Origin of the sequence: Enterobacter cloacae complex sp. I1M (genome assembly GCF_014982425.1) — a bacterium.
In the GTDB taxonomy this organism is placed as follows: Bacteria; Pseudomonadota; Gammaproteobacteria; order Enterobacterales; family Enterobacteriaceae; genus Enterobacter; species Enterobacter intestinihominis.
Genome location: NZ_JADCLG010000031.1, coordinates 1 through 49,812 on the forward strand (window position 1 = coordinate 1; position 49,812 = coordinate 49,812).

The following is a 49,812-nucleotide window of genomic DNA, read 5'->3' on the forward strand; positions in this document are numbered from 1 at the left end:
ATTATAGGGAGTTCTTCTGAGGCTGCAAGTGCAAAGTGAAAATTATTTACTGACTGCTCACTTTCCAGGCAAAATACATCTCAGACCTTAATTCTTGCCTGGTTTTTAAACAAAAACGAGCCGCAAGCGGCCCGTTTTTGCGTTTTGTGACTTACTGCACTGCCACAATTCGGTCTTCGTTGGCTTCCAGACGGATAACTTTGCCCGGAACCAGCTCCCCGGAAAGGATTTGCTGCGCCAGCGGGTTTTCGATCTGCTGCTGGATTGCACGTTTTAACGGACGCGCGCCATAAACAGGATCGTAACCATTCTCGCTCAGCAGTTTCAGCGCATCATCCGAGATGTGGATTTCATACCCACGCTCTTCCAGACGCTTGTACAGACGCTGCAACTGGATCTGCGCAATCGACGCAATGTGTTTCTCACCCAGCGGATGGAACACGACTACTTCATCAATACGGTTGATGAACTCCGGACGGAAGTTTTGGCTGACCACACCCAGCACCAGATCTTTCATATGGCTGTAATCCAGCTCACCGAAGCGTTCCTGAATCAAATCGGAACCCAGGTTCGAGGTCATGATCACCACCGTGTTACGGAAGTCGACCGTTCTTCCCTGCCCGTCCGTCAGACGCCCATCATCCAGCACCTGCAACAGAATGTTAAACACGTCAGGATGAGCCTTTTCCACTTCATCCAGCAGGATGACGGAATAAGGACGACGACGAACCGCTTCCGTCAGGTAACCGCCCTCTTCATAACCGACATATCCCGGAGGCGCACCGACCAGACGCGAGACGGAGTGTTTCTCCATAAACTCGGACATATCGATACGCACCATCGCGTCATCGCTGTCGAACATAAAGTTAGCCAGCGCTTTACACAGCTCGGTTTTACCGACACCGGTTGGCCCCAGGAAAAGGAACGAGCCGATTGGACGATTCGGATCGGACAGCCCCGCACGGCTACGACGAATGGCGTTAGATACCGCTTCGACCGCTTCGTTCTGTCCAATGACGCGCTGATGCAGATCCTGCTCCATACGCAGCAGTTTCTCACGTTCGCTTTCCATCATGCGAGCCACAGGAATACCCGTCCAGCGCGCCAGCACTTCGGCAATCTCGGCATCCGTCACTTTATTACGCAACAGACGCATGGTTTTGCCTTCCGACTGCGTGGCGATCTCAAGCTGTTTTTCCAGCTCAGGGATCTTGCCGTACTGTAGCTCGGACATCCGCGCCAGATCTCCTACGCGACGGGCCTGCTCAATGGCAATTTTCGCCTGCTCCAGCTCCGCCTTGATTGTCTGGGTGCCAGAGAGGGAGGCTTTCTCAGCTTTCCACTCTTCTTCCAGCTCAGAATACTGACGCTCTTTCTCGTCCAGTTCTTCGTTAAGCATATCGAGGCGTTTCTTACTCGCTTCGTCAGACTCTTTGTTCAGCGCCTGCTGTTCCAGCTTGAGCTGGATAATGCGGCGATCGAGTCGGTCCAGCTCTTCCGGTTTCGAGTCAATCTGCATACGGATGCTGGACGCCGCTTCATCGATAAGGTCGATGGCTTTATCCGGCAACTGACGGTCGGCAATGTAACGATGCGAAAGCGTCGCCGCCGCAACGATGGCCGGGTCAGTGATCTGCACGTGATGGTGCAGCTCATAACGCTCTTTCAGACCACGCAAAATGGCGATGGTATCTTCAACGCTTGGTTCAGCGACAAACACCTTCTGGAAGCGACGCTCCAGCGCGGCATCTTTTTCAATGTACTGACGATACTCGTCCAGCGTAGTGGCGCCGACGCAGTGAAGTTCACCACGTGCCAGCGCAGGTTTCAGCATGTTCCCGGCATCCATTGCGCCGTCAGCTTTACCCGCGCCCACCATGGTGTGCAGTTCGTCGATAAACAGGATGACGTTACCTTCCTGTTTCGCCAGATCGTTCAGCACGCCTTTCAGACGCTCTTCAAATTCACCGCGGTATTTCGCCCCGGCCACCAGCGCGCCCATATCCAGCGCCAGTACGCGACGGCCTTTCAGCCCTTCGGGCACTTCGCCATTAACGATACGCTGCGCCAGCCCTTCAACGATGGCGGTTTTACCGACGCCAGGCTCACCAATCAGCACCGGGTTGTTTTTGGTACGACGTTGCAGTACCTGGATAGTCCGACGAATTTCTTCGTCACGACCGATTACCGGGTCAAGTTTGCCCTGCTCGGCACGTTCGGTCAGGTCGACCGTAAATTTCTTCAAAGCCTGACGTTGGTCTTCGGCTCCCTGGTCGTTCACGCTTTCACCTCCGCGCATTTTCTCAATCGCCTGGGTCACATTAGCGGTGGTTGCACCGGCGGATTTCAGCAGGTCGGTTAAGGTACCGCGTGATTCAAGCGCCGCCAGAACAAACAGCTCTGACGAAATAAAGTTGTCCCCACGTTTTTGCGCCAGCTTGTCGCAAAGGTTCAGTACACGCACCAGATCCTGTGACGGCTGTACGTCGCCACCGGTACCTTCTACCTGCGGTAAACGACTCAGCGCCTGATCGATGGCGGTGCGTAACTGGCCGGCATTAATGCCAGCGGACGTTAACAAAGGACGTACCGATCCCCCTTCCTGATTCAGCAAGGCGCTCATTAAATGAAGAGGTTCGATAAATTGGTTGTCGTGCCCCAGTGCGAGGGACTGGGCATCGGCGAGAGCAAGCTGGAATTTATTAGTAAGACGATCCAGACGCATAACTCCTCCCATAACAGGTCAAATTTGCTACTGGAGATTAAATGAGGTCATCCCTCAATTATTCAAGGTTAATAACCTGAATTATGTGAAAAGAAAACGGCGCGTACCGGATCGTCTTGATTCTTTAGGTTATATCAGCCAAATGAAACTTGCCATACGGCCTGTCGTCTTGTCACGGCGCCAGGAGAAAAAATCACCCTTTTCGGTGAATGTACAGCGATCTCCGCCAAAGATCTGGGTCACGCCGACATTATTAAGGCGCTGGCGGGCAAGCTGATAAATATCGGCCAGATATTTATCGCCGGATGCCACAAACGCATTAACCGCCTGAGGATCTTTTTCCATAAAAGCTTGCCGAACCTCAGGCCCCACTTCAAATGCCTGCGGGCCAATCGCCGGGCCAAGCCAGGCGATGAGATTTGCAGAATCGTCATGGAAGCAGGCAACGGTCTCTTCCAGCACGCCTTCGCACAGGCCTCGCCATCCGGCGTGGGCAGCAGCCACTTCAGTTCCTGCCTTATTGCAGAACAACACCGGCAGGCAATCAGCAGTCATCACCGCGCAAACCGTTCCCGGCGTATTGCTGTACGAAGCATCGGCGCGCTTAGACGCATAGGGCTCCCCCGTCAGCTTCAGCACCGCTTTACCGTGCACCTGCTCAAGCCAGACCGGTTTTGAAGGAAGGTTTCCCGCAGCAAAGAGGCGTTTACGGTTCTCTTCAACGTGCTCCAGGTTATCGCCACAGTGCGCACCGAGGTTCAGAGACTCCCACGCGCCCTGGCTCACGCCACCGATACGGGTTGAACTACAGGCGGCCACGCCTTCAGGCAGTGGCCACGCCGGGACAATCAGTTTGGTCATAACCAGTCCACGTGATCCTTATGTTCTTCGAAATCTGCGCGCATCGCGTCGATAAGTTCCACCATATCCTGTGGGATAGGCGCATGCCATTCCATCTGAATTCCGGTGATTGGGTGGTAAAGACGTAGCATCGTCGCATGCAGCGCCTGGCGATCGAATTTACGCAGCACGGAGATGAATTCATCCGATGCGCCCTTTGGTGGACGCGGACGACCGCCGTAAACAGGGTCACCCACCAGCGGATGGGTAATATGCGCCATGTGCACGCGGATCTGGTGAGTACGCCCGGTTTCCAGACGCAGACGCAGGCGCGTATGAATACGGAAATGTTCCATGATGCGGTAATGGGTTACCGCCGGTTTACCCATCGGGTGCACGGACATATGCGTACGCTTGGTTGGATGACGACTAATCGGCTCTTCCACCGTGCCGCCAGAGGTCATATGACCAATCGCCACCGCTTCATACTCACGGGTGATTTCGCGCAGCTGCAAAGATTCCACTAGTCGAGTCTGGGCGGGGATCGTCTTCGCCACCACCATCAGACCCGTGGTGTCTTTATCCAGACGGTGAACGATACCGGCACGCGGTACGTCAGCTATCGGCGGGTAATAATGAAGGAGTGCGTTAAGTACCGTACCGTCAGGATTACCCGCGCCCGGATGGACGACAAAGTCACGCGGTTTGTTGATGACCAGAATATCGTCATCTTCGTAGACGATATCCAGCGGGATATCCTGCGGCTCGAAGCGGACTTCCTCTTCGATTTCAGCATTGATGGCGACAGCTTCCCCACCAAACACTTTCTCTTTTGGTTTGTCCCAGATCTTGCCGTTTACCAGCACGCGCTGGTCAAGGATCCATTCTTTTATACGTGAACGCGAATAATCAGGGAACAATTCGGCCAAAGCCTGATCTAAGCGTTGACCGAGCTGATTTTCGGAGACTGTTGCGGTGAGTTCTACTCGTTGTGCCATAAACTGCTTCTTCGTTTAACGTTGGGTTTTACGGCTTTGCCGTTTAATATAGTGTGCTATTGTAGCTGGTCTTAATCGGGAGCAGGAACTGAGTTTCTCCCGGACAAACATTTGAGGAAAGTCAAAACGTCATGACGCGCATGAAATATCTGGTGGCAGCGGCCACGTTGAGCCTGGCTTTGGTGGGCTGCTCCGGTTCGAATGAACAGGTCCCTGACAATCCGCCGAATGAAATCTATGCGACTGCACAACAAAAGTTGCAGGACGGTAACTGGAAACAGGCGATAACGCAACTGGAAGCGTTGGATAATCGCTATCCGTTTGGTCCGTATTCACAGCAGGTACAGTTAGATCTGATCTACGCCTACTATAAAAATGCCGATCTGCCGCTGGCTCAGGCAACGATCGATCGTTTCATGCGTCTGAACCCTACCCATCCTAACATCGATTACGTGATGTACATGCGCGGCCTGACTAACATGGCGCTGGATGACAGTGCATTGCAGGGCTTCTTCGGGGTGGATCGTTCTGACCGTGACCCGCAACATGCGCGTGATGCTTTCAATGACTTCTCCAAACTGGTGCGTAGCTACCCGAACAGCCAGTACATTACCGATGCCACTAAGCGTCTGGTGTTCCTGAAAGATCGTCTGGCGAAATACGAGTACTCCGTCGCGGAATACTACACTCGCCGTGGCGCATGGGTTGCCGTGGTTAACCGTGTAGAAGGCATGCTGCGTGATTATCCGGATACGCAGGCCACGCGTGATGGCCTGAAGCTGATGGAGAATGCGTATCGCCAGATGCAGATGACGGCTCAGGCTGACAAAGTGGCGAAAATCATTGCCGCGAACAGCAGCAATACCTGATACCGCTACAACGCATAACGGCAGCCCGCAGGCTGCCGTTTTTTTATTCTTTCAGACTTACGCTGAAGCGGTTTAGCTTCAACACATCCAGTCAACTATGACCGCAATTGCTGGCTTCGACAAGGTAAATCTCACCTCTTCCTGCCCTGCCTCACAAAAAAGATTCCCTGACAAAAACCGACAAAATAACGTGATCTAAATCACACATTTTGACATTAGGTCGGGTATGCTGGAATCACCAAGACGGAAAGACAAGAGGTAAAATTTATGACAATGAACATTACCAGTAAACAAATGGAAATTACTCCGGCAATCCGCCAGCACGTCGCAGACCGTCTCGCCAAACTGGATAAATGGCAAACACATTTGATTAATCCACATATCATCCTGTCCAAGGAGCCGCAGGGTTTCGTCGCTGATGCAACTATCAATACTCCAAACGGCCATCTGGTCGCCAGCGCTAAACACGAGGATATGTACACTGCAATTAACGATTTGATCAACAAGCTGGAACGGCAGCTCAATAAAGTGCAACACAAAGGTGAAGCCCGTCGCGCCACAACATCGGTGAAAGACGCCAGCTTCGCGGAAGAAGTTGAAGAAGAGTAATCCTTTAAATTGAGTGTACCGACAACGCGCCTTCGGGCGCGTTTTTTATTGACAGGATCAAAACAGTACAGGTACTTTAACCCTATTAATTTCAGGATGACCTAATGAAACAGACGCCGTTTTTCTTCGCATTCTTTTTTACCTTCCCCTGACCGGGAGGCGTTTCGTCGTGTGATAAAGAATGCGAAGACGAACAACAAGGCCTCCCACACCGGGAGGCCTTTTTTATTGATAACGATAAAATGAGACAGACAACACTATGACACCGGAAAACCCGCTCCTGGATTTACGCGTAAAAATCAGTGCACTCGACGAAAAGTTACTGGCCCTGCTGGCAGAACGCCGCGCGCTCGCCATTGAAGTGGGCAAAGCCAAGCTGGATTCTCATCGGCCGGTGCGCGATATCGATCGCGAGCGTGATTTACTGGAACGGTTGATACAGCTCGGCAAAGCGCATCATCTTGATGCCCACTACATCACCCGCCTGTTCCAGCTCATCATTGAAGATTCCGTTCTGACGCAACAGGCCCTGCTCCAGCAGCATCTGAACAAAACCAACCCGCACTCTGCTCGGATCGCTTTCCTCGGCCCGAAAGGTTCTTATTCTCACCTGGCGGCTCGCCAGTACGCAGCCCGTCATTTCGAAGAGTTCATTGAGAGCGGTTGTGCAAAATTTGCAGACATCTTCAACCAGGTCGAAACCGGCCAGGCAGATTACGCCGTGGTGCCTATTGAGAACACCAGTTCCGGCGCCATCAACGATGTTTACGATCTGCTCCAGCACACCAGCCTGTCGCTGGTCGGTGAGCTGACTATTCCTATCGATCACTGCGTGCTGGTCTCTGGCTCAACCGATCTGAGTCAGATCGAAACGGTGTACAGCCACCCGCAGCCGTTCCAGCAGTGCAGCCAGTTCCTGAACCGTTATCCGCACTGGAAAATTGAGTACACCGAAAGCACCTCGGCGGCGATGGAAAAAGTGGCGCAGGCAAACTCTCCTGCCGTCGCGGCACTCGGTAGCGAAGCGGGCGGCGCGCTGTATGGCTTACAGGTGCTGGAACGCAATCTGGCCAACCAGACGCAAAATATCACCCGTTTCGTGGTTCTTGCCCGCAAGGCCATCAACGTGTCGGACCAGGTCCCGGCGAAAACCACCCTGCTGATGGCGACCGGCCAGCAGGCGGGTGCGCTGGTTGAAGCGCTGCTGGTGCTGCGTAATCACAACCTGATCATGACGAAGCTGGAATCCCGCCCAATACATGGCAACCCGTGGGAAGAGATGTTCTATCTCGACGTTCAGGCCAACCTGGAGTCTGCATCCATGCAGAAAGCCCTGCGCGAACTGGGCGAGATCACACGCTCCATGAAAGTACTGGGCTGCTATCCGAGCGAAAACGTGGTCCCGGTCGATCCGGCTTAATGTTCGATAAAGCGGCTTTTCTTCATCCCTGCCACATTTACAGGCAGGGTGAAGATGGCACCGGAAAGCGGGTATTTCGCCAGCTCCTCCGCCTCCATATTTTCCCGCGTGGTGGTGATAAACAGCGTTTTCATCTCGTCGCCGCCAAAGCAGACCATTGTCGGGCAGCGTACCGGCAGCCGGTATTCTTCCAGCTGTACGCCTTGCGGTGAAAACCGTGCGATACGCCAGCCGTCAAACAGTGCGCTCCAGTAGCAGCCTTCCTCATCCATTGCCGCTCCGTCGGGTATACCCTCTCCCTCGCTAAAACGGCGAAACTCTTCGCGCTTACCGGGTTCCCCCTGCTCATCAAGCGGCGTACGGTAGATCACACCGTTCGGCGTATCAGAAGTAAACATCCATCGTTTGTCAGGACTAAACGCTAAACCGTTATGCCCGTGAATATCGCACTGGATCACTTTCGGCGTCAGGTCGTTGTCGATACGCATCAGCATGGCGCCGTTATAATCTCCCGGCCCCCAGAACGTGCCCGCATAAAACCGTCCCTGATGGTCGGTGCCTCCATCGTTAAAGCGTGCAAGCTGCGGGTTGGACGGGTTATCGCAAACCTTACGCTGGAGCAGGCCGTGTTTATCGGTCAGCCAGATGGCGTTTCGCATCGCGACGATAAATCCGCCGCGTTCACGCAGGGCAAAACACCCAACTTCTTCATGGAATGAGAGCACCGAGTGTTCCGCGGTGGGCAGATGGTACCGATGAATCTCCCCTTCCAGAATATCCGCCCAGTAGAGCGCCTTCTCTTCAGCACTCCACGTCGGGCATTCGGGCAGATGCCCGGTATAGTTCAACAGCAGCTGCGGTTCAGCCATGACAATTCCCCAAAATGAAAAAAGCCAGCATTGCTGTTCTAATTTTAGACGCAAAAGGCTGAAACAAAAGGATTTGTTTCTGACGATGTCCACACGTCGTCCACGCATCGAAAAAGCCCTGCCATGTGCAGGGCTTTCTTTTGGTCACATCCAGTGGATTTGTTGCTGGCCTGATTGCGTCGGGTGCGGCGGCGCTGGTACTACTTCACCCGGCGAAACGATAAAGCTCTCGACCGTCTCAGTGGTGATGAACGTGCAACTGCAAATGATGTTTGTGCACTGATGATACAGCTCCTTGCCTGTGCGGCGCGCATGGCCTGCGCCTTTGAGCCGCACCAGCGCTGTCACTGGCTGGCAAAAACTGGAATAAAAAATGAATGCAAACTCATCCACTGATGCATGCACATCTAAAATTGTGAATCAACTCGTCCAATTAATGATTTCGTCCAGCCCGGAAAGTATTGCAGGAAAATAACTTTCATCCATTCCAAGACTATCACTGACTACGACGCTTTCAGCAGGATTTTCCGGCCTTAGCGTTAATGTTAAAAGCACCCCACGCCCTGTTGATGATGGTGAAAACACAAGATTTAACTGATTTTCTGTGCTATCAAAAATCACCTCACGAGCCTTCGTGCCATCAACTAAACTTCTATGTAACTCCTTGAGTTTAGCTTTGAGAGCATTAAGCTCTCCAACATTAAAGGATGCCTGATATTGTGTTTTAAGCTCGGGTAGTTCGTACTCCACATAGGTATGTATCCAGTCATACTCTGGTATGTCAGGGGTATTATCACGCCCAAAGGGGGAAATCCGTAAAATTTTCCTTTCGCTCATTATCTCAATCATATTCCCCCCATCACTTGTATAAAAAATGAGTTATTGTCCAGTCTTTCTCACGCACCAATACTTCTATCATATATTTTTTATAATAATAGGTTCCTTTTTTCGCCCGATTCTCAACAAGTTTATATATCTCAGATTCGTAACGAAAAAGACCTTGAGCCTTTTGAGGATCTGGCGTTCTTTTGCCGTAGCGAATAACTTTTTCCTGAAGTTGCAAGGGCACATATCGCGCGGGATTAAGCATATGTTTAGCAGGAGTTGCGGTCATTTTAAGGGTTCGTGCAGATAACCCCATTTTCAGCCGACCACGTAAGAGACTGATAGTAGCCTCACTGAGCCTCACAGTTACAGCGGTTTTAACTCCACTCTCCAGTAACGCTTTACCAGCCCGAAAAAGACGAAATGCACCCAAGGCAATTAATACGATGTCTGTTGGGTCAATCAGGGGGGCTTCTAGTGGCGCTTCTTCCAGCCTGACAAACATGCCGTCGGTATCATAAATCTGCCATAAACCGGGAGCCTGAGAGACTGAATAGCCAATACACATCCCAGTTTCGTCATCAACAATGGGTTTTGAATTCAGTGGAGGATTGCGGGGGCGAAATTCGAAGTATTCACCGGCTGGTAATGTTGACTGGAAGGTGTAGAAACGTCCTGGCTCGTCCGTAATTAATCCAACGCTCATTGTCCTAATTTCCTTTTGGGCTAACCTTTGGGGTCATCATAATGGACGTTTTTACTTCAATCTACTTTCCTGACTCTGATTTTATCGACTTAGAGGCTAACGCCTCGCCGCGCTCGTTGTTCAACACCACCGGCGCTGAAAGCAAATTTCAGCACCGGCGGTGCTGGCATTATTCGCGTATGGCTCATTTTAACCACCCATTTTTTTAGCATCATCAACAAGCTCGTCTGAATATTGCCAGGCTCCGTTATCAGCCACGAAGCCCCAGCCGAAACACCGTTAGTCATTTCATATCCAACAGCCAGCCCTGGCGGGTGTAAAATTTCGTGATTAATTCTGAAAACCAGCCCCTTCTCGCTTAGTTCTTTCCAGTTCATGATTGTCATACCGCAGTCGGCGTCATCCAGCATCAACTGGAAACTCAACATTACATAATTTGCTACCCACTCAGTTAAATCGATAACATTCGTTACCCTCACTGACACGCGTTTTCGGTATACCCTCTTTCTTGTATCAGGCATGTTCACGAAGCTGATTCAACTTTAAGAGTTTGCTGGGGTGCACCCCGTTCATGGTTTGCCACCATTGGCAGAGGCTAACCCTGAAATGGCTTTCCTTAACAAAGCAGAAAGTGCGCTGCTGCTTAAGTCATTTACAGGTGAGGATCTGCTGGTTGCCCTGCTGGGGATTAGTACCGGCGGGCGGTGGTCAGAGCTGGCAACACTCAAACCGGCACAAATAGTAAACGGGCGCGTGACATTCCTGAAAATCAAAAACGCAAAAAAGCGCACTGTACCGATTTCTTCTGAGCTTGAATCGCTGATAAAGAAGAATACCAGCGGGAATCTGTTCAACATCGATTACGTGAGTTTTTGCAAAGTGCTGAAGATGGTTAAACCTGATATTCCTGCAAATCAGGCAACGCATATTTTGCGTCATACCTTCGCAAGTCATTTCATGGTGAACGGGGGTAACATCATTTCATTACAGCAAATACTGGGTAATGCAAACATCCAGCAGACGATGACTTATGCGCATTTGTCACCGGAGTACCTGCAAAATGCCGTGGCATTGAATCCGCTTTCAGGAGGGATATCGCTGTAGGTTCTGCTCCCCCCGGAGTGTCCACATTGCGTCCACACTTCGGGGTATTAGAAACGGTTCCAGATGGTTACAGCTTTTTTAAATTACTGTTTTTATTAGTGATAATTTAAATGGTTGATAAACCACATCCACCCATTATATGAAAAAAGCCAGCATTGCTGGCTTTCAGTATATACATCATCAGATTACTGGCGACTGTCATTTGCCTGGCGCAACAGCGTGCGGCTTTCACTCTGGAATCGCGTGGCGTAATCACCGAACCAGTGCTCCACTTTACGGAAACTGTCGATAAACGCTTGTTTATCGCCGTGTTCCAGCAAGGTGATCGCTTCGCCAAAACGCTGATAGTAGCGCTTGATCAGCGCCAGGTTATTTTCAGACGACATGATGATGTCGGCGTAAAGCTGTGGATCCTGGGCAAACAGTCGCCCGACCATCGCCAGCTCCAGACGATAAATTGGCGAGGAAAGCGCCAGCAATTGTTCAAGCTGAACGTTCTCTTCCGCCAGGTGCAGACCATAGGCGAAGGTTGCAAAGTGGCGCAGCGCCTGAATAAACGCCATGTTCTGATCGTGCTCAACCGCACTGATACGGTGCAAACGTGCCCCCCAGACCTGAATCTGTTCCAGGAACCACTGATACGCTTCCGGCTGACGACCGTCGCAGTAAACCACTACCTGCTTCGCCAGGCTGCCGCTGTCCGGGCCAAACATCGGGTGTAACCCAAGCACGGGCCCGGTGTGCGCCGCCAGCATTGCCTGTAGAGGGCCATTTTTAACGGACGCCAGATCCACCAGAATGCAATCTTCCGGCAGCGGAGGAAGTTTCGCGATAATCTGCTCCGTCACATGAATCGGTACGCTGACGATAACCATTCCGGCATCCTTAATGAGCTCCGGCGCATGCGGCCAGTCCTCTTTTTCCAGGATGCGCACCTGATAGCCAGAAAGCGTCAGCATTTTTTCAAACAGACGCCCCATCTGGCCGCCGCCACCGACAATCACCACCGGACGCAGCGACGGACAGAGAGTTTTGAAGCCCTTGTCGTTTTCGCTGGAATAGGATTCCCGCATCACACGACGCAGGACATCTTCAATTAAGTCCGGTGAAACGCCCAGCGCCTGTGCCTCTTTACGGCGGGAGGCGAGCATAGAGGCCTCACGCTCCGGAACGTAAATTGGCAGGCCGTATTTGCTTTTAACTTCGCCGACCTCAGCAACCAGTGCCATGCGGCGCGCCAGCAGGTCCAGCAACGCCTTATCCACTTCATCAATTTGATCGCGTAATGCGGTCAATTCAGCAACCATAACTATCCTCTTATGCCAGACGCGTCGCCAGCTGGCCGTTCAAATCTTTGTGGATCTCACGCAGTAGCGCATCAGTGGTTTCCCAGCTGATGCAAGCATCCGTGACCGAGACGCCGGGCTTCATCGCGCTACGCGGCTGTTCCGATGACTGATTGCCTTCATGAATATTACTTTCAATCATCAGGCCGATAATTGAACGGTTACCATCTTTAATCTGTGCAATCACAGATTCTGCAACCGCAGGCTGGCGACGGTAATCTTTATTCGAATTACCATGACTGCAATCTACCATCAGCGCCGGACGCAGTCCCGCCTGTTCCATCTCTTTTTCACACTGCGCGACATCCGCCGGGCTGTAGTTTGGCGCTTTACCACCGCGCAGGATCACATGCCCGTCCGGATTGCCCTGCGTTTGCAGCAGGCATACCTGGCCCGCCTGGTTGATCCCGACAAAACGATGGGGCATAGCGGCGGCGCGCATGGCGTTAATCGCCGTGGCCAGGCTGCCGTCGGTACCGTTTTTAAAACCAACCGGCATAGACAGGCCAGACGCCATCTCGCGGTGGGTTTGTGACTCGGTGGTGCGCGCCCCAATCGCAGACCAGCTAAACAGATCGCCGAGGTACTGCGGGCTGTTCGGATCCAGCGCTTCGGTTGCCAGCGGCAGCCCCATGCTGACCAGCTCCACCAGCAGGCGACGCGCAATCTTCAGGCCCGCTTCCACATCAAACGAGCCATCCATGTGCGGATCGTTAATCAACCCTTTCCAGCCAACCGTTGTACGTGGCTTTTCAAAATAGACGCGCATCACCAGATAGAGGCTATCGCTGACCTCCTCCGCTAATGCTTTAAATCGACGAGCGTACTCAATGGCGGTTTCAGGATCGTGAATGGAGCAAGGACCACATACCACCAGCAGGCGCGGATCGCGGCCTGCGATAATGTCAGAAATGGTCTGGCGAGAGTGCTCAATCTGAGCTTCCTGCGCGACGCTCAGCGGGAATTCCGCCTTCAGTTGATCCGGGGTGATTAACACCTGTTCGTCAGTGATATGTACGTTGTTCAGCGCGTCTTTTTGCATGATTGCGATCCTGTAAAACTCGTTTGCGATAGTGGTTTTCCTCGAAGAGGTGACACAACGATAACACATAAAGTAAAGATTTCAATCCAAAATACGTACAGATTATTTTACATCAGCCATTTAAATGCCAAATCACAGGTTAAAATCGTAAACATAAAATTACACATACGCTTTTAACGCCAGTCTACGCTCACACCAGGCACGCTATCCCGGCGCTGGCCGTTAGCTTAATTATCCTCGGGTGAATTGAGGGAAAGTTGCGTGGCTACATAAATCCTGGCAACAAAAAATGAATAAAAGTATGAATTCCAGCAGACTTAATTGAGCCTGCCTAAATTACTTTGAATATCGTGCTCTGTAAGATTTAGCTTAGGTCAAGACAGGGATATTTCTGACATAATGACGGCTTTGAGAAAGAATGGTATTCTGCCGGAAATTCATAAGGGCATCTATTTCCGGGGCGGTTTGGCGGATTCTGATGAGAAATACATTCTTGATCGCTTTGCTTCACCTCCCCCTGGCGCTAATGCTGTTCATTTTGGTGAGCCCTGCAAGGGCAGGCTCGTTCACGGAAACGGATAAATCAGTACGTTCGATTGTTTCTGGCATTGTGAGCTACACCCGATGGCCAGCACTGACCGGCCAGCCTAAGCTCTGTATTTATGCCTCTTCCCATTACAGACAGGCGCTCAGCAGTGAAGATGAACACAACCCGTTGCCCTATAGTCCTGTCATTGTGCATAGCGATCGGGAAGCACTCGCAGCAAGGTGTGATGCCCTCTATTTCGGGAGCGAATCACCGGCAAAACAACAGGAAATAATAAATCAATATCAGGGCCAGGCGTTGCTATTAATGTCAGAGCAAAATCCTGAATGCGTTATTGGCAGCGCATTTTGTCTGATAATAGAGCACAACAAGGTCAGGTTTTCCGTAAATCTGGATGCGCTGGCGCGCAGTGGCGTAAGAGTCAATCCGGATGTATTAATGCTCGCACGGAATAAGAAGCATGAATAAGGAAGTCACACCAACACCGCGTCCGACGTTTAAAAGAACGTTGCGGCGAATCAGCATGATAAGCGTCATTATAACGATGACGTTTATATGGTTGCTGCTGTGTTTCGCTTCCGTGGTGACATTAAAGCAATACGCGCAAAAAAACCTCGAACTCACCGGCGCCACCATGAGCCACAGCCTTGAGGCCTCTCTGGTGTTCAACGATGCCGTGGCGGCAAATGAAACGCTGGCGACCCTCGGCAAGCAGGGGCAATTTGCCGTGGCGGAAGTGCTAAATGCATATCATAAACGGTTTGCCTGGTGGTCGTGGAACCCGGCGGATAATACCGACACGCTGGGCGCGCTGGTCAACCGGTGGTTGTTCCCTGTTCCTGTCGCACAGCCCATCATACATAACGGTAATGTGATTGGCGAAATTCGTCTGACCGCACGAGACAGCCTGATTAGCCACTTTATCTGGCTCTCATTTGCGGTCCTCACCGGCTGCATTCTTTTTGCCTCTGCCGTCGCATTGACCATCACCCGCTCGCTACATCATGGCATGGTTGTTGAAATGCAAAACATCACTGACGTTGTGCATGACGTCCGTACCAACCGCAACTTCTCTCGCCGGGTAACGGAAGGCCGCATTGAAGAGTTCCACCAGTTTGGTGAAGACTTCAACAGCCTGCTGGATGAAATGGAAGAGTGGCAGCTCAAGCTACAGGCGAAAAACGCTCAACTGTTGCGTACCGCCATGCACGATCCGCTCACGGGGCTTGCAAACCGCGCCGCGTTTCGCAACAACATTGCGGCCTTAATGAATGACGCTTCGGCAAAGACCAATTCTGCCCTGCTCTTCCTGGACGGTGATAACTTCAAGTTTATTAACGACACCTGGGGCCATGCCGCGGGCGACTGCGTACTGATCGAAGCCGCAAAAAGGATGGTCGAATTTGGCGAAAAACGTCATCAGTCTTACCGTCTTGGCGGCGACGAGTTTGCCATGATCCTTTATGGCGTCCACACCGCGCGTGAGGTCGAATATATTTGCGCTGCGCTGTCGCAGCAATTTATCCGTCCGTTTGATCTGCATAACGGACACACAGCATCAATGTCACTCAGCATTGGCTTTGCTCTGGCGTGGGAAAATGCCTCCGTCGAGGCATTACTGGAGCAAGCCGATCGCAATATGTACCTGGTCAAAAACCAGCGTTCGAAAACAATACCCTGAAAGGAAGACGATATGTTGAAGCGATACTTCGCGCCGTTGTTACTGGCATCTCTGGTTATGTCCGGGTGCCAGACGCCGGAGGGTAAATTCACACCAGAGCAAATCGCGGTCATGAAGTCCTACGGCTTTAACGAACTGAATGGCGACTGGTCCCTGGGCCTGTCGGATAAGATCCTGTTTGATAAAAATGACGCCAGACTGCGTCCGGAAAGTGAAACGCAGATCCAGACTATGGCCTCACGTCTGGCGGCAATCGGTCTGAATCACGCCCGGATGGACGGCCATACGGATAACTATGGCGAAGAGAGCTACAACGAAGCGCTTTCGTTAAAACGTGCCAATGTTGTAGCGGATGCCTGGGCGAAGGGCGCGAACATCCCGCGCAGCAACCTCACTACGCGGGGTTTAGGCAAAAAATACCCTCTCAGCAGCAACCGTACTGCGCAAGGGCGCGCTGAAAACCGCCGTGTTGCGGTAGTTATCAGCACGCCTTAAGGCTATTTAGCGGATGTGCCGGCGAGCGACACGCCTGAAGCCGCTCGCCAGCGCAGCCAGTCAATCACGATAAATACCGCCAGACTGACGCCCATTACCGGCAACGCCAGCCCCAGCAGGAGGCTTATCATGAACGTCACTCCTCTTCCCCACAGCGGCAATGCCAGCCAGCTTTGACAGAGCGTCTGTACCGGGTTCGCGGCTGACGTCGCAGGACGACGCATCCACCACATCCGGTATCCCCAGATAATCAGCACGCACAGCGCAACGCCAAACGCGATGAGCAGCAGCTGATTTGCCAGACCAAACAGGATCCCCATATGGAAATCCACGCCCCAGCGGGTGAGTTTAGCCATCAGCGGGAAATCCCCAAAGCGAGTCCTGTCCAGCACCTTCAGAGAGTGGGGGTCCACGGCAACGGCATCAACCTGCGTCGGCCAGCGGCGATCGATTTCCGTCACCGTCCAGGCCTGGTCGACCCTGCTTGCCGGACGGATCTCAACGTTGTTAGCATCAATTCCTGACTGGCGGGCGGCCTGCAATACGCTGTCAAAAAGCGACAGTTCAACAGGCAGTTCAGGCATCGACATTCCGCCGTGATGACCACGATGTTCGGCGTGTTCATCCATCATTTCCGGCGCACCGGAAAGGGTGGTGTTTACCTGCGGCGTCAGCCAGTTCATCTCTGCACGCAGCTTATCGACGTTGCCACCGGCCCATTGTGACCAGGTTAACCCGGTGACTGAGAACAGCAGCATTCCCGCCAGTAACGTCCAGCCTAAGATCACATGCAGGCGACGACGATTCTGGAAACGATTGTTAATACGGCGCTTCGGTCGGGTATAGAACCACAGCGCGATCCCGCCCAAGGCAGCAACCCACATCCACGAGGCGGCTAACTCGCTATAGAGGCGCCCGAGGTTGCCCAGCATCAGCGAGGTATGCAGATAATCGATAGTCTGACGCAGCGGTAAAATCCCGCTGGTGCCGTATACGGTCATATCCCCTCGAACCTCAAGGCTGGCGGGATCAATAAAAATAGCCCGATGCTCGGAGGGACCCAGCGCCGGGTCGGCAAACATCACGCGGGTCGTTTCGCCCTCTTCCAGCCCCGGACGAACGGTATGTAGACGCAGATCTGATTCTACGGCCTTTTCGGCCGCGGCAATTTGTGCAGCAAGAGGCTGCGCCTCACCCACGGCATCCGTGTGGAGTGCATGATGGTACAGCGCATTTTCAAGCTGCGGCGTGGCGACATACAGCGTACCGGTCAGCGCTGCGAAGAAAATAAACGGACCAACAAACAGCCCGATATAGAAATGGAGGCGACGCAGCAGGTTTCCCCATGCCGCGCGCGGAGTGCAGGTAGTCATACTTTTCCTTTTTAAGGCAAAAAGTGAGTGATTTTGTTTTAAAGGGAGAAAGCAGACCGACGCGGCGGCGCGCGGGTAACGGGGTAAAGCCAGGGGAAAAAGTGCCAGTGGCTGACCGCCTGACGAGGCGGCTTCATGCGCAACCGCTGCAACACCACGCTGAGCAGAACGATAAGCGCCAGCATCACGCCCGGCACATGCGCTAACAGCACGCAGTAACCGCAGGCTTCCGCATGGTCAACTGGCATGGAATGCGGCATATCCCCATGATGCTCGTCCATCGACATCATGCTCATGTCATGGTGCATGCCCGGCATGGCGCTCATGGGATCTTTTTGCAGCGAGACGGAGATCAGCGGCGCCACGACGATCAGCAGGATCGCAAACAGCGCGGTCAATGCCGCTGCGCGTTTCCAGCTATGCTGATGCAGTACGTTATCCACTTACCCTCCACCCAAGAGGCGAACATTGTAAATGATTTATGACGGAAGGGTTAACGCGAGAGTTGCTATGAGATAAAAAAAGGGCCAGCCTTTCGGCCAGCCCTTTCTGACAGGATGTCGCTTAAGCGAATCTTAGTTCAGACGCTCTTTAATACGAGCAGACTTACCAGTACGCTCACGCAGGTAGTACAGTTTAGCTTTACGTACAGCACCACGACGTTTAACAGCAATGCTGTCAACTACCGGAGAGTGAGTCTGGAAGACACGCTCAACGCCTTCGCCGTTGGAAATTTTACGAACAGTGAATGCAGAGTGCAGACCGCGGTTACGAATAGCGATAACCACGCCCTCGAATGCCTGCAGACGTTTTTTGGAACCTTCAACAACCCATACTTTCACTTCCACGGTGTCACCTGGACGGAAGGAAGGTACGTCCTGCTTCATCTGCTCTTGTTCAAGTTGCTTAATAATGTTGCTCATAATTTAATCTCTTATCCTGGGTAAACTGATATTCGGGAGCGTATTACGCTTTCCCATCATGTTCATGCTGCTGGTGCGCGTGTTCGGTTTTGAACTCGGCCAGCAACTTTGCTTGCTCTTCAGTCAGAGCCAGGTTTTCCAGAAGTTCAGGTCTTCTAAGCCAGGTCCGGCCCAGCGACTGCTTCAAACGCCAGCGACGTATCTCGGCATGGTTTCCAGACAGTAACACTGCCGGGACTTCCATCCCTTCTAACACTTCAGGACGAGTATAGTGTGGACAGTCCAGCAATCCATCGGCAAAGGAATCTTCCGTTGCCGAAGCTTCATGGCCCAGAACCCCCGGAATAAACCGGGCGACGGAGTCAATCAGCGTCATTGCTGGTAGCTCACCACCGCTGAGAACGTAATCGCCGATAGACCATTCTTCGTCAATCTCGGTTTGAATTACGCGCTCATCTATCCCTTCGTAGCGACCACAGACCAGAATCAGCTTTTGATTCGTCGCCAGTTCGCTCACGCCCGCTTGATCAAGCTTGCGTCCCTGAGGTGACAGATAAATCACCTTCGCGCCTTCACCTGCCGCGGCTTTTGCTGTGTGAATGGCGTCCCGTAAGGGTTGCACCATCATCAACATCCCCGGTCCGCCGCCGTAAGGACGATCGTCCACGGTACGGTGCCGGTCATGCGTGAAGTCACGAGGACTCCAGCTCTGGATGCTCAGCAGGCCATTCTTTACTGCCCGGCCAGTTACCCCGTAATCGGTAATCGCGCGGAACATTTCAGGAAACAGGCTAATTATGCCAATCCACATAGCGCCGTCTTTTACCGTTTATCCGGAGAATTTAAAAACCAGGATCCCAATCTACTTCAATGGTTTGAGTAGTGAGATCGACTTTCTTGATAACCTGTCCATCGAGGAACGGGACCAACCGCTCCTTGATGCCAAATGCATCTTTCAGGTTTGCCTTAATGACGAGAACGTCATTTGACCCGGTTTCCATCATGTCGATGACTTTCCCCAGGCTGTAGCCTTCAGTGGTCACTACCTGGCAACCCATAAGGTCTTTCCAGTAGTAGTCACCCTCTTCCAGTTGCGGCAACTGCGACGAATCCACGACAATTTCACAATTAGTCAGCGCATTCGCGGCATCTCGATCGTCAATGCCTTTCAGCTTGATGATGATGTCCTGATTGTGGTGACGCCAGCTTTCCAGCTCGACCTCTTCCCACTTACCGGCTTTCTGGATAAACCAGGGCTGGTAATCAAAAATGCTATCAGCGTCTTCAGTGGAGGAAAACACTCTGAGCCAACCACGGATACCGTAGCAAGAACCCATTTTTCCCAATACGATCGGTTCAACAGGTGCTTTATTGCTCATCATGACCACCGTGACAGATTAAGCTGCTTTGTTTGCTGCTTTGATCAGCGTAGCAACGCGATCGGAAACAGTAGCGCCCTGGCCAACCCAGTGAGCGATACGATCCAGATCCAGACGAGTTTCTTCTTCTGCGCCAGAGGCCAGTGGGTTGAAGAAACCAACGCGCTCAATGAAGCGACCGTTGCGTGCATTACGGCTGTCAGTCACAACAACCTGGTAGAACGGACGCTTTTTAGCGCCGTGACGTGCTAAACGAATAGTTACCATAACATCCTCTTGTGTGAATAAAACAACCGGGCCCCATCGAGGAACGGAGCCCGGGTGTCATATTAAAAGCCCGAAAATTTTACTCATTTTCGGGCAAAAAGCAATCTCAAAAGCGATTATCGCCCAGGAAAACCGGGCGGCATCATGCCTTTCATGCCGCGCATCATCTTCGCCATGCCGCCTTTCTTCATTTTCTTCATCATGCGCTGCATGTCGTCGAACTGTTTCAGAAGGCGGTTAACGTCCTGGACCTGCATGCCGCAACCGGCTGCGATACGGCGCTTGCGGGAACCTTTGATGATTTCTGGCTTCGCGCGCTCTTTCAGCGTCATCGAGTTGATGATTGCCTCCATACGCACCAGCACTTTGTCATCCATCTGGGATTTGACGTTGTCCGGGATCTGCCCCATACCCGGCAGTTTCCCCATCAGGCTTGCCATACCCCCCATGTTTTTCATCTGACGCAGTTGCTCAAGGAAGTCGGTCAGATCGAAGCCGTCACCTTTTTTCAGCTTGCTGGCGAGTTTTTCAGCCTGCGCGCGGTCAACCTTGCTTTCGATATCTTCGATCAGCGACAGCACGTCGCCCATGCCGAGGATACGGGAGGCAATACGATCCGGGTGGAACGGCTCCAGCGCTTCGGTTTTCTCGCCCACGCCGAGGAACTTAATTGGCTTACCAGTGATATGACGTATAGACAGCGCCGCACCGCCGCGAGCGTCACCGTCGACTTTGGTCAGCACCACGCCGGTTAACGGCAGGGCTTCGTTAAACGCTTTCGCGGTGTTCGCCGCATCCTGACCGGTCATGGCGTCGACAACAAACAGGGTCTCTACCGGATTGATAGAAGCATGAACCTGCTTGATTTCGTCCATCATCGCTTCGTCAACGTGCAGTCGCCCGGCGGTATCCACCAGCAGCACGTCGTAGAATTTCAGCTTCGCCTCTTTCAGCGCCGCGTTAACGATGTCAACAGGCTTCTGCGCCACGTCGGACGGGAAGAAGTCTACGCCAACCTGCTCGGCCAGCGTTTCCAGCTGTTTGATCGCCGCCGGGCGATACACGTCCGCCGAAACCACCAGCACTTTTTTCTTGTGCTTTTCGCGCAGGAATTTCCCCAGCTTACCGACGCTGGTGGTTTTACCCGCACCTTGCAGACCCGCCATCAGCACGACGGCCGGTGGCTGAGCCGCCAGGTTAAGCACCTGATTCTCTTCGCCCATCGCCGAAACCAGCTCGTTACGGACGATTTTGACGAACTCCTGACCCGGAGTCAGGCTCTTGTTAACTTCATGACCAACCGCTTTCTCTTTCACGCGGTTGATAAAATCACGCACGACCGGCAACGCAACGTCTGCTTCCAGCAGCGCCATGCGCACTTCGCGCAGCGTTTCCTTGATGTTCTCTTCGGTGAGGCGTCCACGGCCGCTGATGTTGCGCAGCGTGCGCGACAAACGATCGGTTAAATTATCAAACATTGTCTCTCGCCTGGGGTAGAAACGTTAGGTCGCCTGGGCGACACATACACAGAATTTTGCCGGAGTATAACATGAAGGCGCCTTTGTTGTTATGCAACGGTTGGAGCAGGCGTCACGTAACGTTATACTGCTTCTCTTTCTTATTAAGACAACTGTCGACGCCTATATGCCTGTTTTCGCACTGATCGCCCTTGTTGCCTACTCTGTCAGCCTCGCGCTGATCATTCCTGGCCTGCTGCAAAAAAACAGCGGCTGGCGGCGCATGGCTATTCTTTCGGCAGTGATCGCACTGATTAGCCATGCGTTTGCGCTGGAATCACGCATCATTCCCGGCGACGGCAGCGTGCAAAATCTGAGCGTGCTGAACGTCGGCTCGCTGGTCAGCCTGATGATCTGTACGGTCATGACCATTGTCGCGTCTAAAAATCGTGGCTGGCTGCTGCTGCCGATAGTCTACGCCTTTGCGCTGATCAACCTGGCGTTAGCCACGTTCATGCCCAATGAGTTTATTACCCATCTGGAAGCCACGCCGGGGATGCTGGTGCATATCGGCCTGTCTCTATTCTCCTACGCGACGCTGATCATCGCCGCCCTTTACGCCATGCAGCTCGCCTGGATCGACTACCAGCTGAAAAATAAAAAGCTGGCGTTTAACCATGAAATGCCGCCGCTGATGGTGATTGAGCGTAAGATGTTCCACATCACCCAGGTCGGCGTGGTTTTGCTGACGCTGACGCTGTGCACGGGCTTGTTTTATATGAAGAACCTGTTCAGCGTGGAGAATATCGATAAAGCGGTCCTCTCCATCATCGCGTGGTTTGTCTATATTGTCCTGTTATGGGGCCATTATCATGAAGGCTGGCGCGGACGTCGCGTGGTCTGGTTCAACGTTGCGGGTGCGGGCATTCTCACGCTTGCCTATTTTGGTAGCCGCTTCATACAGCAATTTGCTGGCTAAGTAACAAAAGGAGTTCCCCCTGGAACACATCTCTACCACCACGCTGATCGTCATTCTGGTCATCATGGTGGTCATCTCCGCTTATTTCTCTGGCTCTGAAACCGGCATGATGACGCTGAACCGCTACCGGTTACGTCATCGCGCCAAGCAGGGTAACCGTGCCGCGCGTCGTGTCGAAAAGCTTCTGCGTAAGCCGGACCGGCTGATTAGCCTGGTGCTTATCGGTAACAACCTGGTCAATATTCTCGCCTCTGCACTGGGCACTATCGTCGGGATGCGTCTGTACGGCAATGCAGGCGTGGCGATTGCCACAGGTGTGCTCACGTTTGTGGTACTGGTGTTTGCGGAAGTGCTACCCAAAACCATCGCGGCGCTTTACCCGGAAAAAGTCGCCTACCCGAGCAGCTTCCTGTTAGCACCGCTGCTTATTCTGATGATGCCGCTGGTCTGGCTGCTGAATATGGTGACACGGGTGCTGATGCGCATGGTTGGTATAAAGGCAGACGTCACCATCAGCAGCGCGCTCAGCAAAGACGAACTGCGTACCATCGTGAACGAATCCCGCTCGCAGATCTCCCGTCGCAATCAGGACATGCTCCTGTCGGTGCTGGATCTGGAAAAGGTCAGCGTCGACGACATCATGGTGCCGCGCAATGAAATCGTCGGGATTGATATTAACGACGACTGGAAGGCCATTGTCCGCCAGCTGACGCACTCCCCGCACGGGCGTATCGTCCTCTATCGCGATTCTCTCGACGATGCCATCAGCATGCTGCGTGTGCGTGAGGCCTATCGTCTGATGACTGAGAAAAACGAGTTCACCAAAGAGGTGATGCTGCGCGCCGCCGACGAAATTTACTACGTGCCGGAAGGCACCCCACTCAGCACGCAGCTGGTGAAGTTCCAGCGAAACAAGAAGAAAGTCGGTCTGGTGGTGGATGAATACGGCGACATACAGGGGCTGGTGACGGTCGAAGATATTCTGGAAGAGATTGTCGGGGACTTTACCACGTCAATGTCGCCTTCCCTTGCAGAAGAAGTCACCCCGCAAAACGACGGGTCAGTGCTTATCGACGGCAGCGCCAACATTCGTGAAATCAATAAAGCGTTTAACTGGCATTTGCCGGAAGACGAAGCGCGGACGATGAACGGAATGATCCTGGAAGCGCTGGAAGAGATCCCGGCGGCAGGCACGCGCGTGCGCATTGAGCAGTATGATATTGATATTCTGGACGTTCAGGACAATATGATTAAGCAGGTGAAGGTCCTGCCCGTTAAACCTTTACGCGAAAGTATCGCCGAGTAATGTTGTAGGCCGGGTAAGGCGAAGCCGCCACCCGGCACTACGTGTCGGCAAATTACGCTTTCGCTTTCGCCACGGTCACCATCGCAGCGCGAATAGTACGACCGTTCAGGGTATACCCTTTCTGCATCACGCCCAGCACGTTACCCGCGGCAACGTCTTCGGATTCCACCATCGCAATGGCCTGGTGAACGTTTGGATCCAGCGGTACATCCGTATCGGCAATCACTTCAACACCGAACTTACGCACCACATCCAGCATGGATTTCAGCGTCAGCTCGATGCCTTCAATCATCGCCGCATTATCCGGATTAGCTTTATCCGCCACTTCCAGCGCGCGATCCAGGCTGTCGATCACCGGAAGCAGTTCGTTGACAAATTTCTCCAGCGCAAATTTGTGCGCCTTTTCAACGTCCAGCTCGGTACGACGGCGCAGGTTTTCCATTTCCGCTTTGATACGCAGTACGCCATCGCGTTCGCGATTCTGCGCTTCTACCAACTGAGCTTCCAGATTGGCAATTTTTTCATCGCGCGGGTCCACCTGCTCAGCAGACGTGTCTGGCTCTACTGCCTCAACTTCATCGTGCTGTTCCGTGATAATTTCTTCAGGGGCTTGCCCCTCAGGCGTTTTCTGTTCTTTACTACTCATGAATTTCTCCGCGTTTTTCTGCATTCATCTCGCTAACTTCGCTTATTATGGGGATCAGTTTCCTGGATTCAAGGGAACAAGGCAGATTGTCATCATTCATCAGGCACAAGGACCTCCAGAAAATGAATAATCATTTCAGGTGTATTGGGATCGTCGGCCATCCGCGTCACCCTACCGCATTGACGACACATGAAATGTTGTATCGCTGGCTGTGTGGTAAAGGCTATGAAGTGATGGTCGAGCAGCAGATCGCCCAGGAGTTGCAGCTTAAAAGCGTCAGAACCGGCACGCTGGCGGAAATTGGCCAGCAGGCGGATCTCGCCGTGGTGGTCGGCGGCGACGGCAATATGCTGGGCGCGGCGCGAACGCTGGCTCGCTATGATATTAAGGTTATTGGTATTAACCGTGGCAATCTTGGTTTCCTGACCGACCTCGACCCGGACAATGCGCAACAGCAGCTGGCGGACGTGCTGGAAGGTCACTATATCAGTGAAAAGCGGTTTTTACTTGAAGCCCAGGTCTGCCAGCAGGATTGCCAGAAGCGCATCAGCACCGCTATTAACGAGGTGGTTCTCCACCCAGGTAAAGTGGCGCACATGATCGAGTTCGAAGTCTATATCGACGAAATCTTCGCTTTCTCGCAGCGCTCTGACGGGCTGATTATTTCAACCCCGACGGGGTCAACTGCCTACTCGCTTTCAGCCGGAGGCCCAATCCTGACGCCCTCGCTGGATGCGATCACCCTGGTGCCGATGTTCCCGCATACGCTCTCGGCGCGTCCGCTGGTGATCAACGGCGACAGCACCATCCGCCTGCGTTTTTCACATCGCCGCAGCGACCTGGAGATCAGCTGCGACAGCCAGATTGCGCTTCCCATTCAGGAAGGAGAAGATGTCCTCATTCGCCGCTGCGATTATCACCTGAACCTTATCCATCCAAAAGATTACAGTTATTTCAATACATTAAGCTCAAAACTCGGCTGGTCAAAAAAATTGTTCTGATTTTACATCCAGCGCTTTACTGTATATAAAACCAGTTTATACTGTATACAAACACAGTTATGGTTTTTCATACAGGAAAACAATTATGCTGGCACAACTGACCATCAGCAACTTTGCCATTGTTCGTGAGCTTGAGATCGACTTCCATAGTGGAATGACGGCGATTACCGGTGAAACCGGTGCAGGTAAATCCATTGCCATTGATGCCCTCGGCTTGTGCCTCGGCGGTCGTGCAGAGGGTGATATGGTGCGCACAGGTGCGGCCCGTGCCGATCTCTGCGCCCGCTTCTCGTTAAAAGACACGCCTGCCGCCCTGCGCTGGCTGGAAGCGAACCAGCTGGAAGATGGACGTGAGTGTTTACTTCGTCGCGTCATCAGCAGTGACGGCCGCTCCCGTGGTTTTATCAATGGTACAGCGGTTCCCCTTTCCCAGCTTCGCGAGCTGGGCCAGCTGCTCATCCAGATCCATGGTCAGCACGCGCACCAGCAGCTAATCAAACCCGAACAGCAGAAAGCCCTGCTCGATGGCTACGCGGGTGAGTACGCGCTTACTCAACTCATGGCGGAGCACTATCTTCAGTGGCATCAAAGCTGCCGCGAACTTGCGCAGCATCAACAGCAAAGCCAGGAGCGTACCGCGCGCGCCGAGCTGCTGGAATATCAGTTGAAAGAGCTGAACGAATTTAACCCTCAGGCGGGTGAATTTGAGCAAATCGACGAGGAGTACAAGCGTCTGGCCAACAGCGGTCAGCTGCTTTCCATCAGCCAGAATGCCCTGAACATGCTGGCGGATGGCGAAGACGTGAATTTGCAGAGCCAGCTGTATACCGTGCGTCAGCTTGTTACCGAACTGACCGGCATGGACAATAAGCTTTCTGGCGTACTGGAAATGCTGGAAGAAGCCGCGATTCAGATTTCAGAAGCCGGGGATGAGCTGCGCCACTACTGTGAACGTCTGGATCTCGACCCGAACCGTCTGTTCGAGCTTGAGCAACGCATCTCCCGTCAGATTTCACTGGCGCGTAAGCATCACGTTACCCCGGAAGAGCTGCCGAATTACTATCAGTCTCTGCTGGAGGAACAGCAGCAGCTGGACGATCAGGCCGATTCCCTCGAAACCTTGTCTCTGGCGGTTAATCTGCATCATCAGCAGGCGCTGGAAACGGCGAAACGGCTGCACGACGTGCGACAGCACTATGCTCTGGAGCTTAGCCAGCATATTACCGACAGCATGCATACGCTGGCGATGCCGCATGGGGTGTTCACTATTGATATTCGCTTTGAAGAGCATCACCTGACGGCGGAAGGCGCAGACCGCGTAGAATTCCGCGTCACCACCAACCCGGGCCAGCCTTTACAGGCGATTTCGAAAGTGGCTTCTGGCGGTGAACTGTCGCGTATCGCCCTGGCCATTCAGGTGATTACCGCCCGTAAAATGGAAACCCCGGCGTTGATTTTCGATGAAGTGGATGTGGGTATCAGCGGCCCGACCGCGGCCGTTGTCGGCAAACTGCTGCGTCAGTTGGGTGAATCGACGCAGGTTATGTGTGTGACTCACCTGCCGCAGGTCGCCGGCTGTGGTCATCACCACTTTATCGTTAGCAAGGAAACCGATGGCGAAATGACGGAAACGCACATGAAGCCGCTGGATAAACGCTCACGCTTGCAGGAGCTGGCACGCCTGCTCGGCGGCAGTGAAGTCACCCGCAATACGCTTGCGAATGCGAAAGAACTGCTGGCGGCATAAACTTTTTCGGGATCTCAGGGTCATACAGAACAACAAAAACGCCGCCAGACCGGTTTCAAAGTGGGGCAAGGTCTATTATCATCGGCATATTACATATGAGCCGCGTACTGCTCGGGCCCGAAAAGGAATCAAATCACTATGCGCTGTAAAACGCTGACCGCTGCCGCAGCGGTTCTTCTGATGTTGACCGCAGGCTGTTCCACTCTGGAGAAAGTGGTTTACCGTCCTGATATCAACCAGGGGAACTACCTTACCCCTAACGATGTGTCCAAAATCCGCGTGGGTATGACACAACAGCAGGTCGCTTATGCCCTGGGAACCCCGATGATGTCCGATCCGTTCGGCACAAACACCTGGTTCTATGTATTCCGCCAGCAGCCTGGTCATGAAGATGTGACCCAGCAAACCCTGACGCTGACCTTCAGCAGTGCCGGCGTGCTGACCAACATCGACAACAAGCCTGCCCTGACCAAATAATCAGGCGTCAGCAACACAAAAAAGGTGCTCAATGAGCACCTTTTTTGTGTATGTTTATTTGGCTACTTACCGGATTTCTCTGCTCGCTGACGGCGCAACTCTTTCGGGTCGGCAATCAGCGGACGATAGATTTCAACCCTGTCGCCCTCTTTCAGCACATCACCGAGCTTAACCGGACGGCTATAAATGCCGACTTTATTCTTCGCCAGGTCAATATCACGGCGAAGTTCAAGGATGCCGGAGGCCCGGATAGCCGCCTCAACGGTGGCGCCCTCTTCAAGCGTCACGCGCTGCAAATACTGCTTCTCCGGCAGCGCATACACCACCTCAACAGCAATCTTATGCGACACTGTAAACCTCTTTGGCGCGCGTGGTGAACGCCTGAACCATATTCGAGGCCAGCTCTTTAAATATTCGGCCAAACGCCAGTTCGATCAGCTTATTGGTAAATTCAAAATCCAGATGAAACTCAATGCGGCAGGCGTCAGCGCTCAGTGGCGTAAACTTCCACCCTCCCATCAGTTTTTTAAACGGACCATCCACCAGATGCATCAAAATACTCTGATTGCTCGTCAGGGTATTGCGCGTGGTGAACGTTTTGCTGATCCCCGCTTTGGAGACATCCACGGCCGCAGTCATCTGCGTCGGGCCAGATTCCAGCACCCGGCTACCCGTGCATCCTGGAATAAATTCCGGATACGACTGAACGTCGTTCACTAACTGATACATTTGTTCCGCGCTGTAGGGAACAAGCGCAGTACGGCTAATCTGAGGCATAGCATTTTCCATGGTCACACAACAGACAAATAATAACATTTATCACCTGTTAAAAAAACGCTAAGCCTTATCTCGTGCTAAGATAGCGCGTTAGACCTCACAGGACGCAATGAGGTGACTTTTTAAAATCAGATTACCGACGGCTTTACGACACTTATGACGAAGAAAAAAGCACATAAACCTGGTTCGGCGACCATTGCGCTCAACAAGCGTGCTCGCCACGAGTATTTCATCGAAGAAGAATTCGAGGCCGGCCTTGCGTTGCAGGGCTGGGAAGTAAAATCGCTGCGTGCCGGGAAAGCCAACATCGGCGACAGCTACGTGATCCTGAAAGACGGTGAGGCCTTCCTGTTCGGCGCGAACTTTACGCCGCTGACCGTCGCCTCTTCACATTACGTTTGCGATCCAACCCGCACCCGTAAGCTGCTGCTGAACAAGCGCGAGCTGGAATCCCTCTACGGACGCATCAACCGCGAAGGCTTCACCGTAGTTGCGCTCTCTTTGTACTGGAAAAACGCCTGGTGCAAAGTGAAAATCGGCGTGGCAAAAGGTAAGAAACAGCACGACAAGCGTACTGACCTGAAAGCACGCGAGTGGCAGCTCGACAAAGCACGTATCATGAAAAACGCAGGACGTTGATTCTGCGCGCTTATTGTACTATTCAATAAGTTAGCGTTTCGGGCTGGTATCGAGGAAGTGAAATCTGGTATACTGATTTCAACACTATTGGGGCTGATTCTGGATTCGACGGGATTTGCGAAACCCAAGGTGCATGCCGAGGGGCGGTTTGCCTCGTTAAAAGCCGCAAAAAAATAGTCGCAAACGACGAAAACTACGCTTTAGCAGCTTAATAACCTGCTAAGAGCCCTCTCTCCCTAGCTTCCGCTCTTAAGACGGGGATCAAAGAGAGGTCAAACCCAAAAGAGATCGCGTGGAAACCCTGCCTGGGGTTGAAGCGTTAAAACTAATCAGGCTAGTTCGTTAGTGGCGTGTTTGTCCGCAGCTGGCGTGCGAATGTAAAGACAAACTAAGCATGTAGTACCGAGGATGTAGAAATTTCGGACGCGGGTTCAACTCCCGCCAGCTCCACCAAATAAAACAAGGGGTTACGTGAAAACGTAACCCCTTTTTTTGCCCATGTCCACATTACGTCCACTCGGCAAAACTTTGGCCAGCACTAACTTCAGTAACCCCAGTTTTACATTTTTGCATCCAGTGCCCATATGCCGCTTGCCACGCCTCTTGTTCATCGGCAAAAGATGTTCTGCAATAGGCAACTACTCAATGCCTTTTGAACCAAACTCCGAGTACAAGGATGACTAGCTCTGTCGCTATATCCTTACAGCATTCCCGACCCCATAGGACAGGTGGATTTTGCAAAGTTTCTATCATCTTGATCAGCTGATTCAGGGTTATTTCAATCAGGATCATGACCTCATAAATGAGGGAGAGGATACTATTGAGGGCACTATTGAACTCTATAAAAAAACAGCCCCAGATTGGATGTTAAAAGAGTTAGCCGAAGAGGTCGATTGTTTCCTTAAGCTTTACGAAGACAGGCTGGATGAGCAATTCAAAAGCCGGTATGGATTTGATTTCTCACCTGAGTTGTGGGATTCAACCCCATTCGATTTACTGATGACTGTGCGCAGACTTGCCCTTTCTTAGAAGTAGCTACAGGAAGACAAACCCGTAACGGCTTAACTGACCTCAGACCGGCAACAGCCGGTCTTTTTCTTTCTAAATATAAGTTATGGGTGAACAGTTAAATCCAAAAAAGCTTTTTCTTGATGTGATCCATTCAAAAAACAGGTTTGCTTAACCACAGGAAACACTGCAACAAATCGCCATTGGCATACCCGTGAAAGTTGAATTTATAAATTATCAACAAAAAAACAGCCTATTAATGAATTTATTCAGACTCCACCAGTCCAAAAATCCTCCATCGGTGATTACCAGAATCACCCGATGAAGTGCTGAAAGCCCGCACGGCGCAAGCTCTGCGGGCTTTTTATATCTGTCCCTTCTCGCCCAGCGCCCCCTCACACGCCAGCGCCAGCACCATCAGCGCCGTCTCATTCTCCTGCACCGATAACATCTCCATCCCCACCGGCAGACCGATACGGCTTACGCCGCACGGCAACGTTATAGCCGGCAGGCCGCTGATGGCGGCCAGTTCCGGCGCGCAGCCTGGCGGCATCTTCGCCATACTTTCTGGTAATCGTTGTACGGTGGGATACACAAATCCGTCGATGCGCTGCACCTCCGCCACCTGGCAAAGGTTCTGCCGCAACAGGCGCTGAAAGCGACGCCCCGCCAGCCAGAGCGGGGTTTTCAGCGTGTTACTCGCCAGCATCTGACGTAGAAACGGCGCAAACTCTGGCAGGAAAGCGCCGGAGTCCACAATGCTTGTCAGTCCGGAGGGAGCGCCAGGCTGTTTGCTAAGCCAGTCGTCAATCGCCACGCGAAATTCATACAGACTGAGGCAGGTGGCCTGCCTCACCTCTTCAAGGAAGGGGAGTGAAACCTCCACCAGCGTCGCTCCGGCACGGCGCAACGTGTGCAGCGCCGACTGCCAGACCTCCAGCTGTACCTCATCCTCTCCCTGTAACGCGGTTACCACACCAAAGCGAACGCCTTTCAGCGAACGCACAGGAAGCGCAACCGGTGGCAAACCATGGATCACCGCATGCAGCAAGGCGGCATCTTCAACGCTATGTACCATTGGCCCAACGGTATCTTTGCTGGGCGAGAGCGGCGCCACGCCATCCAGCTGTGAACGGCGAAAAGCAGGCCGTAGCCCCACCAGCCCGGTATAGCTACAGGGAATGCGGATAGAGCCGCCGGTATCGGTACCCAATGCGCCATCCGCCATCCCCGCCGCCACCGCCGCGGCGCATCCTCCGCTGGAACCTCCGGCGGTGAGTGACGGGCGAAGCGGGTTTGCCACATCGCCCCCCAGCGAGCTTCGCGAGCGCACGTCAAAAGCAAACTCGGACATATTCGCTCTGGCGAGGATAATCGCTCCTGCCCTACGCAACCGCTGTATAACAAGCGCATCCGACGTCGCGTTAAGTGAGGCCAGCGCCCGGCAGCCAAGAGTAATGGGCATCGGTGCGCAGGCAATATTATCTTTGACGATCAAAGGCACGCCGTGCAGGGAGCCGATCGGCTCCCCGCGTCGACGCTGCTGCTGATGCTGTTCCGCCTGAGACATGGCGTCAGGGTTAACCCCGAGGATCGCGTTGAGCGCCCGGTGCTGCTGAATGACGTCGAGACGGCGGGCAATTTCCTCCGGGCAGTCGTCTGGCGGTATCAGGCGCTTCATAGTCTCAGGCTCCCTCGTGATGAAAACCGGGCAGAAGGCTGCCCGGGATACGTTTTAGTCCCGCATACCGGTAGTAATTGCATCAATGTCCTGCGGACGCAGACGAATTTCCGCCGCCCGTCGGTGCCCCTGCATCCCCTCGGTACGGCTCTGGCGGATCGCCGGTTCTGCGATTGCCGGGATACCCTGCTCGTCAATCCACTGATGGGTACAGATTTTGACGTACGCCCCAACCCACAGACCGCCGGTATAGCGTGCCGCCGCCATCGTCGGTAACGTGTGGTTGGTGCCGCAGCATTTATCAGAGAACACCACGCTGGCGTTCTGACCAATAAACAGCGAGCCATAGTTGCGGATCTTCGCCGCCGTCGCGTGCGGATCGCGGGTATGCACCTGCAAATGCTCCGTCGCCATATGGTCAGCAAACGCAATCAGCTGCGCTTCATCTTCGCAAAGCGCAATCTCACCCTGCCGGCGCCACGCCTCCCCCGCCGTGGCGGCCGTTGGCAGGCTGGCAAGCTGACGCTCAACCTCCGCCAGGGTACGCTCAGCGATATCCCGGCTGGTTGTCGCCAGCCCGACGCGGGTATGAATATCGTGTTCTGCCTGCGCCAGCATATCGGCGGCCAGAATGCGCGGATCGGCGCTGTCGTCAGCGATAGTGAAAATCTCGCTCGGCCCGGCGAGGGCATCAATGCCGACTCGACCAAACACCTGGCGTTTCGCTTCGTTAACGAAGGCGTTGCCTGGCCCAACGATTTTGTCCACCGATGGAATGCTCTCCGTTCCCCAGGCCATGGCCGCAATGGCCTGCGCGCCACCTACCCTGAAAATGCGGTGCGCGCCCGCCAGATGGCAAACCGCGATCATCGCAGGATGCGCTCCCGGCGGCAGACAGGCGATGATCTGTTCGCAGCCCGCCACCGTCGCAGGGACAATTGACATCACCGGCGCAGAGAGGATCGGGTAACGCCCACCCGGCACGTAGCAGCCCACCGTCTGCACCGGGATGATCCGGTGACCGAGATGCACGCCAGGCAGCGTCTCAACTTCCAGCGGCTGCATGGTCGCCAGCTGCGCCTGCGCAAAACGACGCACCTGATTAATAGCAAACTCGCTGTCGCGGCGCGTCTGGGCATCCATCCCCTGCAGTGCTTCGGCGATCTCCTGCTCGCTCACCTCAAAGTGCGTCGGCACGACGTTATCAAACTGCTGCGAAAAGGCTCTTAGCGCCGTATCGCCTTCGGTTTTCACGCGCTCGATAATGGCGCTGACCTTCTCCGTCAGGGAACGATCGGCCTGCGCATCCTGCCCCTGCGGGCGCTTAATCCAGCTCACCTGATTTAACATTTACGCGTCCTCCATCTGGCCGAGTTTGATTTGCGCCAGCAGCGCCAGGTGGTCATACACGACCCATTCATCAACAATTTTGCCGTTGACGATGTGGTAGTGCGACATGCCCATCACGAACAGTCGTTCTCCGGTCGGCTTGCCCAGTTCGCCGTAACCCAGGTGATGCCCTTCGATGATCCAGCGAACCGCCACTTTGACGCCGCCTTCATCGCACGGGTTGGAACAGATATGCTGCGGCAGCCACGCGCCGTCAGGGATCATCCCCACCAGCGCCAGCGTCTGATGGGTTACCGCCGCGGTGCCGTACAGCTCTTTCATCAGCGGGCCATGCCACTGCACGTTAGGGGCGTAAACCTCTTTGATTTTGCCGAACATCCGACGATTGTAGATCTCATGCAGCCAGCGCAGGCACTGCTCTTCCGTATCGGTGTGTGCAATGGATACATCGCACTCCATCTCCGGCGGATATTGCCCCAGCATGCGGCCGTTTTCGCCGATGTCCATCACGCGGAAGCCTTTATCAAACTGCTCCTTTGCCATATTAAATGCGATTTGATCGGTATTCAGGCCAAGCTGTTTCATTAACGACATGTTGTCGCTGACCACCCACTCCCGGTAAATTTTATTCTCGTGGATCATGCAATCTGCCACGGTACGGGTAACGAAGGTGCGGTTGGTCGGCTTGCCTAAATGGCTGTGCTGGGTATGCCGCCCGCTTCCCGTCACCAGGTGAGAGGTATAAAAACCGTCAACATCATTTCCGTTCCAGATAACCTGGGTTGCCATGCCGCGCCGCTCCGGGAAGGCAATTAAGCGTTGCAGCGTATCCTGTACCACCTGCTCACGGTTATAGAGTGTCCCCAGCGCGTTATACAGCACGCAGTTATGGGTATAGTGAGAATAAATTAAGCCGACATCGCGCTCGTCCCATATTTTATGGGTGCAGCGAACTATATAATCGACAATATCGGTATAGCAGTCATCAAAGCCGCGTAATGATTGCACGCGCGGTCTTTTTTCCGGTACCAGATCGACAAAATCACGACGTTCCACCTGTAATACAGGTTCCTCTTTCAGCGATTTCACGCTGCTTTTTTCGGGTACGGCTGGTGCTTTATTTGTTGCTTCGGTGGAAGACATATAAACTCCTGCTCTGTTTTCAGACAATAAGAACCCGCACCCGTAAGTGAGGGTGAATGAAACTCGATTATTTTCGGCAGCCAGAATAAGGGGGCTGCCGCCCCTGTTAATTTACTATTTGCGACCAGATCGCTAATTCATCGATCCCCAGATATTCACGGAAAATTAAACCATCACGTAATTCAAGCTGGCTGATACCGGTAATTGATATGGGTTTACGGGTTGGCGCACCAAATTTGCCGTAACCGTCATGCCAGGTTAATAACGACCAGCGCAGGGAAAGCCGAATCGGCTCGTTAGGATCTTTACGCACAATCAGATGATGGAGCTGCGTTTCGCTGTCGGCAAATGAAGCGCGGTAGCCAGAAAGCTGTGCGCCAATTTCCTGCTCACCGGTGCAGAGGCAATGACCCGGCGCGTAAAGCGTCGCCGCCGGGTGATAGAGACCGGGCACCACGCCACTGTTACCGCCCGCCCACATGGTTAAGTAGCGCTCAACGACGCCTGCCAGCGCCCCTTCTACGTCGTCGCCCTCGGGCCCGCCCGCCCAGCGGGCATCCAGCGTCTCGGCAGAGACCGCCTCCACGCCAAGCTGCTGGCGCATGGTCGCCAGGTTAAAGGCAAATTCGCGGATATCCAGCCCCAGTTGCGCCACAATCGCAGCACGATCCTGAAGCAGCCACTCCTGGCGTACGGCCCCATCAACACAGATGCGATCGGCCCAGGTGCGGACCCAGACATTTTTCCCGGTCGGCGGGCCAAAAAATCCCTCCCCCTGATGCTGAATGCGGGCTACGGTACGCTGAGCCGCATAGTACTCGTCCCCCGGGTTCTGGCTGCACAGAATATCCTCCGTCAGCACCGCTCGCTGCGGGAAGCTGTGCATCGCCTCAAGCGTCAGGCGCATAAACTGGGAAAGCTCATGCAGCTGTTTTTCGGGGGTAGTGAAAACCACCGGCGTGGCGTAAAAATCCGCCAGCTGGCCGATATCTTTCTGCTCCCACACCACGTGCGTCAGCGTCAAAATGAACTGCTGGATAGAGTCGAATTGAGGGCTGAAGCCCCGCAATCTGGTCATGTGCGCTCCTTAGACTGGAATAGCGTTAAACCATTGGTTTCGATAACGCCGCTGCGTGGGCGACGCGCCGAGTGGCGTATCACCAGCGTACCGGGCACCGTAATCTGTTCAGGCTCTATGGTTCCGCTGTCAATTTGCTTCATTAACAGTTCCACCGTGGCATCTACCATCGCGCCGACCGGCTGCGACGCCGAGGTCAACGCATAAGAGGGCCAGCCGGAAGGGCCGATGTCGTCATACCCGACAATGGAGACCTCCTCCGGAATGCGCAAACCAAACTCATAGCGCGCCACATCCATTACCGTGACGGCCATATGATCGTTGGCGACAAAGACCGCATCCGGCGCTGGCGACGCCGAAAACAGGGTATAAGCCGCCCGGGTGGTTTGCTGAGCGTCGTAATTCCCGTGCACCACCTGCACATCGGTGATGCCAAGTTCTTCCAGCGTGGAGATGAACCCGCGCTGGCGGGCGATATTGACCGGGGAATCCGCCACGCCGCCCACGTAGGCAAAACGCTTGTGCTCCCCCGCCAGCAGAAACTCGGCAATCTGCCGCGCGGCCGCTTCGTTATTACTGTTGACGCTGGAGGCCATGCCACTCTCTTCGCTGCGGTTAAACAGCACTACCGGGATCCCGGCGGCAAGACACTCCTCGGACAACTCCAGCGACAGCGTCACCGAGGCCAGCACAATGCCATCCACCCGGTACTGCATAATCTGGTCAAAAATACGGTCAACGTTACCTTCCCGGTCGCCAACGAACAGCAGCAGGTGATAGTTCAGCGTATCCAGCTTTTGTGCCAGCGCCTCCAGCACCTGCGAGTAAAAGGGGTTATCAAAGTAAGAAATGACGACACCGATAATGCGCGAACGCGCCGTGTTGAGCGAACGGGCGATCGCATTCGGGCGATAGCCCAACTCGCGCGCCGCCTTCAGCACTTTTTCACGCGTTGCCGGTGAAATGCTGGCCCCCGGCGTGAACGTTCGCGACACCGCAGATTGCGATACCCCCGCCAGTTGAGCGACCTGTTGGGATGTGACTGCTGCAAAAGTCTTACGTTTCATTACCCCTGATTCCTTATCAACGTCCTGCCCATTTGCGCGTGCTTCAAACGCCTCAGCAAGTGGGTGTTTTTTATACTTACACCACCTTTGCATGCGTATGCAACACAAAAAATTAAAATTCTCACAACAAGATCGAGATCACTTTACAAACATGAAACCTTTTCGTAACTTCAAATCTTGAATACGTATGCAAAGAGTTTTCATACCGTCAATGGTACCGGAGAGAACAGGAGTCGCCCAAAGGATTGAACCGGTAAACGTCGTCCCTGACTGGTTATAACCCATTAATTCTTAAGAGGTTCAAAACCATGTTTCAAGCACTGTTACGCCGTCGGGAAGCCCGGCTCTTTTTCATCATCAGCATCCTGTTCTTTATCTGCATCCATAGCATTGATGCATTCCTGGCCCCCATGATGATCAACCAGGGCATTGAGCCACAGATCATGGGCATCATCATGGGCGCATCCGGGCTGGCAACCCTTCTGATACGCTTCCCGTTAGGCATTATTTCCGACGTGGTTAAAAGCCGCAGGATCTTCATCCAGATTGGCCTGCTGCTGCCAATTATCGCCTGGCCAATTGCCTGGCTTGAACCCAATGCCATTACGCTGTATCTGGCGAAAGCGGCAGACGGCGTCACGGCGGCGACATGGGTGCTGTACAATATCCTGTTCATGCGTTACTTCGGTCGCAACGAAGCCCCTGCCGCCGTCGCGCTGCTGGCGCTGGCAGGGCCCATCGGCGTGTTTCTCGGCAACTGTATTGGCGCGGTGCTGATCCACTATTTCGCCAATAACATCGCCTTTTTTGTCTCCTGCATCTCCGCCCTGGTGGCGTTGATCCTGACGACCCGCATTCAGGACGTGCACGACCCGGTGCAGGCCCCCACGCTTAAAGCCTGCATCACCGGCGCGCGCCAGCAGCTGGCCGACCGTTCCGTCTGGCTGATTGGCATCCTGGCGACCGTCGTCATTCTGGTGCCCTTCGCCACCCGGGACACGCTGACGCCGGTCTACGCCGAACAGCTCGGCGCCCGGGCGGGGATCCTCGCGGTACTCGGAAACATCCACCTTCTGTTTTACGGGCTGGCCATCGCCCTGTGCAGCTCGGTGTTTTATCAGCGCCTTGGGCTGGTAAAAACCGCCGTGCTCGGCATCGTTTTACAGGTGATCTCCACCTTCGGCATTCCCTTTACCAGCAATATGTACGTCATTTACCTGTGGCAGGCGCTGGCAGGTTTTTCGTTCGGTATGGCCTTTGCCGCATTCATGTCGCTCAGCGTAGTGAATACCTCGTCTGATGAACAATCCACGCGAATGGGACTATTCCAGACCATTTATTCCTGCGGGATGTTTGTCGGGCCGGTAATGATGGGCGTAATGATGCAACATATTAACCTGTCGTCCGGTTATATATTGATTGCCGCCCTTTCCGTTGTGGCCGCTATTGCCACGCCGCTGTCCGCTCGATGGGTATATGCCCGTAAAACGCAAACCTCAGCCCAATTATTAAAAAACGGTGCGTACGCCGCCGCGCCGGATCAATAACCCACTCTGAAGTAAACACCCTTTCCCGGACTGCCGGGAGGACAACTGACATCTAAAAAAGGTAAGGAGAAGCGTGTGTCCTGGAAATTAAAAACCGGTAAATCTACCGAAGAGCGCCAGCAAGCCAACCAGCAAATAAGAGAAACGGTTGAGCAAATACTTGCGGATATTGAAAAGCGTGGAAATAAAGCCATTCGCGAATTATCCATTAAATTCGATCGTTATGACCGTCAGGATTATCGTCTGACCCCCGCGGAGATCGACCGCTGCATAAAACAGTTAAGCCGCCAGGATATTCAGGATATTGAATTCGCCCAACAGCAGGTGGCGAATTTTGCCCGCGCGCAGAAAGAATGCCTGCGGGATCTGGAAATTGAAACGCGTCCCGGCGTTATTCTCGGGCATAAAAATATTCCGATTAACGCCGTGGGATGTTACGTGCCTGGCGGAAAATATCCCCTGCTCGCCTCCGCGCACATGTCGATTATCACCGCCAGCGTGGCGGGGTGCTCAAGAATTATCAGCTGTGCCCCGCCGTTTAACGGTCAGCCCGCCCCGGCGATTGTCGCGGCGCAAAAAATGGCTGGCGCAACGGAAATCTATGCCCTTGGCGGCATTCAGGCGATAGGCGCCATGGCGCTGGGCACGGACTCGCTGGCACCGGTCGACATGCTGGTCGGCCCCGGTAACGCCTTCGTCGCGGAGGCCAAACGCCAGCTGTTCGGCCGGGTAGGTATCGATCTGTTTGCCGGTCCGACGGAAACGCTGGTGATTGCCGATAACACCGTTGACGCGGAAATGTGCGCCACGGATCTGCTGGGCCAGGCCGAACACGGCGTCACCACCCCTGCCATCCTGCTGACGAACTCGCTCCAGCTTGCCAAAGAGACGCTCAGCGAAGTGGAACGGCTGCTGAAAAAGCTCCCTACCGCCGACATTGCCCGCCAGTCCTGGCAGGACTACGGGGAAATCATCGTCTGCGACAGCTACGAAGAGATGCTGCTGGAGGCAGATCGTATCGCTTCCGAACATGTTCAGGTGATGACCGACCGGGACGACTGGTTCCTGGCTAACCTGACCAATTACGGCGCGCTGTTCCTTGGGCCGCGTACTAACGTGGCCTACGGCGATAAGGTGATCGGAACCAACCACACCCTGCCGACGCAAAAAGCCGCACGCTATACCGGCGGCCTGTGGGTGGGCAAGTTCATGAAAACCTGCACCTTCCAGAAAGTCCTCAGCGACGAAGCCACTGCCGAAATCGGCAGCTATTGTTCGCGTCTGTCGTTGCTGGAGGGTTTCGCCGGACATGCCGAGCAGGCCAATATTCGCGTGCGCCGTTATGGCCAGACGGAGGTTCCCTACGCCACACCGGCCCCGGTCAGGGAAAAGGTGTAAGCCATGACGCTTTTGCAAACGCCCTCTTTCACCCTGCACGGCAAACGCGCGCTGGTAACCGGCGGGTCAAGAGGGATTGGCTTCGCTGCCGCCGTCGCCCTCGCACAGGCGGGCGCAGAGGTATGGATCGCCGCCCGGGGCCACGAGGCGCTGGCGCATGCCGCAAGTCTGGCAGCGGAACACAGGCTCGCATTTCACCCGCTGGAGCTGGATATTACCGACGCTCAGGAGGTGGAGCGTGTGCTGGCGACATTGCCCACGCCCGACATTCTGGTGAACAGTGCCGGGCTGGCACGCCACCAGCCGTTTCTTGAGGTGAACGAGGACAATTTCGATGCGGTGATGGCGCTTAACCTGCGCGCCACCTTTTTTGTCAGCCAGCGCGTGGCGCGCAGAATGCGGGCGGGCGGTAAGGGAGGGTCGATTATTCACATCTCATCGCAAATGGGACACGTTGGTGGCCCCGAGCGTAGCGTGTACTGTGCCTCCAAATTCGCGCTTGAAGGGTTAACCCGAACGATGGCGCTAGAACTGGGCGATGCGGGGATCCGCGTTAATACGCTGTGCCCGACCTTCATTGAAACCGACCTGACGCGCCCGGCGCTTGCCGATCCGGCGTTCCGCCACTACGTGCTGGACAACATCAAGCTGCGCCGGTTAGGCAGGCTGGAGGACATTATGGGCCCGGTAGTGTTTCTCGCCTCAGATGCCGCCGGGCTGATCACCGGCAGTGCCCTGATGGTTGACGGCGGCTGGACGGCTACGTGAGGGATGCAATGGAATATCCGCTTCTGGACAATACCGATCTGCCACTGGTGCTGCTTGGTGGCACGCTTTGTAACGCCCGGCTCTGGCAGCCCGTCATTGAACGGCTGAATGTCGCAGCGGTGTCCTGTATTACGCTGACGGGTGCGGAGTCCGCGCCGCAGGCGTCACGGCGGTTATTAGAGGTTCTGCCGCCGCGCTTTCTGCTGGCAGGGTTTTCTCTCGGTGCCATAGTCGCGCTGCAAATGGCCGCCGACGCGCCAGAAAGAGTGAACGGGCTGACGCTGATTTCCGTTAATCCGTTGCCCGTTGCGCCAGACACCCTCGCTTCACGCCGGGAAGCGGTACGCACCGCACAGGCGCGGGGCCTGGCCGACTGGCTGGTCTCCTCGCTGTGGCAGAGCTATGTCGCCCCGTCACGTCTGTCCGATCGGATCCTGCAAGAGACTATTTGCCGAATGGCGCAAGAGTGCGGCATTGAGACCTTTGCCGGGCAAACGGAAATGGCCATTCACCGGCAGGACAACCGGACTGCGTTTAACGCCCTCTCCTGCCCCACATTACTTCTAAACGGCGCGCAGGACGTTATCTGCACGCCCCATCATCATCAGCTACTGGCCGCAGGCAACGCGAACGTGACCAGACATACGGTGGAGGCTGGCGGGCATTTTATTCCGCTGGAAACCCCGGATGAGATCGCGCCGCTGCTGCGTCAGTGGATAACGGAGTGCATACAGTGCGCAAAAACAGTTTAAAGACCGCATTTCTGGAAAATACTCCCATCATAAACGGCTGGCTGGCGATCCCGTCAGGTTATAGCGCGGAAATTATGGGCCATCAGGGTTACGACGCCGTCACCGTCGATTTGCAGCACGGCATGATTGATTTTGCCAGCGCGCTGTCAATGCTACAGGCGCTATCGGCCACGCCTGCCGTGCCGCTGGTGCGGGTGGCAGATAACGATCCGGCGCAAATCATGCGCGTATTAGACGCAGGAGCCTACGGCGTAATCTGCCCGATGATCTCCAGCGCGGAACAGGCTCGCCGTTTTGTCGCGGCCTGTCGCTATCCACCGCTGGGTGTTCGCTCCTTTGGTCCGGCCAGGGGTCTACTCTACGGCGGCAGTGATTATCCACAGCACGCTAACAACGAGATCCTGACGCTGGCGATGATCGAAACCCGCGAAGGGCTGGCTGATCTTGACGCCATCCTTGATACCGAAGGGCTGGACGGTGTGTTTATTGGCCCCAACGATCTCTCACTGACGCTGACCGGCAGCGCCAGCGCCGAATCGCAACATCCCGAAATGCTTGCTGCTATTGAGCGGGTGATTCACTGCTGCCGCCAGCAGCAGAAGATTGCCGGAATTTTCTGCACTTCCGGCGCGGCCGCCGCAGCGCGCATTGATCAGGGTTTTCAGTTTGTTACCCCTGCAAACGACGTTATGCAACTGGGTCGCGCCTCGCGTGAAGCCATTGCCCTCGCCCGCGGCAACGCTATCCCTACCACCGGTGCATCCGGTTATTAAAAGGAGAAATAATGAAAACCATCCATCTTACCCAGAGTCAGGCACGAACACGGTTAATCGCCCCCGAGGACATGGTTTCCTGTAATCTTGCTTTTATTGATTGCAAGCTACCCGGCTCGCATCTCAAACAAAACTATTCCTTCATCGGCCCGGGTGTAACCCAGTCCAGCGAGCAGGTCGTCAATATTCCCGAGCCGCACGGCTTTAACATTGGCGCGGCGGCTATGCCGAAAGGGGTGACGAATAACCTACATCTGCATTTCACCGCCGAGGTGTTCCTGATCCATGAAGGAACATGGCGTTTTCGCTGGGGCGCCAACGGCGAGCATGAAGCTGAATTTAGCGCACCCACTATCCTTTCAATACCGACCTGGATCTTCCGCGGTTTCACCAACGTCAGTAAAGAAGAGACCAGCGGTATGGTGTTTACGGTGCTCGGCGGGGACAACACGGGCGGCATCATCTGGCATCCTTCCGTGCTGGCGGCAGCCAGCGAATACGGAATGTATTTGAGTAAAGACAACATGCTCATCACACAGGAAACCGGCGATCCGCGGCCTGACCCCGCCGCGCTGCTGACGCCGCTGTCAGAGGAATATATTGCCGGGCTGCGTGACTACAGCGTTGAGGAGATGCGCCAGCGTGCGGTAACCGGCGATGACCGCTGCTGGTCAGCCCAGGGACTGCTGGATTCGGTGCTGCCAGGACACGGCGGCGAAATTGCGCCGGTTATCGGTTTCGGCATTTCACAGGATCGGGATTCCGCTCCCGCTATCGTGAGCCCGCACGGTTTTTCCGTCGAATGGCTGCGTCTCGCCGAGGATCACGTTGTGGGCCGCCATCTCTGCCCGGATATTCAGGTCATTATGGTCTTTAAAGGCCAGCTGGAGGTCACCTGGAACGAGGCGGGCGAAGAAGTGAGCGTTATCGCTCCGGAACGTTCGGTGATCTCTGTTCCGGCAAACAGCTGGCGTCGCTACCGCGCGGTTGACGGCAAAACGGAGTTTATTCTGACGACCCGCGGCGATCAGCGTAAGCGCCTCTACTGGGATGAAGCGATCCTGCAACAGGCGAGAGAACACAATCGCTGTCTCGATCCCGATGGCTACGTAGCCGATGCCGACATCCTGCCTGCCACGGCCCGTCGGGCCGGTGCGATACTGGAGACATGCAACAGTAACAAAACCTGAATTATCCGTTGAGCTCACTTGCCGGATCCGCTGCGTTCGTTGAGAGGCATGCCAGCCTGCATTTTCAGCCTGTTAACGAACCAGCGTCCGGCCGGGCCGGGCGGATGTTCCTCCAGGTGCACCGCCTGCATGGAAAAACCGGGCCCGACGTCGGGCTGCATCGGCACGTTCAGCGTAACCAGTTTTCCCGCTGCGAGATCTTCCTCGACCATTGGCAGCGGCATATAACCCCACCCCAGTCCGGCACGCAGGAAGGCGTGCTTCGCGCCCATATCCGCTAAATGCCATGTCTTTGACGACATGACGCCAAAGCTTCGGCCCACGGTAAGAGAGGAGCGATCGGTCAGCACCAGCTGGACGTGTTCCTGTAAAAGTGAACGAAGGATCGGACCGGACGCGTTCGCCAGCGGATGCTCAGGGGAGACAACGGCCACCGCAGGCACGCTGAGAAGGAATTCTGAGATGCATCCCGCCGGAAGATGCGGCAGCGATCCGGTTATCGCCACCCGGCAATGACCGTCCAGTAAAGGCTGGAACACCGCCCCCAACGCTTCCACATACAAACGCAGCGGGGTGTCAGGAAATGCCTGCTGAAACGCCTGCACCGCAGCGGTGAGCTGCGCTACGGGAAACATCACGTCGACGGACACCGCCAGTTCAGGCTCAAGACCTTCGGCTAAGGTGCGTGCCTTCGCCTTAAAGGCGTCCATCCCGGCAGTGGCAAGACGCGCCGCTTCCAGCATGGCGACGCCCGCCTCCGTCAGCGTCGGATAACGCCCGGTACGATCGAATAATGGAAACCCGACCTGTGCCTCAAGGTTTGCCAGCGTCGCGCTGACAACCGACTGCGCGCGCCGCAGCCTGCGACCGGCGGCGGAAAAACTCCCTTCATCAACGGCAGCAATAAAGGTGCGGAGTTGATCAACAGACATACCGTCCAGCATGTATCGCTCCAGCAGATGGATCCCATCTAATTATATAGGCTATTCAGATAGGTCAAAGATTACTACTCTCAGTGCATGTTCACTACTCTTCAATGAAGGAAATACAATATGAAAACGACTACTGTAGGTATCATCGGCGCTGGCGCTATCGGGCAAGCCTTTGCAGAACAACTGGTTAAAGCGGGCATGAACGCTATTCTGAGTAACAGCCGCGGGCCGGAAAGCCTGACTGCGGTGGTTGAGAAACTGGGCCACGGGGCTCGCGCTGGCACCGTAGAACAGGCCGCCCAGGCCGACATCGTTTTTGTCAGCACAAACTGGGACAAAACCGAGGCCGCGTTACGCGGCATCGACTGGGAGGGGCGTATCCTGATCGACGCGACCAACCCGGTCATACTGCCAGGCTTCACGCTGGCTGAACTGGGCGGAAAAAACTCAAGCCAGGTGGTGACACAGTGGGCTCCGGGTGCACGCGTCGTTAAAGCCTTCAATACTCTCCTTGCAGGGGTGCTGGCTCAGGATCCGGCGCAGGCGGGTGGCCGTCGTGTCGTCTTTATCTCCGGAGACCATCTTGACGCAAAGGCGGAAATAACAGCCTTAGCCGGGCAACTGGGCTTCGCAAGTATTGATTTAGGCAGCCTGGAGGTTGGCGGTACGCTACAACAATTCCCCGGAGGGCCTCTTCCGGCGGTGAACCTGGTGCAACTGGCATAGCTAAAGGCAACGATAAATATGACGCAGCGTACTTCCGCAGAGACCTTTGAAGAATACCTTCCCGGCAAGCTGATCAGGGAACATCGGGCGCAATCTTCCCGGGATGTATTCGTGCAAATTCTGGCGCGCAGACACGTGCAGGAAAACGTCATTATTCCGGCAGTGCCGGAGCCTTTTATCGTCTGGATCCTCTCAGGTAATGCCGTCGTTGAGGAGCGTTCCCCCGGTGAGCCGTGGTTAGCAAACCGCGTTACCGCAGGCGATTTCTTTCTCACAACGGCGGCTTCTCCTACTGAAATGCGCTGGCACGCCGGGCCAGATACGCCTTTCGTCGTTATGCATGTTTATATGGGAGTGGCTATGATGCAGGAGTATGAACTGCGGGAAGTCTCCGGCGCGCGCGACGACACGCTATCCGCCCTGCTGGAGCAGATACGTCAGGAGCTGTATCTGCAAAATCCACCCAGCGGCCCGTTTATCCAGGGCATTGCGCAGGCGCTGGCAGTACATCTGATTCGCACCTATGGCACACATGCGAAACGACACCGCGGGGGCTTGCAAGCATTTAAGCTGCACCGGGTCTTCACGGCAATGCGTGAAGGGTTAGCCCAGCCGTTTGACCTGGCACGCCTGGCTGAACTGACCGATCTTAGCGAATACCATTTTAGCCGCGCCTTTAAACAGTCAACCGGACTTTCCCCTTCTCACTACTTTATCCGGCTACGCATGGAGGAGGCGCGTCGCATGCTATCGGAAAGCAATGATTCCATTATCAATATTGCACTGAACGTCGGATACACCAGCCCCAGCCACTTTGCTGCCGTATTCCTCAGGCATAACGGCGTGACGCCCTCCCACTATCGCAGCGATGCCGTTCGCAGCAAAAGCCCGACAGTTTGAGCAAAAGCCCGCGCGAAGCGATTGCCAGAAAGATCCATTATTGACCCGTACTTCAGACATTCTTTCTGAAGCGTTGAAATCAACTCTCAAGAGGATCAACTATGGAACTCAACGGTAAAGTCGCGCTCATCACCGGTGCTTCAAGCGGAATTGGTGCCTCCACGGCCAAAAAGTTAGCGGAACAGGGCGTCAGGGTGGGTCTCGCTGCCCGCCGTCTGGATCGTCTTCAGGCGCTGGTGTCTGAAATTGAGGCTGCTGGCGGGGAAGCCATGGCGCTGGCAATGGATGTCACTGACCCGGCCTCAGTTAATAAAGGGGTGGAGGCACTGCACAAACGCTATGGCCATATTGATATCGCCTTTAATAACGCCGGGCTGATGCCGATTTCGGATATCGCCAGCCTCCGGGTTGACGAGTGGCATCGAATGGTAGATGTAAACGTAAAGGGCCTGTTTAACACGGTCGCGGCCGTACTGCCGATTATGCAGTCACAGCGCTCGGGTCATATCATCAATACCTCGTCGATCGCCGGGCGTAAAACGTTTCCCGGACTGGGTGTATACTGCGCGACGAAGCACGCGGTTGCCGCCTTCTCGGATATTTTGCGTATGGAGCTGGCCCCTCAGTTCAACATTCGCGTCACCTCGCTTCAGCCGGGTGCCGTTGAAAGTGAATTATTCGAGCATATCAGTGACGAAAATTATCGTGCACAGATGGAACAGCTGAAGGAGAAGATGACGTTCCTGAAAGCCGATGATATCGCCGACTCGATTCTTTACGTATTGCAGGCACCGGAACATGTGGACGTGGCAGAGCTGTTTATTATGCCGACCGAACAGCCGTGGTAAGAGGGTGAAGCGGGTCAGGCTGGTGCCTGACCCGCTACGTTAGTTTGCAGAGGCCGTAGGTCTGATGGTGATTTCGGTGGTATCGACACTCTCAGGCGCCTCGATGATGTGGCGCACGGCGCGAGCGATATCAGCCGGTTTGAGAGCAATAGCCCGGTACGCATCCATCACCGCCATGGTTTCTTCGTGCGTAATGGTCGAGGCCAGTTCGCTTTCCACTACCCCAGGGTTGACGCAGGTCACACGGATGTTCGAACTTTCCTGACGTAAACCATCGGAAATGGCCCGTACCGCAAATTTGGTCGCGCAATAGACGGCGGCCGTGGGCACGACGGACAAGGCACCAATCGAGCCTATATTGACGATCTGCCCCGAGCCCTGGGCTTCCATAATCGGCAAAACAGCACCAATACCCCACAGTACGCCCTTGATATTTACGTCAATGGTGCGTTCCCACTCATCCTGCTTGCCAGCCGAAAGCGGAGACAGAGGCATAATGCCCGCGTTGTTAATAAGAACGTCAATGCGGCCCCACTTTTCCAGTGCAGCCTCAACGAAGGCAGCCATCGACTGGCGGCTGGTAACGTCTAATACCTGAGCCTCTGCCTCTCCTCCTGCGCTGCGGATTTCATCAGCCAGGGCGTGGATGCGCTCCAGCCTGCGAGCCCCCAAGAAAACTTTTGCGCCTGCCTTTCCCAGCTCTCTGGCAATACCTTCTCCAATACCGCTGGAGGCACCGGTAATTAAGATCACTTTGTTCATGTTTTGCTCCTTCAGTTGAGTTCAAAGCAATCATAGAGTCTCAACATTGTTTCTTGTATCCTGCCTTTACTGGACTCACTGGTTAGCGATGTTAAACAATGAAAATTGATCTTAATTTGTTACCGCTTTTTCTGGCGGTCGCCGAGGAGCGCAGCTTCAGCGCGGCCGCCGGGCGGCTGGGCATCACCCGTTCCGCTGTCAGCCAGGGGATAAGACGTCTCGAAGATGGGTTTCAGACCCTGCTGGTGATGCGCACCACGCGCTCGGTAAGGCTCACCGAAGCGGGTGAACGGTTGCATAAATCGTTGCTGGGGCCCATCGCCAACATTGAGGCGGCCTTTGACGATGTTATCTCGGACAGCATACCGCGCGGACAGCTCAGGATCGCAGTCACCTCAATTGCGGAAGCATTTCTTTCGGGCCCACTGCTCGCCTCGTTTACGGCCGCGCATCCTGCGGTATCGCTTGATGTTTTCGTGTCAGATGAGGAATTCGATATCGTGGCAGCGGGCTATGACGCCGGGGTGAGGCTGGGCGAAGTTATCGAAAAAGACATGATCGCTATTCCCCTTACGGGCCAGCAGCGTGAACGGGTGGTGGCTTCACCTTCCTATCTGGCGACACACTGCGCACCGACGCACCCCCGTGAACTGGTCGCTCATCGGTGTATCGGCTGGCGCCCTTCCCCGGACGTTGCCCCCTATCGCTGGGAGTTTGAGGAAGCAGGCGTCCCTTTCGATGTGGCAATTGAACCACAAATCACCACTAACGATCTGCGTCTTATGCTCAGCCTCGCGCTGGCCGGCGGTGGTATAACCTTTGCCACGGAGGACACCTTCACACCGTACATTGAATCAGGACAGCTGGTTTCCTTACTGGATGCGTTTCTTCCATCTTTTCCTGGTTTTTATCTCTATTTTCCCCAGCGCCACAATATGGCCCCCAAGCTCAGAGCCCTGATCGAGCACATCCGCCAGTGGCGACAGCTCCCCGCCACGCAGCCGACACTGCGTTAAATGGTTCCAACCCTGAATGCAGATTTTCCTCAATCTACTGCATCCCTTTGATGAGCATCAACGACAGCACGTCATTACCATGGAAAATGACAACGGACACGATGGGCAGGACTTCACACAAGGATGGAACCTTAAAAATGTACAGACCAATAGTTGTTATCCTCTTTATTCTTTTGACATTAGCTGCCCTCGTGGAAATCGGCATAATTTCTTTAGGCTAATACCGATAGCCTCTGAAAGGCCACGCTTGCGGCCTTTTATTTATTAAACATGAGAAGAAAATACGTAATTTTTTTGAGTAGCAGAAATTAACCCGCCCGTAAAAATATATTTTATAAATGAGAGAGTTTTAAATATATCATACACCAGATATTTTACCCTAACTTAAACTACAATTAAGCAGCAATTAAACCTAACCAAAATTAGATATTTATCGCATATTATAATTATTAATATCGCCCCACCAGCACCGTTTTAAGGGTTGCACCTTTTACGCCGAAACCCTTTATCCACGCGCCCTCATAGCTAACGAAATATATTCACGCTATCAATTAATCTCCCCTGCAATAGCCGCATTGGGTTTACGAACACTTAATTTGCGTATTCAGACATTTATAGCTATATCATTTTTATAACGAAATAATTTAATACCTGCACAAATAATAAGGCTTATAAATCGCAAACATATAAATAAACAACTATTTCCTGTGTAAATAATTAGCTTTGCCCTGAGGTTGCCACTTTTAATCCTGGCGGGCATCGGTCGCGCTAAACAAAGTAACGGTAAATCCTGTTTATTAAACAGTATTTTCGCCGGGAGCGCGTTCATCCCTTCAGAAACGATGGCTTTGTTTGACACGCCGTAACCAATCACTCTGCTGGAGTAATAACTGTATGAGCCAAATATCTGTTATATCTAAATTAACTGGCGTGGAAACGACCACGGAAGGGACACAGATAACACTCGATCACTCCTCAATCGTTAAGCTTAACGTGGATCGAGCCAACATCGCAGATTACTCCCGCAGCGGAAACGATCTGGTGATTACCCTCAATTCGGGCGAAGTGATTACCCTCAAGAATTTCTACGTTACTGATGCGCAGGGCGTAAGCCAGCTGGTGCTTGAAGAAAGTGACGGAGCGCTGTGGTGGATTGAAGATCCAACCGGTGCCGCGACCTATGAATCCATCGCCTCCACCGATGCATTACTGGCGGCGTCAGGGAGTGATGCCGGCGGCGCCGCTGCGTGGCCCTGGGTGCTGGGTGGCCTGGCCGCCGCAGGTGGGATTGCTATTGCGGCGGGAACCGGCGGTGGAGGTGGCGGAGATGACGATAACAACAACCCGAATCCCGGTAATCCGGGAAATCCTTCCGAACCTGATACTACGCCTCCGAATGCTCCCACTAATCTTCAGGTCTCACCTGACGGCAAAACCGTAACAGGTACGGCTGAACCGGGCAGCACGATTACCCTTAAAGATGCCGATGGCAACACCATTGGAACGGGCAAGGTCGGCAGCGACGGCAAATTTACTATCGATCTCGGTACACCGCTCACCAACGGGGAGCAGATCACCGCCACGGCCACCGACCCGTCCGGCAATACCAGCCAGGGTGGTCAGGTCACAGCACCGGATCTCACCGCGCCGGATGCACCTGCCAATCTGGAGGTTTCGCCTGACGGCAAAACCGTGTCCGGTACGGCTGAGCCGGGCAGCACCGTGACACTGAAAGATGCCGATGGCAACACCATCGGAACGGGCAAGGCTGGCAGCGACGGGAAATTTACTATCGATCTCGGCACGCCGCTCACCAACGGGGAGCA

Annotated in this window: 52 protein-coding genes, 1 other RNA gene, 1 pseudogene and 1 other annotated feature; of the genes and pseudogenes, 27 read left to right on the forward strand and 27 right to left on the reverse strand. The window is 54.1% G+C overall.

The genetic code is table 11. The annotated features are described in order from the left end of the window. Window positions 1–151: 151 nt before the first annotated feature. The 3 genes from clpB to rluD form a co-directional block, all read right to left on the reverse strand. Entirely contained in the window at window positions 152–2,725 is a 2,574-nt protein-coding gene (gene clpB / locus INF86_RS18145) for an ATP-dependent chaperone ClpB (protein WP_045308384.1), read from the reverse strand. Window positions 2,726–2,854: 129 nt separating this feature from the next. After that, window positions 2,855–3,586 (reverse strand): purine nucleoside phosphorylase YfiH, encoded by a 732-nt coding sequence (gene yfiH, locus INF86_RS18150; RefSeq protein WP_171932823.1) that lies wholly within the window; start codon window positions 3,584–3,586, stop codon window positions 2,855–2,857. Next, complete coding sequence (rluD, locus tag INF86_RS18155) at window positions 3,583–4,563, reverse strand: 23S rRNA pseudouridine(1911/1915/1917) synthase RluD (RefSeq protein ID WP_022649057.1); 981 nt, start codon at window positions 4,561–4,563, stop codon at window positions 3,583–3,585. The genes yfiH and rluD overlap by 4 nt, the downstream gene beginning before the upstream one ends. A gap of 131 nt (window positions 4,564–4,694) precedes the next feature. On the opposite strand from rluD, the gene bamD reads away from it, so the two are divergent. The 4 genes from bamD (at window position 4,695) to pheA (ending at window position 7,461) form a co-directional block, all read left to right on the forward strand. Further along, window positions 4,695–5,432 (forward strand): outer membrane protein assembly factor BamD, encoded by a 738-nt coding sequence (bamD, locus tag INF86_RS18160; protein ID WP_003863164.1) that lies wholly within the window; start codon window positions 4,695–4,697, stop codon window positions 5,430–5,432. Window positions 5,433–5,699: 267 nt separating this feature from the next. Next, on the forward strand, window positions 5,700–6,041 hold the full coding sequence (raiA, locus tag INF86_RS18165; RefSeq protein ID WP_006811628.1) for a ribosome-associated translation inhibitor RaiA: 342 nt from the start codon (window positions 5,700–5,702) through the stop codon (window positions 6,039–6,041). 103 nt (window positions 6,042–6,144) lie between these two features. Next, window positions 6,145–6,270: a sequence feature (Phe leader region), on the forward strand. Continuing rightward, window positions 6,146–6,193, forward strand: a complete 48-nt coding sequence (gene pheL / locus INF86_RS18170) for a pheA operon leader peptide PheL (protein ID WP_100229775.1) — start codon at window positions 6,146–6,148, stop codon at window positions 6,191–6,193. It overlaps the preceding feature by 48 nt. A 30-nt stretch (window positions 6,271–6,300) precedes the next feature. Continuing rightward, on the forward strand, window positions 6,301–7,461 hold the full coding sequence (gene pheA / locus INF86_RS18175; protein WP_023306733.1) for a bifunctional chorismate mutase/prephenate dehydratase: 1,161 nt from the start codon (window positions 6,301–6,303) through the stop codon (window positions 7,459–7,461). Here pheA and INF86_RS18180 read toward each other — a convergent pair. The 5 genes from INF86_RS18180 to INF86_RS22530 form a co-directional block, all read right to left on the reverse strand. Beyond that, window positions 7,458–8,330, reverse strand: coding sequence for an SMP-30/gluconolactonase/LRE family protein (locus INF86_RS18180; RefSeq protein WP_193543776.1), 873 nt, complete (start codon window positions 8,328–8,330; stop codon window positions 7,458–7,460). The two genes, pheA and INF86_RS18180, sit on opposite strands and share 4 nt — an antisense overlap. Before the next feature lie 144 nt (window positions 8,331–8,474). Continuing rightward, window positions 8,475–8,678: an ogr/Delta-like zinc finger family protein gene (locus tag INF86_RS18185; RefSeq protein WP_071788728.1), complete on the reverse strand. Its 204-nt coding sequence runs from the start codon at window positions 8,676–8,678 to the stop codon at window positions 8,475–8,477. A 72-nt stretch (window positions 8,679–8,750) separates the two neighbouring features. Next, a complete protein-coding gene (locus INF86_RS18190; RefSeq protein ID WP_193543777.1) occupies window positions 8,751–9,179 on the reverse strand; it encodes a hypothetical protein in 429 nt (142 codons plus the stop codon). Between the two features lie 10 nt (window positions 9,180–9,189). Beyond that, complete coding sequence (locus tag INF86_RS18195; protein ID WP_023298400.1) at window positions 9,190–9,861, reverse strand: hypothetical protein; 672 nt, start codon at window positions 9,859–9,861, stop codon at window positions 9,190–9,192. An 89-nt stretch (window positions 9,862–9,950) separates the two neighbouring features. After that, entirely contained in the window at window positions 9,951–10,238 is a 288-nt protein-coding gene (locus INF86_RS22530) for a hypothetical protein (RefSeq protein ID WP_223861968.1), read from the reverse strand. 124 nt (window positions 10,239–10,362) lie between these two features. Between INF86_RS22530 and INF86_RS18205 the strand changes: the two are divergent. Beyond that, a pseudogene (locus INF86_RS18205) lies at window positions 10,363–10,965 on the forward strand (tyrosine-type recombinase/integrase); the annotation flags it as partial. Between the two features lie 185 nt (window positions 10,966–11,150). On the opposite strand, the gene tyrA reads toward INF86_RS18205, so the two are convergent. Continuing rightward, entirely contained in the window at window positions 11,151–12,272 is a 1,122-nt protein-coding gene (gene tyrA / locus INF86_RS18210) for a bifunctional chorismate mutase/prephenate dehydrogenase (RefSeq protein WP_023298402.1), read from the reverse strand. A 10-nt stretch (window positions 12,273–12,282) separates the two neighbouring features. Next, window positions 12,283–13,353, reverse strand: a complete 1,071-nt coding sequence (gene aroF / locus INF86_RS18215) for a 3-deoxy-7-phosphoheptulonate synthase AroF (RefSeq protein ID WP_006811632.1) — start codon at window positions 13,351–13,353, stop codon at window positions 12,283–12,285. A 478-nt stretch (window positions 13,354–13,831) separates the two neighbouring features. On the opposite strand from aroF, the gene INF86_RS18220 reads away from it, so the two are divergent. The 3 genes from INF86_RS18220 to INF86_RS18230 are packed head-to-tail and all read left to right on the forward strand — an operon-like array spanning window position 13,832 to window position 16,076. Continuing rightward, window positions 13,832–14,368 carry a YfiR family protein gene (locus INF86_RS18220; RefSeq protein WP_193543778.1) on the forward strand — a complete coding sequence of 179 codons (537 nt, stop codon included), beginning with the start codon at window positions 13,832–13,834 and terminating at the stop codon, window positions 14,366–14,368. Beyond that, window positions 14,361–15,581 carry a diguanylate cyclase DgcN gene (dgcN, locus tag INF86_RS18225; RefSeq protein ID WP_180243112.1) on the forward strand — a complete coding sequence of 407 codons (1,221 nt, stop codon included), beginning with the start codon at window positions 14,361–14,363 and terminating at the stop codon, window positions 15,579–15,581. The genes INF86_RS18220 and dgcN overlap by 8 nt, the downstream gene beginning before the upstream one ends. A gap of 12 nt (window positions 15,582–15,593) precedes the next feature. Further along, window positions 15,594–16,076, forward strand: coding sequence for an OmpA family protein (locus tag INF86_RS18230; protein WP_063148615.1), 483 nt, complete (start codon window positions 15,594–15,596; stop codon window positions 16,074–16,076). A 2-nt stretch (window positions 16,077–16,078) separates the two neighbouring features. Here the strand turns inward: INF86_RS18230 and INF86_RS18235 are convergent, their stop codons facing one another. From INF86_RS18235 to ffh, 7 genes are all read right to left on the reverse strand, one after another. Then, window positions 16,079–17,449 carry a PepSY domain-containing protein gene (locus tag INF86_RS18235; protein ID WP_193543779.1) on the reverse strand — a complete coding sequence of 457 codons (1,371 nt, stop codon included), beginning with the start codon at window positions 17,447–17,449 and terminating at the stop codon, window positions 16,079–16,081. A gap of 38 nt (window positions 17,450–17,487) precedes the next feature. Next, the gene (locus INF86_RS18240) at window positions 17,488–17,892 is read right to left on the reverse strand and encodes a DUF2946 domain-containing protein (protein ID WP_193543780.1); all 405 of its coding nucleotides are present in this window, start codon (window positions 17,890–17,892) and stop codon (window positions 17,488–17,490) included. Window positions 17,893–18,024: 132 nt separating this feature from the next. After that, the gene (gene rplS, locus INF86_RS18245) at window positions 18,025–18,372 is read right to left on the reverse strand and encodes a 50S ribosomal protein L19 (RefSeq protein WP_002914145.1); all 348 of its coding nucleotides are present in this window, start codon (window positions 18,370–18,372) and stop codon (window positions 18,025–18,027) included. Between the two features lie 43 nt (window positions 18,373–18,415). Further along, on the reverse strand, window positions 18,416–19,183 hold the full coding sequence (gene trmD / locus INF86_RS18250) for a tRNA (guanosine(37)-N1)-methyltransferase TrmD (RefSeq protein WP_003863138.1): 768 nt from the start codon (window positions 19,181–19,183) through the stop codon (window positions 18,416–18,418). A 31-nt stretch (window positions 19,184–19,214) separates the two neighbouring features. Next, window positions 19,215–19,754: a ribosome maturation factor RimM gene (rimM, locus tag INF86_RS18255; RefSeq protein WP_003863136.1), complete on the reverse strand. Its 540-nt coding sequence runs from the start codon at window positions 19,752–19,754 to the stop codon at window positions 19,215–19,217. A gap of 15 nt (window positions 19,755–19,769) precedes the next feature. Beyond that, on the reverse strand, window positions 19,770–20,018 hold the full coding sequence (rpsP, locus tag INF86_RS18260) for a 30S ribosomal protein S16 (protein WP_022649067.1): 249 nt from the start codon (window positions 20,016–20,018) through the stop codon (window positions 19,770–19,772). A 116-nt stretch (window positions 20,019–20,134) separates the two neighbouring features. Next, window positions 20,135–21,496 (reverse strand): signal recognition particle protein, encoded by a 1,362-nt coding sequence (gene ffh / locus INF86_RS18265; RefSeq protein ID WP_003863132.1) that lies wholly within the window; start codon window positions 21,494–21,496, stop codon window positions 20,135–20,137. 166 nt (window positions 21,497–21,662) lie between these two features. Here ffh and INF86_RS18270 point away from each other — a divergent pair, with 166 nt between their 5' ends. Continuing rightward, on the forward strand, window positions 21,663–22,454 hold the full coding sequence (locus tag INF86_RS18270) for an inner membrane protein YpjD (RefSeq protein ID WP_014832951.1): 792 nt from the start codon (window positions 21,663–21,665) through the stop codon (window positions 22,452–22,454). 19 nt (window positions 22,455–22,473) lie between these two features. Continuing rightward, window positions 22,474–23,760, forward strand: coding sequence for an HlyC/CorC family transporter (locus INF86_RS18275; RefSeq protein ID WP_026094274.1), 1,287 nt, complete (start codon window positions 22,474–22,476; stop codon window positions 23,758–23,760). Window positions 23,761–23,812: 52 nt separating this feature from the next. On the opposite strand, the gene grpE is transcribed toward INF86_RS18275, so the two are convergent. Continuing rightward, window positions 23,813–24,406 (reverse strand): nucleotide exchange factor GrpE, encoded by a 594-nt coding sequence (grpE, locus tag INF86_RS18280; RefSeq protein WP_003863126.1) that lies wholly within the window; start codon window positions 24,404–24,406, stop codon window positions 23,813–23,815. Between the two features lie 122 nt (window positions 24,407–24,528). On the opposite strand from grpE, the gene nadK reads away from it, so the two are divergent. The 3 genes from nadK to bamE all read left to right on the forward strand — a co-directional run bounded on the left by nadK (window position 24,529) and on the right by bamE (window position 27,631). Beyond that, the gene (nadK, locus tag INF86_RS18285) at window positions 24,529–25,407 is read left to right on the forward strand and encodes an NAD(+) kinase (RefSeq protein WP_022649070.1); all 879 of its coding nucleotides are present in this window, start codon (window positions 24,529–24,531) and stop codon (window positions 25,405–25,407) included. A gap of 85 nt (window positions 25,408–25,492) precedes the next feature. Continuing rightward, entirely contained in the window at window positions 25,493–27,154 is a 1,662-nt protein-coding gene (gene recN, locus INF86_RS18290; RefSeq protein WP_193543781.1) for a DNA repair protein RecN, read from the forward strand. 138 nt (window positions 27,155–27,292) lie between these two features. After that, window positions 27,293–27,631, forward strand: coding sequence for an outer membrane protein assembly factor BamE (gene bamE / locus INF86_RS18295; protein WP_003863121.1), 339 nt, complete (start codon window positions 27,293–27,295; stop codon window positions 27,629–27,631). A 62-nt stretch (window positions 27,632–27,693) separates the two neighbouring features. On the opposite strand, the gene INF86_RS18300 is transcribed toward bamE, so the two are convergent. Beyond that, window positions 27,694–27,981, reverse strand: coding sequence for an RnfH family protein (locus INF86_RS18300; RefSeq protein ID WP_003863119.1), 288 nt, complete (start codon window positions 27,979–27,981; stop codon window positions 27,694–27,696). Continuing rightward, complete coding sequence (locus tag INF86_RS18305; RefSeq protein WP_003863117.1) at window positions 27,971–28,408, reverse strand: type II toxin-antitoxin system RatA family toxin; 438 nt, start codon at window positions 28,406–28,408, stop codon at window positions 27,971–27,973. The genes INF86_RS18300 and INF86_RS18305 overlap by 11 nt, the downstream gene beginning before the upstream one ends. A gap of 156 nt (window positions 28,409–28,564) precedes the next feature. Between INF86_RS18305 and smpB the strand changes: the two genes are divergently transcribed. The 3 genes from smpB to INF86_RS18320 all read left to right on the forward strand — a co-directional run bounded on the left by smpB (window position 28,565) and on the right by INF86_RS18320 (window position 30,076). Continuing rightward, window positions 28,565–29,047: an SsrA-binding protein SmpB gene (gene smpB / locus INF86_RS18310; RefSeq protein WP_003863115.1), complete on the forward strand. Its 483-nt coding sequence runs from the start codon at window positions 28,565–28,567 to the stop codon at window positions 29,045–29,047. A gap of 89 nt (window positions 29,048–29,136) precedes the next feature. Next, window positions 29,137–29,500, forward strand: a transfer-messenger RNA (tmRNA) gene (gene ssrA, locus INF86_RS18315). A 282-nt stretch (window positions 29,501–29,782) separates the two neighbouring features. Continuing rightward, window positions 29,783–30,076, forward strand: coding sequence for a contact-dependent growth inhibition system immunity protein (locus tag INF86_RS18320; protein WP_193543782.1), 294 nt, complete (start codon window positions 29,783–29,785; stop codon window positions 30,074–30,076). 343 nt (window positions 30,077–30,419) lie between these two features. Here INF86_RS18320 and INF86_RS18325 read toward each other — a convergent pair whose 3' ends face one another. From INF86_RS18325 to INF86_RS18345, 5 genes are all read right to left on the reverse strand, one after another. Then, window positions 30,420–31,736, reverse strand: a complete 1,317-nt coding sequence (locus INF86_RS18325; RefSeq protein WP_193543783.1) for an amidase — start codon at window positions 31,734–31,736, stop codon at window positions 30,420–30,422. 54 nt (window positions 31,737–31,790) lie between these two features. Next, window positions 31,791–33,086, reverse strand: a complete 1,296-nt coding sequence (gene hisD / locus INF86_RS18330) for a histidinol dehydrogenase (RefSeq protein WP_193543784.1) — start codon at window positions 33,084–33,086, stop codon at window positions 31,791–31,793. Further along, window positions 33,087–34,229 carry an ester cyclase gene (locus INF86_RS18335; RefSeq protein ID WP_015571629.1) on the reverse strand — a complete coding sequence of 381 codons (1,143 nt, stop codon included), beginning with the start codon at window positions 34,227–34,229 and terminating at the stop codon, window positions 33,087–33,089. A 106-nt stretch (window positions 34,230–34,335) separates the two neighbouring features. Then, a complete protein-coding gene (locus INF86_RS18340) occupies window positions 34,336–35,307 on the reverse strand; it encodes a nuclear transport factor 2 family protein (protein ID WP_022649093.1) in 972 nt (323 codons plus the stop codon). Then, window positions 35,304–36,374, reverse strand: coding sequence for a LacI family DNA-binding transcriptional regulator (locus INF86_RS18345; RefSeq protein ID WP_193543785.1), 1,071 nt, complete (start codon window positions 36,372–36,374; stop codon window positions 35,304–35,306). The genes INF86_RS18340 and INF86_RS18345 overlap by 4 nt, the downstream gene beginning before the upstream one ends. A gap of 308 nt (window positions 36,375–36,682) precedes the next feature. Here INF86_RS18345 and INF86_RS18350 point away from each other — a divergent pair, with 308 nt between their 5' ends. From INF86_RS18350 to INF86_RS18375, 6 genes are all read left to right on the forward strand, one after another. Then, window positions 36,683–37,921, forward strand: coding sequence for an MFS transporter (locus INF86_RS18350; protein ID WP_022649095.1), 1,239 nt, complete (start codon window positions 36,683–36,685; stop codon window positions 37,919–37,921). Window positions 37,922–37,996: 75 nt separating this feature from the next. After that, on the forward strand, window positions 37,997–39,319 hold the full coding sequence (gene hisD, locus INF86_RS18355; protein ID WP_063137594.1) for a histidinol dehydrogenase: 1,323 nt from the start codon (window positions 37,997–37,999) through the stop codon (window positions 39,317–39,319). A gap of 3 nt (window positions 39,320–39,322) precedes the next feature. Next, the gene (locus INF86_RS18360) at window positions 39,323–40,087 is read left to right on the forward strand and encodes an SDR family NAD(P)-dependent oxidoreductase (protein WP_063137595.1); all 765 of its coding nucleotides are present in this window, start codon (window positions 39,323–39,325) and stop codon (window positions 40,085–40,087) included. An 8-nt stretch (window positions 40,088–40,095) separates the two neighbouring features. Beyond that, a complete protein-coding gene (locus INF86_RS18365; protein WP_023298422.1) occupies window positions 40,096–40,839 on the forward strand; it encodes an alpha/beta fold hydrolase in 744 nt (247 codons plus the stop codon). Next, window positions 40,821–41,612, forward strand: a complete 792-nt coding sequence (locus INF86_RS18370; RefSeq protein ID WP_022649099.1) for an HpcH/HpaI aldolase/citrate lyase family protein — start codon at window positions 40,821–40,823, stop codon at window positions 41,610–41,612. The genes INF86_RS18365 and INF86_RS18370 overlap by 19 nt, the downstream gene beginning before the upstream one ends. A gap of 11 nt (window positions 41,613–41,623) precedes the next feature. Continuing rightward, window positions 41,624–42,802 (forward strand): hypothetical protein, encoded by a 1,179-nt coding sequence (locus INF86_RS18375; protein ID WP_032625878.1) that lies wholly within the window; start codon window positions 41,624–41,626, stop codon window positions 42,800–42,802. Window positions 42,803–42,816: 14 nt separating this feature from the next. Here the strand turns inward: INF86_RS18375 and INF86_RS18380 are convergent, their stop codons facing one another. After that, the gene (locus INF86_RS18380) at window positions 42,817–43,746 is read right to left on the reverse strand and encodes a LysR family transcriptional regulator (protein ID WP_022649101.1); all 930 of its coding nucleotides are present in this window, start codon (window positions 43,744–43,746) and stop codon (window positions 42,817–42,819) included. Window positions 43,747–43,854: 108 nt separating this feature from the next. Between INF86_RS18380 and INF86_RS18385 the strand changes: the two genes are divergently transcribed. The 3 genes from INF86_RS18385 (at window position 43,855) to INF86_RS18395 (ending at window position 46,208) form a co-directional block, all read left to right on the forward strand. Next, a complete protein-coding gene (locus tag INF86_RS18385; protein ID WP_193543786.1) occupies window positions 43,855–44,460 on the forward strand; it encodes an NADPH-dependent F420 reductase in 606 nt (201 codons plus the stop codon). A gap of 18 nt (window positions 44,461–44,478) precedes the next feature. Then, complete coding sequence (locus INF86_RS18390; protein ID WP_022649103.1) at window positions 44,479–45,360, forward strand: helix-turn-helix domain-containing protein; 882 nt, start codon at window positions 44,479–44,481, stop codon at window positions 45,358–45,360. 101 nt (window positions 45,361–45,461) lie between these two features. Continuing rightward, the gene (locus INF86_RS18395) at window positions 45,462–46,208 is read left to right on the forward strand and encodes an SDR family oxidoreductase (RefSeq protein ID WP_022649104.1); all 747 of its coding nucleotides are present in this window, start codon (window positions 45,462–45,464) and stop codon (window positions 46,206–46,208) included. A 39-nt stretch (window positions 46,209–46,247) separates the two neighbouring features. Here the strand turns inward: INF86_RS18395 and INF86_RS18400 are convergent, their stop codons facing one another. Continuing rightward, window positions 46,248–46,970, reverse strand: a complete 723-nt coding sequence (locus INF86_RS18400) for an SDR family oxidoreductase (protein ID WP_046621224.1) — start codon at window positions 46,968–46,970, stop codon at window positions 46,248–46,250. Window positions 46,971–47,068: 98 nt separating this feature from the next. Here INF86_RS18400 and INF86_RS18405 point away from each other — a divergent pair, with 98 nt between their 5' ends. Then, on the forward strand, window positions 47,069–47,986 hold the full coding sequence (locus INF86_RS18405) for a LysR family transcriptional regulator (protein WP_045622892.1): 918 nt from the start codon (window positions 47,069–47,071) through the stop codon (window positions 47,984–47,986). Window positions 47,987–48,880: 894 nt separating this feature from the next. Then, the coding region (locus tag INF86_RS22535) for an Ig-like domain-containing protein (protein ID WP_227414818.1) at window positions 48,881–49,812 on the forward strand (932 nt) is incomplete at its 3' end.

What these genes read in the sequence shown, in the direction of transcription:
- rluD (WP_022649057.1), bottom strand. Translation starts at nt 4,563, where the DNA reads ATGGCACAACGAGTAGAACTCACCGCAACAGTCTCCGAAAATCAGCTC.
- INF86_RS18270 (WP_014832951.1), top strand. Translation starts at nt 21,663, where the DNA reads ATGCCTGTTTTCGCACTGATCGCCCTTGTTGCCTACTCTGTCAGCCTC.
- nadK (WP_022649070.1), top strand. Translation starts at nt 24,529, where the DNA reads ATGAATAATCATTTCAGGTGTATTGGGATCGTCGGCCATCCGCGTCAC.
- INF86_RS18180 (WP_193543776.1), bottom strand. Translation starts at nt 8,330, where the DNA reads ATGGCTGAACCGCAGCTGCTGTTGAACTATACCGGGCATCTGCCCGAA.
- INF86_RS22530 (WP_223861968.1), bottom strand. Translation starts at nt 10,238, where the DNA reads ATGAACTGGAAAGAACTAAGCGAGAAGGGGCTGGTTTTCAGAATTAAT.
- trmD (WP_003863138.1), bottom strand. Translation starts at nt 19,183, where the DNA reads ATGTGGATTGGCATAATTAGCCTGTTTCCTGAAATGTTCCGCGCGATT.
- INF86_RS18340 (WP_022649093.1), bottom strand. Translation starts at nt 35,307, where the DNA reads ATGACCAGATTGCGGGGCTTCAGCCCTCAATTCGACTCTATCCAGCAG.
- grpE (WP_003863126.1), bottom strand. Translation starts at nt 24,406, where the DNA reads ATGAGTAGTAAAGAACAGAAAACGCCTGAGGGGCAAGCCCCTGAAGAA.
- INF86_RS18335 (WP_015571629.1), bottom strand. Translation starts at nt 34,229, where the DNA reads ATGTCTTCCACCGAAGCAACAAATAAAGCACCAGCCGTACCCGAAAAA.
- ffh (WP_003863132.1), bottom strand. Translation starts at nt 21,496, where the DNA reads ATGTTTGATAATTTAACCGATCGTTTGTCGCGCACGCTGCGCAACATC.
- rpsP (WP_022649067.1), bottom strand. Translation starts at nt 20,018, where the DNA reads ATGGTAACTATTCGTTTAGCACGTCACGGCGCTAAAAAGCGTCCGTTC.
- INF86_RS18365 (WP_023298422.1), top strand. Translation starts at nt 40,096, where the DNA reads ATGGAATATCCGCTTCTGGACAATACCGATCTGCCACTGGTGCTGCTT.
- INF86_RS18390 (WP_022649103.1), top strand. Translation starts at nt 44,479, where the DNA reads ATGACGCAGCGTACTTCCGCAGAGACCTTTGAAGAATACCTTCCCGGC.
- rplS (WP_002914145.1), bottom strand. Translation starts at nt 18,372, where the DNA reads ATGAGCAACATTATTAAGCAACTTGAACAAGAGCAGATGAAGCAGGAC.
- INF86_RS18230 (WP_063148615.1), top strand. Translation starts at nt 15,594, where the DNA reads ATGTTGAAGCGATACTTCGCGCCGTTGTTACTGGCATCTCTGGTTATG.
- dgcN (WP_180243112.1), top strand. Translation starts at nt 14,361, where the DNA reads ATGAATAAGGAAGTCACACCAACACCGCGTCCGACGTTTAAAAGAACG.
- aroF (WP_006811632.1), bottom strand. Translation starts at nt 13,353, where the DNA reads ATGCAAAAAGACGCGCTGAACAACGTACATATCACTGACGAACAGGTG.
- INF86_RS18385 (WP_193543786.1), top strand. Translation starts at nt 43,855, where the DNA reads ATGAAAACGACTACTGTAGGTATCATCGGCGCTGGCGCTATCGGGCAA.
- INF86_RS18380 (WP_022649101.1), bottom strand. Translation starts at nt 43,746, where the DNA reads ATGCTGGACGGTATGTCTGTTGATCAACTCCGCACCTTTATTGCTGCC.
- yfiH (WP_171932823.1), bottom strand. Translation starts at nt 3,586, where the DNA reads ATGACCAAACTGATTGTCCCGGCGTGGCCACTGCCTGAAGGCGTGGCC.
- smpB (WP_003863115.1), top strand. Translation starts at nt 28,565, where the DNA reads ATGACGAAGAAAAAAGCACATAAACCTGGTTCGGCGACCATTGCGCTC.
- bamD (WP_003863164.1), top strand. Translation starts at nt 4,695, where the DNA reads ATGACGCGCATGAAATATCTGGTGGCAGCGGCCACGTTGAGCCTGGCT.
- hisD (WP_193543784.1), bottom strand. Translation starts at nt 33,086, where the DNA reads ATGTTAAATCAGGTGAGCTGGATTAAGCGCCCGCAGGGGCAGGATGCG.
- INF86_RS18395 (WP_022649104.1), top strand. Translation starts at nt 45,462, where the DNA reads ATGGAACTCAACGGTAAAGTCGCGCTCATCACCGGTGCTTCAAGCGGA.
- INF86_RS18405 (WP_045622892.1), top strand. Translation starts at nt 47,069, where the DNA reads ATGAAAATTGATCTTAATTTGTTACCGCTTTTTCTGGCGGTCGCCGAG.
- INF86_RS18195 (WP_023298400.1), bottom strand. Translation starts at nt 9,861, where the DNA reads ATGAGCGTTGGATTAATTACGGACGAGCCAGGACGTTTCTACACCTTC.
- INF86_RS18235 (WP_193543779.1), bottom strand. Translation starts at nt 17,449, where the DNA reads ATGACTACCTGCACTCCGCGCGCGGCATGGGGAAACCTGCTGCGTCGC.
- INF86_RS18375 (WP_032625878.1), top strand. Translation starts at nt 41,624, where the DNA reads ATGAAAACCATCCATCTTACCCAGAGTCAGGCACGAACACGGTTAATC.
- clpB (WP_045308384.1), bottom strand. Translation starts at nt 2,725, where the DNA reads ATGCGTCTGGATCGTCTTACTAATAAATTCCAGCTTGCTCTCGCCGAT.
- recN (WP_193543781.1), top strand. Translation starts at nt 25,493, where the DNA reads ATGCTGGCACAACTGACCATCAGCAACTTTGCCATTGTTCGTGAGCTT.
- INF86_RS18350 (WP_022649095.1), top strand. Translation starts at nt 36,683, where the DNA reads ATGTTTCAAGCACTGTTACGCCGTCGGGAAGCCCGGCTCTTTTTCATC.
- INF86_RS18220 (WP_193543778.1), top strand. Translation starts at nt 13,832, where the DNA reads ATGAGAAATACATTCTTGATCGCTTTGCTTCACCTCCCCCTGGCGCTA.
- raiA (WP_006811628.1), top strand. Translation starts at nt 5,700, where the DNA reads ATGACAATGAACATTACCAGTAAACAAATGGAAATTACTCCGGCAATC.
- pheA (WP_023306733.1), top strand. Translation starts at nt 6,301, where the DNA reads ATGACACCGGAAAACCCGCTCCTGGATTTACGCGTAAAAATCAGTGCA.
- INF86_RS18305 (WP_003863117.1), bottom strand. Translation starts at nt 28,408, where the DNA reads ATGCCTCAGATTAGCCGTACTGCGCTTGTTCCCTACAGCGCGGAACAA.
- INF86_RS18345 (WP_193543785.1), bottom strand. Translation starts at nt 36,374, where the DNA reads ATGAAACGTAAGACTTTTGCAGCAGTCACATCCCAACAGGTCGCTCAA.
- bamE (WP_003863121.1), top strand. Translation starts at nt 27,293, where the DNA reads ATGCGCTGTAAAACGCTGACCGCTGCCGCAGCGGTTCTTCTGATGTTG.
- INF86_RS18190 (WP_193543777.1), bottom strand. Translation starts at nt 9,179, where the DNA reads ATGATTGAGATAATGAGCGAAAGGAAAATTTTACGGATTTCCCCCTTT.
- tyrA (WP_023298402.1), bottom strand. Translation starts at nt 12,272, where the DNA reads ATGGTTGCTGAATTGACCGCATTACGCGATCAAATTGATGAAGTGGAT.
- rimM (WP_003863136.1), bottom strand. Translation starts at nt 19,754, where the DNA reads ATGATGAGCAATAAAGCACCTGTTGAACCGATCGTATTGGGAAAAATG.
- INF86_RS18400 (WP_046621224.1), bottom strand. Translation starts at nt 46,970, where the DNA reads ATGAACAAAGTGATCTTAATTACCGGTGCCTCCAGCGGTATTGGAGAA.
- INF86_RS18360 (WP_063137595.1), top strand. Translation starts at nt 39,323, where the DNA reads ATGACGCTTTTGCAAACGCCCTCTTTCACCCTGCACGGCAAACGCGCG.
- INF86_RS18325 (WP_193543783.1), bottom strand. Translation starts at nt 31,736, where the DNA reads ATGAAGCGCCTGATACCGCCAGACGACTGCCCGGAGGAAATTGCCCGC.